The sequence below is a fragment of the Streptomyces sp. MST-110588 genome (assembly GCF_022695595.1).
Lineage (GTDB): Bacteria > Actinomycetota > Actinomycetes > Streptomycetales > Streptomycetaceae > Streptomyces.
Window position 1 is genome coordinate 5,457,672 of record NZ_CP074380.1, and the last position, 57,671, is coordinate 5,515,342.

Annotated in this window: 42 protein-coding genes, 2 tRNA genes and 2 pseudogenes (2 of these 46 cut by a window edge); 30 read left to right on the forward strand and 16 right to left on the reverse strand. The window is 70.9% G+C overall.

What is annotated here, in order from left to right; translation table 11 throughout:
• The 7 genes and pseudogenes from malQ to KGS77_RS23855 all read left to right on the forward strand — a co-directional run.
• Positions 1-1,530: pseudogene (malQ, locus tag KGS77_RS23825) on the forward strand (4-alpha-glucanotransferase); its annotated part reaches 734 nt to the left of the window's first position; the annotation flags it as partial.
• Positions 1,531-2,223: 693 nt separating this feature from the next.
• On the forward strand, positions 2,224-3,756 hold the full coding sequence (locus KGS77_RS34685) for an alpha-L-fucosidase (RefSeq protein ID WP_277994328.1): 1,533 nt from the start codon (positions 2,224-2,226) through the stop codon (positions 3,754-3,756).
• A 47-nt stretch (positions 3,757-3,803) separates the two neighbouring features.
• Complete coding sequence (locus KGS77_RS23835) at positions 3,804-4,043, forward strand: hypothetical protein (protein ID WP_242585023.1); 240 nt, start codon at positions 3,804-3,806, stop codon at positions 4,041-4,043.
• A gap of 214 nt (positions 4,044-4,257) precedes the next feature.
• Complete coding sequence (locus KGS77_RS23840) at positions 4,258-5,232, forward strand: acyl-ACP desaturase (protein WP_242585024.1); 975 nt, start codon at positions 4,258-4,260, stop codon at positions 5,230-5,232.
• Positions 5,233-5,277: 45 nt separating this feature from the next.
• Positions 5,278-6,213, forward strand: coding sequence for a LysR family transcriptional regulator (locus tag KGS77_RS23845; protein WP_242585025.1), 936 nt, complete (start codon positions 5,278-5,280; stop codon positions 6,211-6,213).
• A 154-nt stretch (positions 6,214-6,367) separates the two neighbouring features.
• A complete protein-coding gene (gene alc, locus KGS77_RS23850; protein WP_242585026.1) occupies positions 6,368-7,687 on the forward strand; it encodes an allantoicase in 1,320 nt (439 codons plus the stop codon).
• Between the two features lie 94 nt (positions 7,688-7,781).
• A complete protein-coding gene (locus tag KGS77_RS23855; protein WP_242585027.1) occupies positions 7,782-8,429 on the forward strand; it encodes a GNAT family N-acetyltransferase in 648 nt (215 codons plus the stop codon).
• A 185-nt stretch (positions 8,430-8,614) separates the two neighbouring features.
• On the opposite strand, the gene KGS77_RS23860 is transcribed toward KGS77_RS23855, so the two are convergent.
• A complete protein-coding gene (locus KGS77_RS23860; protein WP_242585028.1) occupies positions 8,615-8,923 on the reverse strand; it encodes a hypothetical protein in 309 nt (102 codons plus the stop codon).
• 33 nt (positions 8,924-8,956) lie between these two features.
• Here KGS77_RS23860 and KGS77_RS23865 point away from each other — a divergent pair, with 33 nt between their 5' ends.
• The 4 genes from KGS77_RS23865 (at position 8,957) to KGS77_RS23880 (ending at position 11,608) form a co-directional block, all read left to right on the forward strand.
• Positions 8,957-9,475 (forward strand): hypothetical protein, encoded by a 519-nt coding sequence (locus KGS77_RS23865; protein WP_242585029.1) that lies wholly within the window; start codon positions 8,957-8,959, stop codon positions 9,473-9,475.
• A gap of 260 nt (positions 9,476-9,735) precedes the next feature.
• On the forward strand, positions 9,736-10,311 hold the full coding sequence (locus KGS77_RS23870; RefSeq protein WP_242585030.1) for an NADPH-dependent FMN reductase: 576 nt from the start codon (positions 9,736-9,738) through the stop codon (positions 10,309-10,311).
• A 55-nt stretch (positions 10,312-10,366) separates the two neighbouring features.
• Complete coding sequence (locus tag KGS77_RS23875; RefSeq protein WP_242585031.1) at positions 10,367-11,023, forward strand: TetR/AcrR family transcriptional regulator; 657 nt, start codon at positions 10,367-10,369, stop codon at positions 11,021-11,023.
• Positions 11,024-11,041: 18 nt separating this feature from the next.
• Positions 11,042-11,608 (forward strand): cupin domain-containing protein, encoded by a 567-nt coding sequence (locus KGS77_RS23880; protein ID WP_242585032.1) that lies wholly within the window; start codon positions 11,042-11,044, stop codon positions 11,606-11,608.
• A gap of 232 nt (positions 11,609-11,840) precedes the next feature.
• Here the strand turns inward: KGS77_RS23880 and pepN (KGS77_RS23885) are convergent, their stop codons facing one another.
• Entirely contained in the window at positions 11,841-14,420 is a 2,580-nt protein-coding gene (pepN, locus tag KGS77_RS23885) for an aminopeptidase N (protein ID WP_242585033.1), read from the reverse strand.
• Between the two features lie 473 nt (positions 14,421-14,893).
• Here pepN (KGS77_RS23885) and KGS77_RS23890 point away from each other — a divergent pair, with 473 nt between their 5' ends.
• Positions 14,894-15,592: a DUF6082 family protein gene (locus tag KGS77_RS23890; protein WP_242585034.1), complete on the forward strand. Its 699-nt coding sequence runs from the start codon at positions 14,894-14,896 to the stop codon at positions 15,590-15,592.
• A gap of 90 nt (positions 15,593-15,682) precedes the next feature.
• On the opposite strand, the gene KGS77_RS23895 is transcribed toward KGS77_RS23890, so the two are convergent.
• From KGS77_RS23895 to KGS77_RS23905, 3 genes and pseudogenes are all read right to left on the reverse strand, one after another.
• Positions 15,683-15,919, reverse strand: coding sequence for a hypothetical protein (locus tag KGS77_RS23895; protein WP_242587649.1), 237 nt, complete (start codon positions 15,917-15,919; stop codon positions 15,683-15,685).
• Between the two features lie 325 nt (positions 15,920-16,244).
• Entirely contained in the window at positions 16,245-17,276 is a 1,032-nt protein-coding gene (locus KGS77_RS23900; protein ID WP_242585035.1) for an aspartate-semialdehyde dehydrogenase, read from the reverse strand.
• 252 nt (positions 17,277-17,528) lie between these two features.
• Positions 17,529-20,240: pseudogene (locus KGS77_RS23905) on the reverse strand (S8 family serine peptidase); the annotation flags it as partial.
• Positions 20,241-20,722: 482 nt separating this feature from the next.
• Here KGS77_RS23905 and KGS77_RS23910 point away from each other — a divergent pair.
• Both KGS77_RS23910 and KGS77_RS23915 read left to right on the forward strand, forming a co-directional pair.
• On the forward strand, positions 20,723-22,576 hold the full coding sequence (locus KGS77_RS23910) for a TIGR03767 family metallophosphoesterase (RefSeq protein ID WP_242585036.1): 1,854 nt from the start codon (positions 20,723-20,725) through the stop codon (positions 22,574-22,576).
• Between the two features lie 101 nt (positions 22,577-22,677).
• Positions 22,678-23,973: a serine hydrolase domain-containing protein gene (locus KGS77_RS23915; protein WP_242585037.1), complete on the forward strand. Its 1,296-nt coding sequence runs from the start codon at positions 22,678-22,680 to the stop codon at positions 23,971-23,973.
• Positions 23,974-24,208: 235 nt separating this feature from the next.
• Here KGS77_RS23915 and KGS77_RS23920 read toward each other — a convergent pair whose 3' ends face one another.
• Both KGS77_RS23920 and pepN (KGS77_RS23925) read right to left on the reverse strand, forming a co-directional pair.
• Positions 24,209-25,309, reverse strand: a complete 1,101-nt coding sequence (locus KGS77_RS23920; RefSeq protein WP_242585038.1) for a hypothetical protein — start codon at positions 25,307-25,309, stop codon at positions 24,209-24,211.
• A 124-nt stretch (positions 25,310-25,433) separates the two neighbouring features.
• Complete coding sequence (gene pepN / locus KGS77_RS23925) at positions 25,434-28,121, reverse strand: aminopeptidase N (RefSeq protein ID WP_242585039.1); 2,688 nt, start codon at positions 28,119-28,121, stop codon at positions 25,434-25,436.
• A 97-nt stretch (positions 28,122-28,218) separates the two neighbouring features.
• Here pepN (KGS77_RS23925) and KGS77_RS23930 point away from each other — a divergent pair, with 97 nt between their 5' ends.
• Complete coding sequence (locus KGS77_RS23930; RefSeq protein WP_242585040.1) at positions 28,219-28,857, forward strand: DsbA family protein; 639 nt, start codon at positions 28,219-28,221, stop codon at positions 28,855-28,857.
• 768 nt (positions 28,858-29,625) lie between these two features.
• Here the strand turns inward: KGS77_RS23930 and KGS77_RS23935 are convergent.
• From KGS77_RS23935 to KGS77_RS23945, 3 genes are all read right to left on the reverse strand, one after another.
• Entirely contained in the window at positions 29,626-30,267 is a 642-nt protein-coding gene (locus tag KGS77_RS23935) for a superoxide dismutase (RefSeq protein WP_242585041.1), read from the reverse strand.
• A gap of 157 nt (positions 30,268-30,424) precedes the next feature.
• Positions 30,425-31,846, reverse strand: coding sequence for an amino acid permease (locus KGS77_RS23940; protein ID WP_242585042.1), 1,422 nt, complete (start codon positions 31,844-31,846; stop codon positions 30,425-30,427).
• 186 nt (positions 31,847-32,032) lie between these two features.
• A complete protein-coding gene (locus tag KGS77_RS23945; RefSeq protein ID WP_242585043.1) occupies positions 32,033-33,463 on the reverse strand; it encodes an amino acid permease in 1,431 nt (476 codons plus the stop codon).
• A 309-nt stretch (positions 33,464-33,772) separates the two neighbouring features.
• Between KGS77_RS23945 and KGS77_RS23950 the strand changes: the two genes are divergently transcribed.
• The gene (locus tag KGS77_RS23950) at positions 33,773-34,372 is read left to right on the forward strand and encodes a biotin transporter BioY (RefSeq protein WP_242585044.1); all 600 of its coding nucleotides are present in this window, start codon (positions 33,773-33,775) and stop codon (positions 34,370-34,372) included.
• A gap of 75 nt (positions 34,373-34,447) precedes the next feature.
• Here KGS77_RS23950 and KGS77_RS23955 read toward each other — a convergent pair whose 3' ends face one another.
• On the reverse strand, positions 34,448-35,206 hold the full coding sequence (locus KGS77_RS23955; RefSeq protein ID WP_242585045.1) for a hypothetical protein: 759 nt from the start codon (positions 35,204-35,206) through the stop codon (positions 34,448-34,450).
• Between the two features lie 63 nt (positions 35,207-35,269).
• Between KGS77_RS23955 and KGS77_RS23960 the strand changes: the two genes are divergently transcribed.
• Complete coding sequence (locus KGS77_RS23960) at positions 35,270-37,150, forward strand: serine/threonine-protein kinase (protein WP_242585046.1); 1,881 nt, start codon at positions 35,270-35,272, stop codon at positions 37,148-37,150.
• Here KGS77_RS23960 and KGS77_RS23965 read toward each other — a convergent pair.
• Positions 37,114-38,622: an amino acid permease gene (locus tag KGS77_RS23965; protein ID WP_242585047.1), complete on the reverse strand. Its 1,509-nt coding sequence runs from the start codon at positions 38,620-38,622 to the stop codon at positions 37,114-37,116. The genes KGS77_RS23960 and KGS77_RS23965 overlap by 37 nt on opposite strands.
• Positions 38,623-38,892: 270 nt before the next feature.
• On the opposite strand from KGS77_RS23965, the gene KGS77_RS23970 reads away from it, so the two are divergent.
• The 5 genes from KGS77_RS23970 to KGS77_RS23990 all read left to right on the forward strand — a co-directional run bounded on the left by KGS77_RS23970 (position 38,893) and on the right by KGS77_RS23990 (position 43,711).
• Positions 38,893-39,378, forward strand: coding sequence for a ribose-5-phosphate isomerase (locus tag KGS77_RS23970; protein ID WP_242585048.1), 486 nt, complete (start codon positions 38,893-38,895; stop codon positions 39,376-39,378).
• Positions 39,379-39,781: 403 nt separating this feature from the next.
• Positions 39,782-40,591 carry a DNA-formamidopyrimidine glycosylase family protein gene (locus tag KGS77_RS23975; RefSeq protein WP_242585049.1) on the forward strand — a complete coding sequence of 270 codons (810 nt, stop codon included), beginning with the start codon at positions 39,782-39,784 and terminating at the stop codon, positions 40,589-40,591.
• Between the two features lie 250 nt (positions 40,592-40,841).
• Positions 40,842-41,984 (forward strand): PP2C family protein-serine/threonine phosphatase, encoded by a 1,143-nt coding sequence (locus tag KGS77_RS23980; protein ID WP_242585050.1) that lies wholly within the window; start codon positions 40,842-40,844, stop codon positions 41,982-41,984.
• Positions 41,985-42,378: 394 nt separating this feature from the next.
• Entirely contained in the window at positions 42,379-43,119 is a 741-nt protein-coding gene (locus KGS77_RS23985; protein ID WP_242587650.1) for an ABC transporter ATP-binding protein, read from the forward strand.
• Between the two features lie 397 nt (positions 43,120-43,516).
• On the forward strand, positions 43,517-43,711 hold the full coding sequence (locus KGS77_RS23990) for a hypothetical protein (protein WP_242585051.1): 195 nt from the start codon (positions 43,517-43,519) through the stop codon (positions 43,709-43,711).
• Positions 43,712-44,130: 419 nt separating this feature from the next.
• On the opposite strand, the gene KGS77_RS23995 is transcribed toward KGS77_RS23990, so the two are convergent.
• Positions 44,131-44,204, reverse strand: a tRNA-Gly gene (locus KGS77_RS23995).
• Positions 44,205-44,351: 147 nt separating this feature from the next.
• Between KGS77_RS23995 and KGS77_RS24000 the strand changes: the two genes are divergently transcribed.
• From KGS77_RS24000 to clpX, 5 genes are all read left to right on the forward strand, one after another.
• Positions 44,352-44,428 (forward strand) — tRNA-Pro (locus KGS77_RS24000).
• A gap of 470 nt (positions 44,429-44,898) precedes the next feature.
• Positions 44,899-46,305 (forward strand): trigger factor, encoded by a 1,407-nt coding sequence (gene tig, locus KGS77_RS24005; RefSeq protein WP_242585052.1) that lies wholly within the window; start codon positions 44,899-44,901, stop codon positions 46,303-46,305.
• A gap of 294 nt (positions 46,306-46,599) precedes the next feature.
• Positions 46,600-47,205: an ATP-dependent Clp protease proteolytic subunit gene (locus KGS77_RS24010; RefSeq protein ID WP_242587651.1), complete on the forward strand. Its 606-nt coding sequence runs from the start codon at positions 46,600-46,602 to the stop codon at positions 47,203-47,205.
• A gap of 67 nt (positions 47,206-47,272) precedes the next feature.
• A complete protein-coding gene (locus KGS77_RS24015; RefSeq protein WP_242587652.1) occupies positions 47,273-47,926 on the forward strand; it encodes an ATP-dependent Clp protease proteolytic subunit in 654 nt (217 codons plus the stop codon).
• 185 nt (positions 47,927-48,111) lie between these two features.
• Complete coding sequence (gene clpX / locus KGS77_RS24020) at positions 48,112-49,404, forward strand: ATP-dependent Clp protease ATP-binding subunit ClpX (RefSeq protein ID WP_242585053.1); 1,293 nt, start codon at positions 48,112-48,114, stop codon at positions 49,402-49,404.
• Positions 49,405-49,568: 164 nt separating this feature from the next.
• Here clpX and KGS77_RS24025 read toward each other — a convergent pair whose 3' ends face one another.
• Together KGS77_RS24025 and KGS77_RS24030 are read right to left on the reverse strand one after the other, a co-directional pair.
• Positions 49,569-50,255 (reverse strand): hypothetical protein, encoded by a 687-nt coding sequence (locus KGS77_RS24025; RefSeq protein ID WP_242585054.1) that lies wholly within the window; start codon positions 50,253-50,255, stop codon positions 49,569-49,571.
• A gap of 299 nt (positions 50,256-50,554) precedes the next feature.
• Positions 50,555-51,217: a hypothetical protein gene (locus KGS77_RS24030; RefSeq protein WP_347404525.1), complete on the reverse strand. Its 663-nt coding sequence runs from the start codon at positions 51,215-51,217 to the stop codon at positions 50,555-50,557.
• Positions 51,218-51,577: 360 nt separating this feature from the next.
• On the opposite strand from KGS77_RS24030, the gene KGS77_RS24035 reads away from it, so the two are divergent.
• Complete coding sequence (locus KGS77_RS24035) at positions 51,578-54,214, forward strand: valine--tRNA ligase (RefSeq protein WP_242585055.1); 2,637 nt, start codon at positions 51,578-51,580, stop codon at positions 54,212-54,214.
• Positions 54,215-54,259: 45 nt separating this feature from the next.
• On the opposite strand, the gene KGS77_RS24040 is transcribed toward KGS77_RS24035, so the two are convergent.
• Positions 54,260-55,510, reverse strand: coding sequence for a hypothetical protein (locus KGS77_RS24040; protein ID WP_242587653.1), 1,251 nt, complete (start codon positions 55,508-55,510; stop codon positions 54,260-54,262).
• Between the two features lie 172 nt (positions 55,511-55,682).
• Here KGS77_RS24040 and KGS77_RS24045 point away from each other — a divergent pair, with 172 nt between their 5' ends.
• Positions 55,683-55,886, forward strand: coding sequence for a hypothetical protein (locus KGS77_RS24045; protein ID WP_242585056.1), 204 nt, complete (start codon positions 55,683-55,685; stop codon positions 55,884-55,886).
• A gap of 379 nt (positions 55,887-56,265) precedes the next feature.
• Positions 56,266-57,671, forward strand: the 5' portion of a protein-coding gene (locus KGS77_RS24050; protein WP_242585057.1) for a folylpolyglutamate synthase/dihydrofolate synthase family protein. It continues 121 nt past the right edge of the window; the window shows 1,406 of its 1,527 coding nt (coding positions 1-1,406); the start codon lies at positions 56,266-56,268; its stop codon lies beyond the right edge, outside the window.

Sequence of the window (57,671 nt, forward strand, 5' to 3'; positions counted from 1 at the left end):
GCCGCCTGGTCGGGTCGCGCGCTGGGCACCGGATTCCTACAGATCAACCCGCTGCACGCGGCCGTCCCCGGCCCGCCGACCGACCCCTCCCCCTACCGCCCTTCCTCCCGCCGCTTCCCCGATCCCGTTCACCTGCGGATCGAGGACGTCCCGGAGTTCCCCTATCTGGAGGGCGCCGACCACGACGCGGTGCAGGCGCTGCTCGCGCAGGCCCGCGCGCTGCGCGAAGCGGTGCTGGGCCAGGGCGCGCTGATCGACCGGGACGCGGTGTGGGAGCTGAAGAAACAGGCGCTGGAACGGCTGGTACGGGTGCCGCTGAGCCCCGGGCGGCGCGCCGCCTACTGCGACTTCCTCGCCGGGCAGGGCACGGCGCTGGAGGACCACGCCACCTGGTGCGCGCTGGCCGAGGTCCACGGACCCGACTGGCGTACGTGGCCGGCCGGGCTGCGCGACCCCCGCTCCGCCGAGACCGCCCGCACCCGCGGCATGCTCCTGGACCGCGTCGACCTCCACTGCCGGCTCGCCTGGCTCACCGACGAGCAGCTCGCCGCCGCCCAGCGGGCCGCCGTGGACGCGGGCATGGGCATCGGGCTGGTCCACGACCTGGCCGTCGGCGTCCACCCGTCCGGCTCGGACACCTGGGCCCAGCAGGACGCCTTCGCCGACGGCATCTCCATCGGCGCGCCGCCCGACGCCTTCAACGCCCGCGGCCAGGACTGGGGACTGCCCCCGTGGCGGCCCGACGCACTGGCCGCGGCCGGCTACGCCCCGTACCGCGATCTGCTGCACGGGCTGCTGCGGCACACCGGCGCGCTGCGCATCGACCACGTCATGGGGCTGTTCCGGCTGTGGTGGGTACCGCGCGGCAGTCCGCCGACGGACGGCGCCTATGTGCGCTACGACGCCGAGGCGATGCTGTCCGTACTGGCGCTGGAGGCCCACCGCGCGGGTACGGCCGTCATCGGCGAGGACCTGGGCACCGTCGAGCCGGGGGTGCGCACCGCGCTCACCGAACGCGGTCTGCTGGGCACCTCCGTCCTGTGGTTCGAGCGCGACTACGAGGCGGAACCGGCGCGTCCGCTGCCGCCGGAAACTTGGCGCGCGGACTGCCTGGCCACCCTCACCACCCACGACCTGCCCACCACGGCCGCCCGCCTGACCGGCGCCCACACGGCGCTGCGGCACCGCCTGGGGCTGCTGGAAGGCTCGCTCCAGGAGGAGCGGGCGGCCGAGGCGGTCGAGGTGAACGAGTGGCTGGCGCTGCTGGACCGGCTGGGGCTGTATCCGGAGGGGCCCGGCGACGAGGCGGGTGCGGTCAAGGCGCTGCACCGCTGTCTGCTGCGCACCCCGGCCCGTATGGTCGGGGTCTGGCTGCCGGACGCGGTGGGGGACCGGCGTCCGCAGAACCTCCCCGGGACATGGGATGAATACCCCAACTGGCGGCTGCCGATCGCCGGTCCCGACGAGCGCCCGCTCGGCTTCGAGGAGATCGTCGCCATGCCCCGGCTGCGGGCGCTGATGAACGAACTGGCGGCGGCGATTCCGCGGGCGGACCGGCCGGGCCGGCCGGTCCGCCCGCTGACGTGCCGGGAGGGCGGGGAGCGGCGCCCCGGTAGACGCGGGGGGCCGGAGCGGGACCGGTGCGGACCGGTGCCGAGCTGGGGGCGGGACTGGTGCGGAGCGGGAGGCGGGCCCTGTCGCGGCCCGTCCCGGCTCTTCCGGAGTGCCGCCTGTGTGCCGCGTCTTCCGGCCTGCCGCGTCTTCCGGTGTGTCGCGCCGTACGGCAGCATGCCCCGGACGCCGTCCAAGAGATCCGGTGAATCGAGGGATTCGGCCGGGGAGTTGGGGGGAACCATGGCTCGATGCACCTGTGCATGTACCCATAGCCGTACCCATAGCCGTACCCGTACGCGGGGTGGGTCGGCCCTGCTCGCGGCGGCCCTGCTCGCCGCACTCGCCCCGCCTGCCGCCCTCGCTTCACCGGCCGCCTCCGACACCGTAGCCACCCCCATCACTCCTGCCACCCGTGTCACCTCCGACACTCCCGCCCCCGCCACCGCGCGGTCCGGCTCCTGCGACACGCCCGTACTCCCGGCCTCCCAGATGACCGTCGAGCCCTGCGACACCCCCGCGAGGATCATCGAGAAGGCCGCCCACATCGTGCCCACCAAAGGCCAGCTCGCCTGGCAGCAGCGGGAGGTGACGGCCTTCACCCACTTCGGGATGAACACCTTCACCGGCCGGGAGTGGGGCTCCGGCGCGGAGGACCCGAAGTGGTTCGCGCCACCGCGCCTGGACGTCGGCCAGTGGATGCGCGCCTACAAGGCGGCCGGCGCCGAGCAGGTCATGCTCACCGTCAAGCACCACGACGGCTTCGTCCTCTACCCCAGCCGCTACACCCCGCACACCGTGCGGGCCAGCCTCGGCGCGCCGGACGTCCTCGACGCGTACGTACGGGCGGCCCGCCGTGCCGGACTCAAGGTCGGCCTGTACCTCTCGCCGTCCGACGGCGCCGAACTGCCGCACGCCTGGCACGCGCGCTGGGTGGCGGAGATACGGCAGAAGCAGGCACGCGGCGAGCCGCTGACCACGCCGGAGCGGGTCGCGCTGGAGGACGGCACCCGCGCGCCGGGCGGGCTGGGGCGCTTCGGCAACGGCAGCCCGGTCACCGCGCGCACCGTTCCCACCCTCGTCCCCGGCGACGACCGGGCCGCCGCCGTACGCTCCGGCCGGCTGCCCTCCTTCACGGTCATGGCGGACGACTACGACACGTACTACCTCAACCAGATCTACGAGCTGTTCACCCAGTACGGCCCCATCGAGGAACTGTGGCTGGACGGTGCCAACCCCTGGTCCGGCTCGGGCATCACCCAGAAGTACGACGTGGCGCAGTGGTTCCGTACGATCCACCGGCTCTCCCCGGACACCGTGGTCTTCCAGGGCCCGCAGGGCGTGCGCTGGGTCGGCAACGAGAAGGGCGTCGCCCGCCGCACCGAATGGAGCGTGACGCCCTCCGCCACGGACCCCTGGACCGTGCTCTCCGGCGGCCTGCCCAACGACTCCACCGACCCCGACATCGGCTCCCGCGCCAGGCTCCTGGCGCCCACGGTCAAGTACCTTCAGTGGTACCCGGCCGAGGCGGACGTCTCGCTGCGCCCCGGCTGGTTCCACCACCCCGGCGAGCGGCCCAAGACGCCGGCGCACCTGATGGACCTGTACGAGAAGAGCGTGGGGCGCAACGCCTCGCTGCTGCTCAACGTCCCGCCGGGCCGCGACGGCCGGATCGACGCCGCCGACGTCGCCTCCCTCACCGCTTTCGGCAGGGCCGTACGGGAGACGTACGGCACCGGCCTGCCCGCCATCGGGCCCGGCGCCGGCCTGTCTGCCACCGGCCTGCCCGCCACCGGGCCCGGCACCGAGTCCGTCAGCGCGCCCGGCGCCCCGCGCACCTTCGACCGGATCGTGCTGGGCGAGGACATCCGGTACGGGCAGCGGGTGGAGCGGTTCGTGGTGCGGGCGCGGACCGGCGGGGTGTGGGCGCCGGTCGCCCACGGGAGCACGATCGGGCACCGGCGGATCCTGGCGCTGCCCGCGCCGGTGACGGCCGACGCCGTGCGGGTCGAGGTCCTGCGGGCGCGGGCCGCCGTACACCTGCTGCCGGTGACCACCCATCTGCGGCGGGCGCCGGGCGGCGCGCCCGCCCGGTCGCCCGCCGGGCCGGCCGTCCGCGCGCCCCGAAGCGCGCTCATCCGTTAGGCGACCCCGCGCGCGCGGTCCGTACGTACGTCCTATACGTTGGGCCCGTGAGCAATAAGGTCAACAAGAATGCCCTGCGCGCCGGAACCGTCACGGCCGGCACCGCGCTGATGCTGCTGCTGTCGTCCCCCGCGTTTGCGCTCACCCGCGACGATGGAGACGACCCGGGTAAGGGCCTGAGCGTCGTCCAGACGCTCGGCCTCTATGTCGCCGCGCCCATCGTCCTCTTCCTGGTCATCGCCGGTCTGGTCATGGTGGGGGACAAGTCCCGCAAGACCAAGGGCTGACCCGCTCCCGGCCGCCCGGGACACAACCGGCGCCTCAAGGGCGCCCGGTGGTTCATCCGAACCGCCGGGCGCCCTTTTGTTTTCCGTCGCGTGCACCTTTTGCTCCTTATGCCCGCCTTTCCTCCCTCCTGGTTCCGAAGGTGTTTAACAGGGCCTAACCTACGATGCCGTAACCTACGCAGGCGTAGGTAGTCGTCGTCCCCCAGGAGTTCCCGTGACCATCGCCCCCGTCGGCCCCGTCCAAGAGCGCGGCCGGACAGCATGGAGCGACGCCCAGTTGCTCTACGCGCTCGAAGAGGTCGTCGAGAAGGAGCTGGAGAGGCACCTGAAGGCCGCCAAGGAATGGATGCCCCACGAGTACGTGCCCTGGAGCGACGGCCGGAACTTCGACGGGGTGATGGGCGGGGAGCCGTGGGCGCCCGAACAGTCCAAAGTCAGCGATATCGGTCGTATCGCGCTGGTCGTCAACCTGCTGACCGAGGACAACCTCCCCAGCTACCACCACGAGATCGCCACCCTCTTCGGACGGGACGGCGCCTGGGGCACCTGGGTGCACCGCTGGACGGCGGAGGAGGGCCGGCACGGCATCGTGATGCGCGACTACCTGCTCACCAGCCGCGCCGTGGACCCGGTCGAACTGGAGCGGTTCCGCATGGCGCACATGTCGGCGGGCTTCGAGTCGGACAACGCACACAGCATGCTGCACTCCGTCGCGTACGTGGCCTTCCAGGAGCTGGCCACCCGCATCTCGCACCGCAACACCGGCCACCACTCCGGCGACCCCGTCTGCGACCGGATGCTGGCCCGCATCGCCACCGACGAGAACCTGCACATGGTCTTCTACCGGAACCTGCTGGCCGCCGCCTTCGAACTCGCCCCCGACCAGACCATGAGCGCGGTGCGGGACGTGGTCGTGGGCTTCCGGATGCCCGGCCACGGCATGCCCGGCTTCGAGCGCGCCGCCGCCCGGATGGCCATCGGCGGGATCTACAACCTGCGCATCCACCACGACGACGTGCTCCAGCCCGTACTGCGCTACCTGAAGGTCCTGGAGATCGGCGGGCTGGGACCGCTGGGGCTGCGCGCCCAGGAGGAGCTGGGGATGTACATGGGCGGACTCGACGGGCAGGCCCGCAAGTTCGACGAGCGGCTCGCCGCCCGCAACGCGCGCATCGCGGCCAGGAGCTGACGCCGTACAGGTGATGCCGGCGGTGCGTGTACGTACGCTGCCCGCATGGCCGACTGGGAGATCAAGAAGCTGCGCGTCCTGCGCACCCTCCACGAAGTGGGTACGGTCACCGCGACCGCCGAGGCGCTGCACATGACGCCCTCGGCGGTCTCCCAGCAGCTCACCGGCCTCGCCAGGCAGCTCGGGGTGACGTTGCTGGAGGCCCAGGGACGGCGGGTACGGCTCACCGGCGCCGCCCACCTGGTCCTGCGGCACGCCGACGCGCTCTTCGCGCAACTGGAGCGCGCGGACGCCGAGTTGCTCGGCTACCTCCAGGGCGAGGCGGGAGAGGTACGGGTCGGGGCGTTCTCCACCGCTATCCCGGCCCTGGTCGTGCCCGCCGTACGGGAACTGCGGCGCAGCCGCCCGGGGCTGACGGTCCGCGTACGGGAAGCGGAGGCGGCCGAGGTGTACGAGCTGCTGGCCGACGGCAGTGTGGACCTGGCACTCTCGCTCGCCGCGCACGCCCCGGGCCCGCGCGACCCGAAGTTCACCCACGTCCCGCTGCTCGCCGACCCGCTGGACGTGGCGCTGCCGGCCGGACACCCGCTGGCGGCCGAGCCGGGCCTGCGGCTGGCCGACCTCGCGGATGAGCCATGGATCTACGGCACCGACGGCCCGTGGGCCCAGATCACCACGACCGCCTGCGAGCACGCCGGATTCGTGCCCGAACGGGCGCACGCCGCCGTCGGCTGGACGGCCATCCTGTCGATGGTCGCGGCGGGAATGGGGGTGGCGCTGGTGCCGCGGATGGCCATGGCGGGGGAGCGGGGCGGCGCCGGGGTCACGGTGCGGGTGCTGCATGCCGACCAGCCGCGCCGGCATGTCGTGGCGGCGGCGCGGCGTGGCTCGGAGGGGGCCCCGGGCCCGGCCCGGGTGCTGGCCGCCCTCCAGCGGGCCGCGGCGGGTCAGCCCCGTACCCGGACCGTTCAGTCACACTGAACGAAAACCTCGAAAACTTTCGATGGACCGGTACGAAGCCCCCTGCCAAGGTCATCTCATACGCACCGCACCGCACCGCACGCACTTCGCCGCACCGCACCGCATCGCACGCACCGGATCGCACGGCCCGCGCCCCGCCGACCGAGAGGCAGAGATGACCACCACCCCGGCCACCGGCCCCGACCACTCGCGCAACGTTTACTCGCGCAGCGATGACTCACACATCGACGCCCCGCGCACCGAGGACGCACGCACCGAAGACCCGCGCGCCGACGCCACGCGCAACGATGATTCGCGCACCGACACCCCAAGCACCGAAGACCCGCGCACCAATGACGCGCGCGCTGTCGACCCCCACGCCAACGACGCCGCCCCGTACGGCGGTGGCGATCCCTACGCCGACTACCGCGCCGCGCACTTCCCCTTCACCTCGCTCGTCGACCTCGCCGACCGCCGCCTGGGCGCCGGTGTGATCGCCGCGAACGACGAGTTCTTCGCCGAGCGGGAGAACCTGCTCCGGCCCGGCCCGGCGGTCTTCGACCCCGAGCGCTTCGGCCACAAGGGCAAGATCATGGACGGCTGGGAGACCCGCCGCCGTCGCGGTGCCGACGCCGAGCACCCCTTTCCCGCCGACGAGGACCACGACTGGGCGCTGATCCGCCTGGCCACCCCCGGCGTCATACGCGGCGTCGTCGTGGACACCGCCCACTTCCGCGGCAACTACCCGCAGCAGATCACCGTCGAGGCCACCGCGCTCCCCGGCACCCCCGGCCCGCGCGACCTGCTTGCCGACGGTGTGAAGTGGCAGGAGATCGTCCCGCGCACGCCGGTGCGCGGCCACGCCGCCAACGGCTTCGAGGTCCGCACCGAGCGGCGTTTCACCCACCTGCGCCTCAAGCAGCACCCCGACGGCGGCATCGCCCGGCTGCGGGTGTACGGCGAGGTCGTTCCGGACCCCGCGTGGCTGGACGTGCTCGGCACCGTCGACCTGGCCTCCGTCCTGCACGGCGGTGCCGTCGAGGACGCCTCCGACCGCTTCTACTCCTCGCCCGCCCAGATCATCCGGCCCGACCTCTCGCGCAGGATGGACGACGGCTGGGAGAACCGCCGCCGCCGGGTCGCAAACACCCACGACTGGGTACGCTTCCGGCTCGCCGCGCAGGGTGAGATCCGTGCCGTGGAGATCGACACCGCCTACCTCAAGGGCAACGCCGCCGGCTGGGCCGCCCTCCACGCCTGCGACGCGGCCACCGGCGACCCGTCGGACGACGCCTCCTGGTTCCCGGTCCTGCCCCGGACCGCGCTCCAGCCCGACGCCCCGCACCGCTTCGTACTGCCGCACCCGGTGACCGCCACCCACGTCCGGCTGGACGTCTTCCCCGACGGCGGCGTGGCCCGTATGCGCGTACACGGCACCCTCACCGGAACCGGCCGCGCGGCCCTGGTGCGCCGCTTCGAGGAGCTGAGCGCCTAGTACGGGAAGCGGCCCACCGTCCCGGGTGACGGCGCGCGCTCGGACCGTAATATGCTCCAGTGGCTAGCACCTATTACGTGGGGAGGTCGTACGGATGGATACCGAGATCGTGCGGGCGTGGGTCGATGGCTGGGCCGTCTCGCGCGGGGCCGCGGTTCCGGTGGAAGAGCCCTGGGGATTCAGGATCGACGTCGGACTGCCCGAACATGTGACCCGGCACGTCATACCCGACGCCGACGAGGCGCTCATCGGCCGGCTCGTGGAGAAGATCACGGGGCCCGGCACCTGGCTCAAGACGTTCGTGGACCCGGAGGTCATGGCACCCTGGCTCACGCCCGCCTGGTCCTATGACGACCCCTGCTTCCTGATGACGACGACCCTGCACACCTCCGCCGTGGAGGTTCCGGCCGGTTACCACGTACGTACGTGGGACCGGGGCGGCGTCACCCGTGCCGTCGTCCTGGCCCCGAACGGGGGCTATGCCGCCCGTGGCCAGGTCGCCGGTCCCCCCGGCGCGGAGACCGTGGTGTTCGACCAGATCGAGACCGCGCCCGCGCACCGCCGCCGGGGCCTGGGCCGGGCGGTCATGCGGGCCTTGGCCAACGCGGCGGTCGCGGAAGGTGCCCGGGCCGGGGTGCTCGGCGCGACGGTCGAGGGCCAGAGCCTGTACCGGACGGTCGGCTGGACCACCCGTGCACCGCTCACCGGCGTCGTCCTGAAGGCGTCCGGCACCGGGGAATGAGCGACCGGGCGGAGTCCGGTCCCTCGGGCAACTCATCCCCGGGCAACTCATCCCCGGACAACTTCTCCGCGAGCAACTCGGAACGTGCCGGACGCCTTTGAGCGGCGTCCGGTTCGATCGGGTTGCCCGCTCCAGCCGGGTCGCATGGTCCGGTCGGGGCCTGCGCTCGGACCAGGTCGCGTGGTTCACCCGGGCGCGCGCCGGCCGCGTGGCCCGGCGAGGTCCCCGGCGTACGCGTCCCGCTTGCCTTCCCGGGCGGCGGCTTCCGGGCGCACCGGATGCACGTACGGACGGTGCCGCTGTGCCCGCCGGACGGCGAGCGGCGCCGCCAGGCCCGTCAGGGCGAACAGGGCCCCCATCACGTACCAGCCGGGGCGGCCCCAGGTGACGCACAGCGCCGTCAGCAGGGCCGGGCCGAACACGCCCAGGTACTGGCCGGTGGCGTGCCGTGGGGCGAGGGCGAAGGACACTTCGAAGCCCCCGCGGAGTGCCACAGTTCGCCGACCGTGTGGATCACCACGGCGGTCATGAGCAGGGCTGTGGCGGCCCACCCCGGCGTCCTCGCGGTCGGTGCGATCAGCGAGCAGGAGACGAGGAAGGCCACGCCCGACCGGCGGCAGGCGCCGCCGCCGGCCGCGGGCGAATCGATGCCGCGGCTGGCTCGTACCTGGAGTGCTACGACCATCACGGTGTTGACCAGCATGGTGCCCGACACCAGCCAGCGCGGGGCGCTCGTGGCCTGCGGTGTCTGTGTCTGGCTCGGGTTCTTCGGGCTCGGCTGGTACGGCCCGTGGGTCGCGTATGTGACCGAGTCGGCCCCGCCGGGCAGGACGGGATTCGCCCTGGGCCTCGCCATGTCCGTCAACCAGGTCGCCGTCGTCGTGGTGCCGTCCGCCCTGGGCCTGCTCAAGGACCGTACGGGCAGCTTCGCGCCGGGCTGGGGCCTGCTCGCCGTGCTGACCGGCGCCGCTTGGGCGGTCACGGCCCGCGGAGAACGCCGGGCGCGGGCGCGGACCACCGCGGCAGAACAGCAGGTCGCGGCCTGAGGCAACCCTGAGTCGCGTGCCGCCGGGATCTGGGGGATGTCTCAGGGGTGGTACCCGATGCCGATCAGGGATGACCCTCCGTATCTTTTTCAACTGCTGACGCGCCCTCACAAGGCGCTGGCCAGCACCGATTACGGATGGCGGCGTTCGCGTTGCACTTTCAAGTGCAACGTTTGCACTCGCCAGTTGAGTTAGCAACGCGACATGTGTACTGTCCAGCGCGCAGTGATCAACTGCCCTACTCACCCACAGAGATGACCATGACTGAGCTGAACGTCCTCGCCATATCAGGCAGCCTCAGGGAGAAGTCCTACAACACGTCCCTGCTGTACGCCGCCCAGGAGCTCGTGCCGCAGGGTATGTCCATACGGATCCACAGTGACCTGCGGGAACTTCCGCTGTACGACCAGGACCTGGACACCCCGACCCCGCCGGACTCCGTACTCGCCTGGCGCCGGGAGATCGAGCAGGCCGACGCCCTGCTGATCGCCACGCCGGAGCACAACGCCTCGGTCCCGGCCGCCTTGAAGAACGCGATCGACTGGGCCAGCACGGGAGCCGACGCCGCCCTGATCGACAAGCCGGCCGCCATCATCGGCGCCTCCCCCGGCGCCTTCGGGTCCGGCCGCGCGCAGCTCGCCCTGCGCCAGATCCTGGCCTCGATCGGCTCCGACCTCGTCGTCAAGCCCGAGGTGGCCGTCTTCCGCTGCCATGAGCGCTTCGACACGGACGGCGTCCTGACGGACCGCTTCTCCCGACAGCTCCTGACGGACCTGCTCACCGTTTTGGCGACCAAGGTCCACAACAGGAGGATGGTGGCCACCATGGCAACGTGAGCGCGCCGGGGAACCGTACGGCTTCCTGGCGCACGCGCCAGGAAGGATGCCCCAGATGCCCGATCGATCACCGACACGCTCCGGCGGCCAGCCCGACAAGCGCCGGTCGATCTCCCAGGCCGCGCGCCGGGTGTTCGGCCGCGAGGGATACGCCCGCGCCAACCTTGACGTGATCGCCGTCGAAGCGCATGTCGCCAAGCGCACCATCTACAACCACTACACCGACAAGGAAGACCTGTTCCTGTCGGCCGTGGTGGAGGGCGCCGACGCGGTCACCGAGGCCGTACGCGTCCTGATGGAACGGCACTTGCGTAAGATCGTGGATCTGGAGGAGGACCTGACGGCCTTCTGCCTGGACCGGGCCGCCCTGATGGCAGAGTTCCCCGACCACTTCGCGCTCGTCCGTACGATCCAGGCCGAGGTCACCCGGCTGCCCCCCGCCGTCCTGAGGAAGTGGATGGCCCACGGCCCGCCCTCCGCCCACCAGCGGCTCGCCCCGTATCTCCGGCGGATCGCCGACCGCGGGCTGCTGGAGTTCGACGACGCCGAGAAGGCCGCGAACCGGCTCAACGCCCTGACCATGAACGACGTAATGATCCGCTCCTTCTACGGAGCACTTCCGCTTCCCCGGCCCGTGGTCGAGGAAATCATCACCGACGGCGTCCAGGCGTTCCTGCGCCTGTACACCCCGTCAACCGCTCCCCCTGACTGACACCATCCGAGGAAAACCATGTCCTTCCTGTCGCCCGACTATCCCGAGATCCGCTACAACAAGGACGAGGGCGAGATCAACGCCTCCTACCGTCCGGCCAGTTCGCCGCCGGACTACACGGCGCCCAACGGGAACACCTTCCACTACCTGTCCACCCGGCTGACCACGGACGGGCTCTTCGGCCTCTACCAGAACCGCATGGGGCCGGCCATCGGCGGGACCAGCCCGCACTTCCACAAGACGATGTCCGAGGCGTTCTACGTCCTGTCCGGAGAGCTCCACATCTTCGACGGCGAGCGCTGGTTCGACGCCTCGCAGGGCGACTACCTCTACATCCCGCCGGGCGGTGTGCACTCCTTCGGCAACATCTCCGGCGAACCGGCCGACTTCCTGATGCTGTTCGCCCCCGGTGGCGCCCGCGAAGGCTACTTCGAGGGTCTTGAGCACGTGGCGGGCATGACCGAGCAGGAGCGGACCGAGTTCTTCCTCCGTCACGACAGCTTCTTCGCCGACATGACCAAGGGCCCGGCGGCAGACTCCTGGGAGGACCGGGCCGCCCTGCGCAAGTCCTTCAAGACCCGCTGATCACCGCCCCCGTACCGCCCCGCACACGGCCGCGGTACGGGGGCACGGACCGGTGACCGGAAGCCGCCGCGAAGCCGTTCCGCGACCGCCTCGCGACCGCCTCGCGACCGCTCGGGAATTCCCCGGACACCGCCCGGGGGTCACCGCGGATACACGGACGCCGGCCCCCGCGCTCCTGCCCGTTACGAGGCAGGGTGCGGGGGCCGGCGTCCACACGCATGGCCCGTGGTGCCTAGGCTCCCGAAGCCGCCTCGGCGTCCGCGGCCTGGGCCTTCAGGGCGCGCTCCACGCCCGCCCGGGCCTCGGTCACCAGGCGCCGCAGTGCGGGGCTGGGCTCCGTCGCGGCCAGCCAGGCGTCGGTGACCTCCAGCGTCTGGCGCGAGGCCTGGAGGGAGGGGTAGAGGCCGACCACGATCTGCTGGGCCATCTCGTGGCTGCGGGCGTCCCACACGTCCTTGACCGCGCCGAAGTACTTCTCCGTGTACGGCGCCAGCAGCTCACGCTGGTCGGTCTGCACGAAGCCGCCGATGACGGCCTCCTGCACGGCGTTGGGCAGGGTGTCCTGCTCGACGACCGACGCCCAGGCAGCGGCCTTGGCCTCGGCGGTGGGCCGGGCGGCCCGCGCCGTGGCGGCGTGCCGCTCGCCCGCCGAGGTCTTGTCGCGCTCCAGCTCCGCGGCGATGGCCTGCTCGTCGGCCCGGCCGGTGGCGGCCAGCCGCTGGAGCAGCGCCCAGCGCAGCTCGGTGTCCACGACCAGCCCGGGGACCTCCGCCGTACCGTCCAGCAGGCCCTGGAGCAGGTCCAGTTGGTCCTTGGTACGGGCCGAGGCGGCGAACGCCCGCGCCCACGCCAACTGGTGGTCGCTGCCCGCAGCCGCCGCCTTGAGGTGTTCCAGGGCCGCCTCGGTCCACTTCGCCAGGCCGCTCTCGCGCCAGTCCGGGTCCGCGTACAGGTCCAGCGCCAGCTTCACCTGCCGGTGCAGGGACTGCACGACCCCGATGTCGGTCTCCTTGCCGATGCCGGACAGCACCAGCTCCAGGTAGTCACGGGTGGCCAGCTCGCCGTCCCGGGTCATGTCCCAGGCCGAGGCCCAGCACAGCGCCCGCGGCAGCGACTCGGTGAAGTCGCCCAGATGCCGGGTGACGGCCGCCAGCGACTCGGCGTCCAGGCGCACCTTCGCGTACGACAGGTCGTCGTCGTTGAGCAGGAAGACGGCCGGCCGCTTGGTGCCCACGAACTGCGGCACCTCGGTCAGCTCGCCGTCCACGTCCAGCTCGACCCGGGCGGTGCGCACCAGCTTGCCGCCGTCCAGGTCGTAGGCGCCGATGGCGATACGGTGCGGGCGCAGCGTCGGCTCACCGGCCGCGCCGGCCGGCAGCGCCGGGGCCTCCTGCCGTACGGCGAAGGAGGTGATCACGCCGTCCGCGCCGACCTCGATCCGCGGGCGCAGCACATTGATCCCGGCGGTCTCCAGCCACGCCTTGGACCAGGTCTTCAGGTCGCGCCCGCTGGTCTCCTCCAGCGCCCCCAGCAGGTCGCTCAGCCGGGTGTTCTTGAACGCGTGGGCCTTGAAGTACGCCTGTACGCCCTTGAAGAACTCGTCCTGACCGACGTACGCGACGAGCTGCTTGAGGACGGAGGCGCCCTTGGCGTAGGTGATGCCGTCGAAGTTGACCAGGACGTCGTCCAGGTCGCGGATCTCGGCCATGATCGGGTGGGTGGAGGGCAGTTGGTCCTGCCGGTAGGCCCAGGTCTTCATGGAGTTGGCGAACGTGGTCCAGGCGTGCGGCCACTTGCTGCCGGGCGCCGCCGCCTGGCAGGCGATGGAGGTGTACGTGGCGAACGACTCGTTCAGCCACAGGTCGTTCCACCACTCCATCGTGACCAGGTCGCCGAACCACATGTGCGCCAGTTCGTGCAGGATCGTCTCGGCCCGTACCTCGTACGCCGCGTCGGTCACCTTCGAGCGGAAGACGTACTGGTCGCGGATGGTCACCGCGCCCGCGTTCTCCATCGCGCCCGAGTTGAACTCCGGCACGAAGAGCTGGTCGTACTTCGCGAAGGGGTAGGCGTAGTCGAACTTCTCCTGGAACCAGTCGAAGCCCTGCCGGGTGACCTCGAAGATCGCGTCCGCGTCGAGGTGCTCGGCCAGCGAGGGCCGGCAGTAGATGCCCAGCGGCACGCTCCGCCCGTCGGCGCCCTCCCAGGTGCTGTGCACGCTGTGGTACGGGCCGGCGATCAGCGCCGTGATGTACGTCGAGATGCGCGGCGTCGGCGCGAAGCTCCAGAGGTTGTCCACCGGCTCCGGCGTCGGGGAGTTGGAGATCACCGTCCAGCCCTCGGGCGCCTTGACGGTGAAACGGAACGTCGCCTTCAGGTCCGGCTGTTCGAAGCTGGCGAAGACCCGGCGGGCGTCCGGCACCTCGAACTGCGTGTAGAGGTACGCCTGCTGGTCCACCGGGTCGACGAACCGGTGCAGCCCCTCACCGGTGTTGGTGTACGCGCAGTCCGCCACGACCCGCAGCTCGTTGCGGCCCGCGAGCAGTCCCGGCAGTGCGATCCGGGAGTCCGCGAAGACCTCCGCCGGATCCAGCGCCGTACCGTTGAGCACCACCTCGTGCACCGCCGGCGCCACCAGGTCGATGAAGGTGTCCGCGCCCGCCTCGGCGGCATCGAACCGCACCGTGGTGACGGACCGGTAGGTGCCCCCCTCCTGCGCGCCGGAGAGGTCCAGGTCGATCTCGTAGGAGTCCACGCTCAGCAGCCGCGCCCGCTGCTGCGCCTCCTCGCGGGTCAGATTCGTGCCAGGCACCCGTTCATCTCCTTCGCATCGGACTTTCCGGCCATCCTTCCACGCCCCCCTGCGCGCTACGCAGTGTGTTTTGTGCGCCCTCAGCGCAATCGGCGCGGCCCTTTTCGCGGAGCGTCCCCGTCCGGCTACCTCTTTCGGCCCCGGGGGTGGCGGGCGCACGGGGGGCGCGCCGTAGCGGAGCGCCGTGCCGGGAACACCTCAGGGCGCATCCCCGACGCATGGCCGCGTTCACCTTGTGACGGGCCGGTGGTGCTCATCCGCCCCGATGACTCTCTTTTGCATCTTCTGCCTCAGCAGTCGCGTCCTCACAGAGGCACGACGTCAGAAGGTGAATGCATGACCGGGACAGCGGGTCTTGTGAACGCGAGAATCGATGACAGCCGCCGTTTGTGGATCCGGACGCCCGGGGACCTTCTTGGCGACGCGCACACGTACACCGTCATACGTGGGCGCGCGGCGAAATGGGGTGGGGCGTGGAGGAGACGCAATCCTGGCCGAACCGGCTCAAACAAGCCGGCCTCACGATCGGCGCGGTGTTGATCGCCTGTCTGTGCTGCGCGGCGCTGAGTGTATTGCTCGTCCATATTCCGGGGCTGCAGTCGGCGGCCAGCAGCAATGCGGGCCAGGCTTTCGGAGCGGCAGCCGCGGCGAGTTCCGCGGTGGTGCTGTTCTACATGGCACGCACGATGCGTATGCAGGAGAACGAGTCCAAGATGCAGCGGCTGGCACTGAGCTCCCAGCAGGAAGTGCTGGAAACCCAGTGCCGGGCGACGGGCGCGACCAACGGAGAACTCCACCGGACGTCGGAAGCACTGATCCGGGGGCTGCACATGTCGCTGATGAAGATGGCGATGAACGACCCGGAACTGGCAGCCACCTGGCCCCTTTATGATCCGGAGGTCTGTTTCACACGGAACAAACAGTTCTTCTACATCAATCAGGTGCTCTCGATGCATCTGCTCATGTACGAAGTGGGGTACTCCGAACGCCATCTCGGCGCCGGGCTGCGCTACCAGTTCTCCAACCCCCTGTGGCGGGAGTTCTGGGAGACGCGGCGGGCCGCTCGTGGTGAGCTGGTCCCGCCGGACACCGTCGAGGGAGAGTTCTCACAGGTCGTGGAGCGCGCCTACCAGGCGGCGCTGACGACCACCCCGCTGCGGCGGCACGGCTGAGCGGCTGGGGTCCTCGCCCCGGCGGTCCGCGGCCGGGGCGAGGACCGTACGTAGGTACGAGGTACGAGGTCCGGAGTCAGGCCGCCGGCCTCAGACCTCGGGAATGTCGCCGCGGGCCCGGGTGAAGGTCTCACGCGTCACGACGACGATCCGCTCACCCGGCCCCACCCCGGCGTCCGCGGGCAGTATTCCGCGAATCCGTTCGGTCATTTCCGTCCCGATCACGGCGAAACGGCCGTCACTGAGCTCGAAGATATCCGGGCAGTTCGAATCCGTCATGCATCCGCGTGCCCGGGGGGAATCCCCTACACGGCGATTGATCTTCATGGTCTGCAAGCACTCCAGGATGGTCACAGCGCTGCGCTGGATCGATGCTGATGTGATACGGCGGATGGCCGGCGCACGTCAGTGACGTGGCGTTGCGCCGGAAATGCCGGATAGGCCGTGCGCGGTCTTTTTGTGCGCGCGCAGGGATTTCCTCGCGGCACGGTCGACACTGATGCGGCCGTGCCACGGTAGCGTATTCCCGGCCACCCGGAGTGCGTCGCAGGACAAAACTGTTTTCTTTTGTCGCGGCAGGTGACACGAACGCAGGAGGGGCGTTCGTACGCACCGTACGAACGCCCCTCCGCAGCCCTGGGGCGGCAAGCCGTCAGCCGCGCAGCTCCGCCGCGACCAGCTCCGCGATCTGCACCGCGTTCAGCGCCGCGCCCTTGCGCAGGTTGTCGCCGGAGATGAACATCGCCAGACCGTTGTCGACCGTCTCGTCCTTACGGATGCGGCCCACGTACGAGGCGTCCTGCCCCGCGGCCTGCAGCGGCGTCGGGATGTGCGAGAGGACCACACCGGGCGCGCCGGACAGCAGCTCCTGGGCCCGCTCGACACTCAGCGGACGCTCGAACCGGGCGTTGACCTGGAGGGAGTGCCCGGTGAAGACGGGAACCCGCACGCAGGTGCCGGAGACCTTCAGCTCCGGGATCTCCAGGATCTTGCGGCTCTCGTGGCGGAGCTTCTGCTCCTCGTCGGTCTCGTGCAGCCCGTCGTCCACGATCGAGCCCGCCAACGGCAGCACGTTGAAGGCGATCGGCCGCACATAGGTGGCCGGCTCCGGGAACTGCACGGCCGCACCGTCGTGGGTGAGCCGCGTCGCGTCCTGCTCGACGGCCTTGCGGGCCTGCTCGTCCAGCTCCGCCACCCCGGCCAGCCCGCTGCCGGACACCGCCTGGTAGGTGGTGGCGATCATGGAGGTCAGCCCGGCCTCCTCGTGGAGCGGACGCAGCACCGGCATCGCGGCCATGGTCGTGCAGTTCGGGTTGGCGATGATGCCCATGGGGCGCTCGGCGATCGCATGCGGGTTGACCTCGGAGACCACCAGCGGCACCTGGGGGTCACGGCGCCAGGCGGAGGAGTTGTCGATCACGACCGGGCCCGCGTCGGCGACCTTGGGCGCCAGCGCCTTGGAGGTCGCGCCGCCCGCGGAGAAGAGCACGATGTCCAGGCCGGAGTAGTCGGCGATGGCCGCGTCCTCGACCGTGATCTCGGTGTCCTGCCAGGGGAGCGTACGTCCGGCGGAGCGGGCCGAGGCGAACAGCCGCAGTTGTTCCACGGGGAAGTTCCGCTCGGCGAGGATGCCTCGCATCACGCTGCCGACCTGCCCGGTGGCTCCGACGATTCCGATCCTCATGGCACTCCTTGGTTGGTATGTACAGCACGGGGACGGGGCCCTGGGGGCACCCGCCCCGTACTCTCCACTATCTCAGGCCGTCACGACACGGCCTTTCCCGACGGCTCGGAGCCGGGCCGCCGATCGACCCATAGGCCGTGACCTGCGGCGATGCTCCGCTACCCAGCTTCACCGGTTCGATTCGTCCCTCTTCTCGTCCCTCTTCTCGCCTCTCTTCGGCGCCTCGGTGGTGGCGGGCACGTCCTGTGCGGTGACGGTGAGCGTGTAGGGGTTGTCCAGCAGCGGCGAGGTGCGGCGCGCCTCCACCTCGATCTCCCATACGCCCGGCGCCGGGTTCCGGTACGTCCGCCGGGCCGGATCGCAGGTATTGGCCGGGTTGGGGTAGTTCGGGTAGCAGTTGGGGGTGCCCGTCGGGTCCGCCGGGACCCCCAGCGGGCTGATCGCGATCCAGCGCGTCTGGCTGCCGTCGGCCAGGCCGCTCATCGAGACCTCCAGGGACTTGGCGCCCCGGGGAACGGTGACGAAGTACGACGTGGTGCCGTTGCGCTGCGCCGTGCCGGTCAGGGTGACGGTGTGGCCGGGTGCGGCCATCGGCCGGGCGGCCACCACCGTCGCCAGGATCTTGCGGTCCACGCCCTCGGTCCGCGGGTCGTCCACGTCCAGGATCACGCTGTGCACCCCGGCCGTACGGGCCCGCGCGGTGAGCTGCACCGTCACCGGCCGGTTCAGCGGCAGCCACACCGCGCCGTCCTCGTCGGGCAGGTCGAAGGTGCCGTCGTCGTTGCTCAGGTCCAGCTCGTGACGGACGGGGCGGTCCGGACCGCTGGTACGGGTGATCGTCACGTCGTACGTACGGGACTGGCGCACCTTCAGGCCGCCCTCGCGGTCATAGACGCCGGTGCCGAAGCCCGGTGTCTTCAGCCGGTCGGCCAGCACCGTGTTCACCGGGGCCTTGACGGTGTAGTCGTGCGCGGCGGCGGCCCCGCCGTCTTCGAGTGCCTCCCACGCCTCCTCGACGTCGATCAGGCCGGCGCCCTGCTCGTACGCCTGGAAGCCCTTGATCTGCCGGGCGGTCGAGGTCAGCGCGGTCCGCAGCGCGGCGGGCGGCAGGCCGGTCCCCTCCCGGACGGCCGCGGAGAGCAGCAGCGCCGAGGCGCCGGTGGCCTGCGGGGCGGCCATCGAGGTGCCCTGGAGCATGCCGTACCCGGGCGGCAGCGCATAGCCCGCCTCGGCGACGGGAGCGCCGGGCTGCCAGGTGGGGATGGTGTTGACGGACGCGCCCGGGGCGGTCAGCGTCGGGGTGAAGCCGCCGTCCTCCCGCGGCCCGCGCGAGGAGAAGGGGAACATCGCGTACTTCTTCTTCACCGCCGAGCCGTAGTTGGCGGCCCAGGTCTCCTTGCTCACGGACGCGCCGACGCTGATGACCTTGTCGGCCAGCCCCGGGTCACCGATGGTGTTGGCGCCGGGGCCGCTGTTCCCGGCCGAGAGGACGAGCTGGACGCCGTAGGTGTCGATGAGCCGGGTGTAGAGCTCGGCACGCGCGTTGTTGCCGTCGTTGAGCGCGGGCAGCCCGCCGATCGACATGTTGACGATGTCAACCCCGCGCTTGGTGACGAGGTCGATCATGCCCTCGGTCAGCGCGATGTTGGTGCAGCCGCCGGACCAGGTGCAGGCGCGCGAGGAGACCAGCTTGGCGCCGGGCGCCGCGCCGTTCATTCTCCCGCCGAAGAGGCGGTGGGCGGCGGTGATGCCCGCGACATGCGTACCGTGCTCGGACTCGATGACACCGATGTTGACGAAGTCGGCCTTCTTGCCGGTCCAGTCGCCGCCGTAGGGGTCCATCGGGACGTCCTTGCGGATCTCCACGGTGAAGGGGATCCGTTCGGCGACCGGGGTGGCCGGGTCGTCCGTACCGAAGTGACCGACGTCGAAGCGCTCCTTGTACGGCTTCATGGGCGCGTCGTCGGTGAAGTCGCCGTCGTCGTCCAGGTCCACCCGTACGGTCCCGGCGGCCGGGTCGTACAGCACGCCCCACCGGTCCGTGGTGTCCCCGTCGCGGTTCAGGTCGCCCTTCATGTCCCCGCCGGCGGTGGCGGACTCGGCGAAGGTACTGATCCTGTACGAGCCCGCCGGCGCCTTCCAGGTCCAGCCGCCGTAGGTGAACTCCGGGCCCGCGACCGTGGTGGTCATCGCCCGCCAGGTCTGGTCGCGGTCGGATATGGGGTCGGTGGCGGTGACCCAGTCGACGATCTTGCGCTCGCCGGTGGTGGTCTTCTGGAGGGCCGGATGGTCCAGGTCGATGCCCGAGTCCAGGATGCCGATGGTCACGCCCCGGCCGTCCGCACCGGGGTGCTCCTTGACGAAGTCCACCGCGCCGGTCTCGAAGGACGGCTGATAGGGGTTCTTGGCCGGGGTGTCCTTGCCCGGCGCGGGGTAGGTGCCGGTGCGCCCGCCGCCCTTGGGGCCGTCGGCACGGGGGGTCGGGTCGGGCAGCCTGATCTCCTGCCGCAGGTCGATGGCATGCACGGAGGGGAGCCGCTGCATCCGCGCGATGGCCGCGTCGGCCCGGCCGGTGGGCACGCTGACGCGTACGTATCCGAGCTTGTCCTCCACGCGTCCCACGGAGGCGCCCTTAATGCCGTCCAGGGCCGCGGCGGGCTGCTCGGTCTGCCCGGGGGCGGTGGCGATCATCATCGAGACGTACTTGTCGCCGTCGGCCTTGGCCTCGGCGAGCAGCGCGGCATCGGCCGGGCCGAGCTTGTCGCGCAAGGGTCCGGGGCGGTCGGCGGACGGCCCGGCGGTGGTACCAGGGGTGGTACCGGCTGTGGGGCCGGTGGCGGGCGCGGTGCCGTCGGCGGCCACGGCGAGGGAGGGCCCGGCCGCGGTCGCGGCCACCACGGCCACGGCGATCGCGGTACGGGCCAGGCGTCTGGCGCGTGCGGCAGGCGGGGGAGCGGAGGTCATGGGCATCCCTCTTCGAAGAGTTGAAGGGTCCAAGGGGTCCGGATACCGGAGCCGTATGACCGCTCAATATGACGGAAGGAAAGGATGTTCGGGGAGACTTCGTGAATTTTCCGTGGGGACGGCTCCGTGTGCGGCGCAAACCCATCGGGATTTCTCACGATTCCGCCGGGGTCTCTCGTGCACGGTACGGCTGCGGTACGGCAGCGGAGCGGCAGGTGAACGGCCGCCGTCCACCAGGAAGTTGTCCGCGCGACCGGGGACCGTGTCCGGGAAGCCGACGTGCACCGTTCGCCGCCGCGTCACGCGGGCTTCCACCACTCGCCGTCCGCGGGCCGTCGGCCGCCGTGATCCCTGTGCGGTGATCGGCGGCCGGCGTTGCGGTGGCGTTCACGTACGGGTCACTCCTCGTGCCAACGCTCCCTGAAGAGCGGGCAGTCGTGCTGCCCGGTCGCTCATCGCGTCCGCACCCGGGGAGATCGCGTATGTCCCGCAGTTCCCGCAACCGGTCCGCCTCCTCCACAGCCGCAGGGGATTCCGCCTCCGCCGCCTCCTGCGCCCCCGCCGCCGCCTCCTGCGCCCCCGCCTCCCCCTCCGCCGATCCCGCCTCACCCTCCGCCGGTTCCGTGCCGGCACGTCGTACGCTCCTGCTCGCCGTCGGCGCCCTCGGCGCGGTCGGTGCGGCCACCGGAGCCGGGCTGAGCCTGCGGCCCGGCGGCTCCCCGACCGCCTCGGACATCTCGGCCGCACCCCGCCGGCCCGTCGCCCCGGCCGCAACCGCCCGCCCCACAGCGCCCTTCACCCACGGCACGACCCTCGCCTCGGTCGCCACGCCGCGCGGCGCGGGCGGCTACCGGCGCCTTGCCGACGGGCCCGGCTGGCCCAGGGTCCTGCGGCCCGAACTCGCCGCGCCCCGGCGCGGACGGGCCGGCCGCCGTACCGTCCTCGCCGCGTTCGTACAGTTCACCGATCTGCACCTGGCCGATGTGCAGAACCCGCTGCGGTGCGAGTACCTGCGTGCTTGCACCCCGTCCGCCTGGCGCCCCCAGGAGGCGCTCTCCGTCGCCGGGGCCGTCTCGCTCGTCGAGCGCGTCAACGCCCTGCCCGGTGGCCCCGCCACCGGCGCCCCGCTGTCCTTGGTGATGACCACCGGCGACAACACGGACAACAACTCCCGTATCGAGCTGGAGTGGTTCCTGACCGTGATGAGCGGCGGGCGGATCCTCCCCAACACCGGCGACCCGGGGCGCTACGAAGGCGTACAGGACAGCGGTCTGGCCCTCTACTGGCAGCCGGACAGCCCGCTGCGCGACGCCGACAAGAAGCTCGGCTTCCCGCACCTCGACGGCTTCCTCGACGCCGCGATCCGTACGGTCCACAGCCCCGGACTGCGCGTGCCCTGGTACTCCACGGCCGGCAACCACGACACGCTCCCCGGCGGCTGCCGCACCACCGGCGACTCCTTCCTCGCCGCCATCGCCACCGGCGCCCGGAAACTCCAGACGCTGCCCGCCACCGAGGCCACGCGTGCCTGGAAGGCCGTACGCGACGGACTGGACCCCAAGGGGGACGATTTCCGGCGGTTGTTGAGGGCGCACGAGCGCTCGGCGCGGCCGGTGACACCCGACGAGCGCCGGGCGCCCTTCACCCGCGCCGAGTACCTCCGCGCGCACCTCGATCCCGCATACACCGGACCGGGTCCGCACGGCCACGGCTACACCCCGGCCGACCTGGCAGAAAACAGGCTCCACTACACCTTCCGGATCGCCCCCGGGGTGCTGGGAATCAGCCTGGACACCACCGATCCCGCGGGGCACTACACCGGATCCGTCGGCACGTCCCAACTGAACTGGTTGGAACGGCAGCTCACGGACCACCGCGCGACACGCGTGCTGGTGTTCAGTCACCACACCAGTACGACGATGGACAACACCCGGCCCGACCCGCAGCGCCCCGGGGAGCGGCGGCACGGCGGCCGGGAGCTGGTCGGCGTACTGTCCCGGCACCGCAACGTGGTGGCCTGGATCAACGGGCACAGCCACCGGAACCAGATCACCGCGCACGGTGGGTTCTGGGAGGTCACCACCGCCTCGCACGTCGACTTCCCGCAGCTCGCGCGCGTCATCGAGGTCACGGACAACCACGACGGGACGCTGTCGGTGTTCACCACCCTCGTGGAGGCCGGCGCCCCCTCCCGCACCGACTTCGGCGACCTCTCCCAGACCGGTCTGGCCGCCCTCTACCGCGAGCTGTCGGCCAACGCGCCGGGCGCCTGCGGCGATCTGGCGGGAGCCGCCCGGGACCGCAACACCGAACTGCTGTGGAAATGTGGCCGGTAAGAGGACTGGCGCCCGTTAATGCGGTGACGCCGAGGGGTGACGGAGGAACTCATTCGCCTGACTGTGTTCGTCGTCGGTACAGACGGACACGAGGGGTTCCTATGACGTTGCGTACGTTACGGACCGGACTGGCGGGTGCGACCGCGATCGTGGTGTTCGGCGGCGCCGTCCTCGCCGCACCCCCGGCAGTCGCCACCGAAAAGGCCGATGCCGCCGAAAAGGCACTCGCCACCGGCACAGCACACGCCGCCGGAAAGGCGGTTATCCCCGGAAAGGCACACGCCACCGGAATTGCGCCCACCGCCGGAAAGGCGCTCGCCGCCGGAAGGGCACTCGCCGCGGGGAAGGACCACGCGAAGACCGGGGCCGCGATGGCCGCCGCCGTACGGGCCGGCGTCCCCGGCGTACTGGCGGGCACGCTGGACAGCCACGGCATCTGGAGGGCCACCGCGGGCGTCGGTGACTTGAGGACCCACAAGCCGCGCGGCACGGGTGACTCGTTCCGCATCGGCAGCGTCACCAAGTCCTTCACCTCCACCGTCCTGCTGCAACTGGAGGCGGAGGGCAGACTGAGTCTGGAGGACACCGTCGACCACTGGCTGCCCGGCCAGGTGCGCGGCCACGGCCACGACGGCCGCAAGATCACACTGCGCCAACTGCTCAACCAGACCAGCGGGATAGCCGACTTCGTGCAGTCCGCGGAGTTCACCAGGAAGTACATCGGCGCCGGCTTCCTCAAGCACCGGTACGACTCCTGGACCCCGCGGCAGGTCCTGCGGCTGGCGATGGGGCAGCGGCCGGTCTTCGCGCCCGGCACGTCCTGGGGCTACTCCAACACCAACTACATCCTGGCCGGCATGGTCATCAAGAAGGTCACCGGTCACTCCTACACCACCGAGGTCCAGCGGCGCATCCTCAGGCCCCTGGGGCTGACCTCCACCAAGCTCCCCGGGGACTCCCCCCGCATGACCGGCCGGCACGGGCACGCGTACTCCAAGCTCCTCCTGAAGGACCCGGCCGCGAAGGTCTACGACACCACCGAACTCAACCCCTCGTGGGGCTCGTCGGCCGGTGAGATGATCTCCACTACGAGGGACCTGAACCGCTTCTACCGGGCGGTCCTCGGCGGGAGGCTGCTGCCGCGACCGCAGCTCAAGGAGATGCTGACCACCGTCCCCACCAGCAAGGAAACGCCCCGTCTGCGCTACGGCCTGGGCCTCCAGCACCGTACGCTCTCCTGCGGCACCCAGGTCTACGGACACGGCGGCGGCATCCACGGCTCCGAGACCATGGCCGCCGTCACCCGCGACGGCCGGCACGCCGCTTCCTTCAACCTCAACAGCGACTGGGTGGGTGACCTCGAAGCCCTCCTGGAAGCGGAATTCTGCGGCAAGTGAGGCGCGTCCGGGGCACATCTGAGGAGCGTCCGAGGGGTGCCTGAGCCGCGTGCGAGGCGCGTTGGAGGAGCGCCGATGCACGCTGAGGCGCGCCGAGGACCTGGACCGGACTTTCAGGTACGGTGCCGGGCCGCGGGTCTACAGGGCCGCGGCCCGGCACCGCGGCCGTTCGGGGGAGCCCGGTTCCCGGCCTCCGGCCCCGGCCCTGTAGGCGGGCCCCTTGGCCGCCGCCCGGCTATCTCGGCAGCACCACGACATACGCCTCCGGCTCCCGGCAGGCCGCCGCCATCAGCGCCGTACGGATCAACGTTGCCTGCTGCGCCGGTGCCTCGCGCAACTGGCGCGGGGTGACCCGTAGCACCGTGATTCCCAGCCGCTCCAGGTGCTGGCGCTTGCGCGCGTACTGCGTTCCCGGCGCCTCCTCTTCCTGGCGTGGTGCCCGCGCGTCGACCTCCAGCGCCAGCGCCAGCGCCTGCGCCGGCCAGTACGCGTCCACCCCGCCCAGCCGCGGGCCGCCGGGCAGCCGCAGCTCCACGTTCCACAGCGGGTCCGGCAGCAGGTGATCACGCACCAGCGCGTACAGCCGGCCCTCCGCCAGGGCCCGGCCCTCGGCCAGCAGGGCGTCCACCGCGTCCACCACGTGCGGCCGGCTCAGCAACCGCGCGTCGGACAGCTCCCGTACCAGCGCCGTCGCCTCACAGTGCCCGTCCCGTACGGCCTCGATCAGCAGCCGGCGCACCGTTGTCGCGTCGCTGAGCTGCCTGACGGCGTCGGCCAGCGCCCGGGACGCCGAGGCGACCGGCACGCCGGTGATCCACTGGGCCCGCGGCAGCGCACGGACGCGCAGCACGCGGGCGAAGCCGGTGGAGCGCAGCCGCCGGGTGCGCTCCACCAGGACGTCGATCCGGTCCAGGGAGAGCAGCGGGGGAGCGGTGGCGAAGCGGTGCACGGCCAGCGCCGCGAGCCCGGTGATCACCGCCTCCTCCGGGCCGGGTACGCCGCCCGGCCCGGGCGCCGCCGGGACCGCCGGGGCCGGAGCGACCGCCGGGACCGCCGGGACCGAGGGGGCGGGGCGGCCCGCGGCGTACAGCAGCACGGCGTGCAGCCGCTCCTCACCGGTGGGCGGACCGGGGTGCAGCAGGTGCACGCCCGGCAGGATCTGCTGCCAGGGGCCGCCGGGGCGGCACCGCTCGGCGAGGTCCGCCGCCGAGACGCCGTGCTCACGCATCTGGCCCGCCGTCAGGACACGGCGCTGTACGTCGGAGAGGTGACGCAGCGGGCGGGGGGAGAGCGGGGTGGGGGACCCCCCGCCGGAGGTTGGGGAAGTGTGGTTCATGCCCCGGCCATTCCCGCCCTCATCCCGCCTCCTAACCGCTGTTACACGCTCGTCGACAAGTGCGGACAACCGCGTACTCAAGTACGGGCGTTCGACCGCCGAAAGAGGCTGGTGGGGAGGCCGGTTACGGCTTCTCCCCGGCCGCCGCGTCACAAGCCTGTGCACGCAGCGCCCGCGCCAGGTCGTCCCGCTCCTCGGAGACCAGCCGCCGCAGCGCCGGCGCCGCCTGCGGATGCTCCCGCAGCCAGGTGTCGGCCGCCTCCAGCGTCGCCCGGTCGCCCTGGAGCATCGGGAACAGCCCCTTGACCACGGCCATCCCGATCTCGATCGACCGCTCCCGCCACACCCGCTCCACCGCCTCGAAGTACCGCGGCGCGTACGGGGCCAGCAGCTCCCGCTGCCCCGACTGGTTCAGGCCCGAGATCGTCGCCTCCACCAGGGCGTTGGACAGCGCGTCGGACTCCACGACGTCCTGCCAGGCACGGGCCTTGACCACCGGCGAGGGACGGGCCGCCAGACAGCGCACGTGGTGCCGCTTGCCGGAGGCGGTGTCATCGCGCGCCAGCTCCGCGTCCAGGGCCGCCTCGTCGACGACGTCATGGGCGGCCAGCGGCTCCAGGAACGTCCAGCGCAGCTCCTGGTCCACCTCCAGGCCGTCGATCCGCGCCGTACCCTCCAGCAGCCCCTGAAGGAGCTGGAAGTCGGCGGCCGTCGAGGCCACCGAGGCGAAGAAACGCGCCCACGACAACTGGTGGCCGCTGCCCGGCTCGGCCAGCCGCAGCTCGTGCAGCGCGCCCTGCGCCAGCTCGCGCGCCCCCAGCTCGCGCCACCCGGGCTCCGTGTAATGCGTCAGCGCCGTACGGGCCTGGGCGTGCAGCGACTGGAGCACCCCGACGTCCGACTCCCGCCCGGCGAATCGCAGCACCAGGCCCAGGTAGTCCCGGGCGGGCATCAGGCCGTCGCGGGTCAGGCCCCACACCGCGGACCAGCACAGCGCGCGGGCCAGCGGGTCGGCGACGTCACCGAGCCGGGCACGCAGCGTCTCCAGCGAGCTCGCGTCGAACCGGATCTTGCAGTACGTCAGGTCGTCGTCGTTGACCAGCACCAGCTCGGGCCGCTCCGCCCCGGCCAGCTCGTCCACGACCGTACGGACCCCGGAGACGTCCACCTCGGCGCGCGCGTACCGCACCAGCGCGCCGTCCGCGTCCTGCCGCCGGTACAGCCCCACCGCCACCCGGTGCGGGCGCAGCTCGGGACGGGCCGGCGCCGCCTCCTGGAGCAGGCTCAGCTCCGTGATCCGGTCCTGCGCGTCATAGGTGACCTGCGGTGTCAGGGAGTTGACGCCAGCCGTCTCCAGCCAGGCGCGCGACCAGGCGGACAGGTCCCGGCCCGAGGTCTCCTCCAGTACCGACAGCAGGTCGGACAGCTCGGTGTTCCCGTACGCGTGCCGCTTGAAGTAACGCCGCGCCCCCTCCAGGAACGCCTCCCGCCCCACGTACGCCACCAACTGCTTGAGCACCGAGGCACCCTTGGCGTAGGTGATGCCGTCGAAGTTGAGCTTGGCGTCCTCCAGGTCACGGATGTCGGCCGTGATCGGGTGGGTCGAGGGAAGCTGGTCGGCACGGTACGCCCACGCCTTGCGCCCGTTGGCGAAGGTGATCCACCCATTGGTGAAACGGGTCGCCTCCACCAGCGACAGCGCGCCCATGAAGTCCGCGAAGGACTCCTTGAGCCACAGGTCGTCCCACCAGCGCATGGTGACCAGGTCACCGAACCACATGTGCGCCATTTCGTGCAGGATGACGTTGGCCCGGCGCTCGTAGGACGCGCTGGTCACCTTGCCGCGGAAGACGAACTCCTCCCGGAACGTCACACACCCCGGGTTCTCCATCGCCCCGATGTTGTACTCCGGCACGAACGCCTGGTCGTACTTCCCGAAGGGGTACGGGTAGTCGAAGTGGTCGTGGAAGAAGTCCAGCCCCTGCTTGGTGACGGTGAAGATGTCATCCGGGTCGAAGTGCTTGGCCAGCCCCTTGCGGCACAGCGCGCCGAGCGGGATCTCCAGCGTGGTGCCGTCCGGCAGGGTCCGGCGGTAGGTGTCGGTGACCATGTGGTACGGGCCGGCCACGACCGCGGTGATGTAGGTGGGGATGGGGCGGGTCGGGGCGAAGCGGTGGGTTCCGGCTTCGGTTTCTTCGGGTTCCGCGGTTCCTTCGGTGCCCGCGGTTTCCGTGGTTTCCGTGGTTTCCGCGGTTCCTTCGGTTCCCGTGGTTTCCGCGGTTTTTGCCGCACGCTTGCTGTTGCTGAGTACGACCCAGCCTTCGGGGGCGGTCACCGAGAAGGTGAAGGGGGCCTTGAGGTCGGGCTGCTCGAAGTTGGCGAACACCCGGCGGGCGTCGGCCGGTTCGTACTGCGTGTAGAGGTAGACCTCGCCGTCCTCGGGGTCGACGAAGCGGTGCATTCCCTCACCCGTACGGCTGTAGGCGCACTGCGCGTCGACGGTCAGGACGTTCTCGGCGTCCGGGCCCTCCAGTCCCTCCAGCGCGATCCGCGTCCCGTCGAAGACCTCGGCGGGATCCAGGTCGCGGCCGTTGAGGGAGACGGCGGTGACCGCGGGCGCGACGAGGTCCGCGAAGGTGGCGGCCCCCGGCTCGGCACAGCGGAAGCGGATGGTGGTGCGCGAGCGGAAGGTACGGGCCGCCTCGCCCTGCGCGACGGCGGACCGCAGGTCCAGCGCCACGTCGTACCCCTCGACGCTCAGCAGCCGGGCCCGTTCGCGCGCCTCTTCTCGGGACAGATTCTCACCGGGCACGACGTGACTCCCTCGTCCTCGTCTCGTATTTCGAACACTGGGAATCATGGCACGGTGTGGCTTCGTTGAAGCGTCGACCGAGCGATAGGAGACGCCCGTGCCCACCACCGACAAGACCCCGGCCGACTTCTGGTTCGACCCTCTGTGCCCCTGGGCCTGGATGACCTCCCGCTGGATGCTGGAGGTGGAACGCGTACGACCCGTCGAGGTGCGCTGGCACGTCATGAGCCTGGCCGTCCTGAACGAGCCGCGGCTCGCGGAGCTGCCGCAGGACTACCGCGAGACGATGGCCGGGCCGGCCTGGGGGCCGGCCCGCATCTGCATCGCCGCCGAGCAGCGGCACGGCGCGGAGGTTCTGGGGCGGCTGTATACGGCGCTGGGTACCCGTCTGCACAACCAGGGGCTGCCGTGGGAGCGGGCGACGTTCGTTGCGGCGCTGGAGGAGGCCGGCCTGCCCGCCGAGCTCGCCGACGCGGCGGACTCCGACGCGCATGACGAGGCGCTGCGCGTCTCGCACAAGGCGGGGATCGACCTGGTCGGCCAGGACGTCGGCACCCCGGTCATCGCCGTCCCCGGGTCCGACGGCTCGCCGATCGCCTTCTTCGGGCCGGTCGTCACCCCGGCCCCCAAGGGCGAGGAGGCCGCCCGGCTGTGGGACGGCACGCTGATGGTCGCCTCGATCCCCGGCTTCTACGAAATCAAGCGGACGCGGACGCAGGGGCCGATCTTCGACTGACCCGTTTCCGTCCGTGACGGCGCGGCGGTTTCGCCTGCGGCGGTGGCTGCGCTTGTGGGCGGCGGCTCGCCGGTGGTGGGTTGTTGTGTGTGGCGCGATGCCTGCGGCGCTGTGTTGTTTGTTTCCCTGCGGGTTGTTTGGTCTTGGGCCCGGTGCGGTTGGTGGGTGGGGTGGGGCGCGGTCGCACCGGGGCCTCTCCTCGGGCCGTGTGCGTGTCGGGTACGCCGTGAAAGGAAGCCTGCGTCTTGCACACGGCCCTGCGGGGAGTCCCCGATACGCCCACGCCCGGCCGTCCCCGAGCCGCCGGCCGTGACCACTAGCGGTTCCAAACCCGGTACGACATCCCCGTACGCCCGCCCTGTGCTGTTCCCACCAGGAGCCGCCTTCCGGGTACCGACCCGCACGGCGGGTCACCTACTAACCCTCCTCCCAGGGGTGGGCGCGCTACGGACGGGAGGGGTCGGGCCGGAGGGGGTGTGTGTCAAAGCGTAAAGCGAAGCAGCTTTGACACACACCCCCGCAGGTCCGACCCCGCCACCACCCACTCAGCAAGCGCAAAGCGCCCACCCCACCAAACCCTCCCGCCGAAGGCGGAAACGCACGGACGGAGCCCCACGAGTCACGTCCTCGTGGGGCTCCGTCTTTCTTCCGGCCTGCCCAAGTGAAGGTTGAGAAGACGATCACGAGGCAGGACGTTCACCACACCGCCACGGGGGCCACCCCGTAACGGACACACGGCGCCGTAGGCGCCTTCGGCGCCTACGGCGCCTACGGCGCCAGCAGGAGGTTGTTCGCGCGGGACTTCGCGGACGCGTACCGCTTGGAGACGTCCTGCCAGTTGACGACGCGCCACATGGCCTCGATGAAGTCGACCTTCTGGTTCTTGTACTGGAGGTAGAACGCGTGCTCCCAGGCGTCGAAGACCAGGATCGGGACCGAGCCCTGGCCGACGTTGCCCTGGTGGTCGTAGATCTGTTCGACGATGAGGCGGCCGGTGACCGGCTCGTAGGCCAGGACGCCCCAGCCGGAGCCCTGGGTCGTGGCGGCGGCCTTCGTGAGCTGGGCCTTGAACTTCGCGAAGGAGCCGAAGCTCTCGGCGATCGCGTCGGCCAGTTCGCCCACGCCGTCCTTCTCCAGCGGTTCGCCGCCGCCGTCGCCGGTCATGTTGTGCCAGTAGATGCTGTGGAGGATGTGGCCGGAGAGGTGGAACGCGAGGTTCTTCTCCAGGCCGTTGATGGCCCCCCACTGGTCCTTGTCGCGTGCCTCTTCGAGCTGTTCGAGGGTGTCGTTCGCGCCCTTGACGTACGCCGCGTGGTGCTTGTCGTGGTGCAGCTCGATGATCTCGGGGCTGATGACCGGTTCCAGCGCCGCGTAGTCGTACGGAAGTTCAGGAAGTGTGTAGATGGCCATGCCGAGCCCTCCAACTGCTTACGACTGCTTGTTGCAATTCTCTTGCAAAAGCACGCTACCAGCAAGATCAGGCTGTGGGAGCGGCCTGGGCCAAAAGACGGAGGCGGTGTGGGGCCTCGGTCCGAGGTCCCACACCGCCTCCGGTGTGCGGGGTGGTTCAGCCGCGTCGTGACTTCTGGCGCCACAGGCCGATGGCGGCGAGCACCACCGCGAAGCCGCCGGTGAACAGGAGCTGTACGCGCTGGTCCCCGTCGCGGAGCATCAGCAGGAGTACGGCGGCGACGCCGGCCAGGGCCACCCAGGTCAGGAAGGGGAACGCCCACATCTTCACCACGAGCTTCTCGGGGGCCTCGCGTTCGAGCCGGCGGCGCATCCGCAGTTGGGCGACGGCGATGAAGCCCCAGACGACCAGGACGGCTGCGCCGACCATGTTGAGCAGCCACTGGAAGACGGTGGTGGGCCACCAGTAGCTGAACAGGACGGCGAGGAAGCCGAAGGCCGAGCAGAGGATCACCGCGCGGCGCGGTACGCCGCCGCCGACCTTGGCGAGGAAGGCCGGGCCCTGGCCGCGGGCGGTGAGGGAGTAGGCCATGCGGGAGGAGCCGTAGATGTTGGCGTTCATCGCGGACAGCAGGGCGATGAGGATGACGACCTTCATGATCTGGCCGGCTGCCGGGATGTTCAGGTGGTTCAGGACGGCGATGTAGGGGCCGTCCTTGGCGACGGCGGGGTCGTTCCAGGGGATGACGGTGACGATGACCGCCATCGAGCCGACGTAGAAAAGGGCGATGCGCCACATGGCGGTCCGTACGGCGCGGGCCACGCTGCGGACCGGGTCCTTGGACTCGGCGGCGGCGATGGTCACGGTCTCCAGTCCGCCGTAGGCGAAGACGGACGCCAGCAGACCGACCATCAGGCCGTCGAAGCCCTTGGGGAGGAGACCGCCCTCGCTGGTGAGGTTGCTGGTGCCCGGTGCGGAGGTGCCGGGCAGGACGCCGAGGATCGCCAGGGCGCCCAGGACCAGGAAGATGCCGATCGCGGCGATCTTCAGGGCCGCGAACCAGAACTCGAACTCGCCGAAGTTGCTGACCGCCGCGAGGTTGGTCCCGCAGAAGACGGCCATGAACAGCAGGACCCACATCCAGGGCTGGGTGCCCGGGAACCAACTGGCCGCGATGTCCGCGGCGCCGAGCGCCTCCGCGGCCACCGCCACGCAGAGCAGGGCGGTGAACATCCAGCCCGCCGTGAAGCCGGCCCAGGGGCCGATGGAGCGTTCGGCGTGGACGGAGAAGGAGCCGGAGGCGGGGTTGGCCGCGGCCATCTCGCCCAGCATGCGCATCACCAGCATGACCAGGGCACCGGACAGTGCGTAGGCGGCCACGATGGAGGGGCCGGCCGCCGCGATGCCCTTGCCGGAGCTGACGAACAGGCCCGCACCGATCACTCCGCCCAGGGCGATCATGGAGAGATGGCGCTGCTTGAGGCCGTTGGACAGTGAGGGCCCGCCGCCGTGGCCGGCGCCCGGGACCGCGTCGGTCTGCTCGCGCTCGGGCGCGGCGGACGAAGGTGTCCGGTTCATGGTCGTACCTGTCCCAGTATGTGAGAGCGGAGCAAACGGGGCGTGAAAACGCGCTCAGTTTGAGTGCCGGTGTCCGCTCAGGGCAACAGTCGTGCAGCAGTTGTTCGGTATTCAGACGAGATCGTCACCGTGCGTGGTCGTACAGTCGTCAGAAATGACGTGAGGTGAAAGGGGAGGGGGCGATTCTCAGTCGGTGGGGAGCCTCTTGCGGGCGCGCAGCTCGCGTACGGCCGCGATGAGCAGGACCGCGCCGGTGGTGCCGGCCGACCACAGCAACTGCGGACGGGATCCCTCGTCGGTGACCATCAGGACCAGGACGGTGACCATGGCGGCCAGCACCACCCAGGTCAGCCAGGGGAAGCCCCACATGCGCAGGGTCAGCTTCTCCGGCGCCGTACGTTCGATGTGCCGGCGCAGCCGGAGCTGGGAGACGGCGATCAGGCCCCAGACGAACAGCAGCACCGCGCCGACCGCGTTGAGCATGTAGAGGAAGACCGAGTCCGGCCACTTCAGATTGAGCAGGACCGATACGAAACCGAAGGCGACCGAGGCGAATACGGCTTTGACCGGCACTCCGCCGCGCGACACCTTCAGCAGTGCACGCGGCGCCTCGCCCCTCTCGGCCAGCGAGAACACCATCCGGGAGGAACCGTAGAGGTTGGCGTTCAGTGCCGAGAGCAGGGCCACGAAGACCACGACGTTCATGATCTGGCCCGCGCCGGACACGCCGATGCGCTCCAGCACGGCCACGTACGGACTCTTGCCCGGCTGCATCGACCACCACGGCAGCAGCGTGACGATGACCAGCATCGAACCGACGTAGAAGAAGAGGATGCGCCACACCGCGTTGCGTACCGCTCGTGCAACGTTGCGCGCCGGGTCGGCGGACTCGGCGGCGGCGATCGTGACGACCTCCAGTCCGCCGAACGCGAAGACCACCGCCAGGACACCGGAGACCACACCCTCCCAGCCGTTGGGCAGGAAGCCCCCCTGGTCGGCGAGGTTGGACAGCCCGACCGGCTCGGTATCGGGAAGGACACCGAAGATGGCCAGCAGACTCAGGACGAGGAAGAGGACGATCGCGGCGACCTTCAGCGTCGCGAACCAGAACTCGAACTCGCCGAAGTTCTTCACGGCCGTCAGGTTGGCGGCGGTGAAGACCACCATGAAGATCAGCACCCAGCCCCACTGGGGGACCGACGGCAGCCAGCCATGGGCGATCCGCGCCGCACCGGTCGCCTCCACCGCCAGCACCACCACCAGCATGAACCAGTACAGCCAGCCCACGCTGAAGCCGGCCCAGCGGCCCAGCGCCCGCTCGGCGTGCACGGAGAACGCACCGGAGGCAGGCATCGCCGAGGACATCTCGCCGAGCATCCGCATGATCATCATGGCCAGCGCGCCCGCGATCAGATACGACACCACGATGCCCGGCCCGGCCACGGAGATACCCGCGCCGGAGCCCACGAACAGGCCCGCGCCGATCACCCCGCCCAGGCCCAGCATGGTCAGATGGCGCTGCTTGAGCCCCGCGGACAGAGGTTCGCGCTCGCCGGAGCCGGGGCCGGCGCCGTCCTCGGAGGAAGTCCTCCCGGCGGCCGTCGGTGCGTCATGCATGGGCTCGTACTCTCGCAAGGGGTGAGTGAGGGAACCCCACAGGTCCCCGCGTCGTGCCCTCAGTTTCCCCGTAAGCCGCGCGCTACCACAAAACGAATTCCCGCCCGAGGCGTCTGCCGTGACAAGCATCACGTGACCTGTGCGCAAGCGCGGATTCCCGGCCCCGCACGGCCCGGCTGCGGTTGTTCGGAACTCTCCAAGACGGCCGTTATGCCTTTGTCGCCGACACACGATGATCGCCGCGCCCGCTCTGCACTAACGTCGACGCGTCCCTGTCATTCACCGCCCTTCACACCTTGCGGAGTCCCGATGAGCAACGCCGCCGCAACCACCAGCCCCGGTGCGGTCCTCGCCGACCTGCTGCCCGCCGCCTCGGCCACCCGCGCCCGCGTCCGCGACGCCGCGCTGGTCGCCGGTGGCGCCGCGCTCACCGGCATCGCCGCCCAGATAGCCGTCCCCGTCCCCGGCTCCCCGGTCCCGGTCACCGGCCAGACCTTCGCCGCCCTGCTGGTCGGCGCTTCGCTCGGGGCCGGCCGCGGCTTCCTCTCCCTCGCGCTGTACGCCCTGGCCGGCATGGCGGGCCTGCCCTGGTTCGCCGGCGGCGCGTCCGGTGCCGGCGGCGCCACCTTCGGCTACGTCCTGGGCATGCTGCTCGCCGCGACCGCGGTGGGCGCGCTGGCCCGGCGCGGCGGTGACCGCGGCGCGCTGCGCACGGCCGGCACGATGGCCGTGGGCACCGTGATCATCTACGCGATCGGCGTGCCCTGCCTCGCCCTGAGCACGGGCATGTCCTTCGGCCAGGCGGTCGCGGCCGGGCTCGTCCCCTTCCTGATCGGTGACGTCCTCAAGGCCGCGCTGGCGATGGGCGCGCTGCCCACCGCCTGGAAGCTGGCCGGCCGCCGCGGCTGACCCCCCTTCCAGCAGACCGGGCTCCGTACCACCAAGCGGTGGGGCGGAGCCCGGTGCCGTACGGCAGGACGGGCCTCATCGGCGGCCCGCCCTGCGGCCCGCCAGCCACAACCCGGCGCCGCCCACGGTCAGCAGACCCGCGGCGAGCCCGGTCAGCGCGGCCAGCGGCGGCGCGCCCGTGCGGGGCAGCTTGTGGACCGGCGGCTTCTTGTGGGAGGGCGCCGAGGGGGCAGGCGTGGTCTGCGGCCCGCCGGCCGGCACGTTCGGCGTCCCCAGAGACAGCGGGGTGTCCGGGGCGTCCGCGATCGGCTGGGAAGTCCCGAAGTCGACCGGCCCCTGCTGCCACAGCAGCGTCTTGGAATGGCCCAGGGTCACCGGCAGACAGATCTGCCCCTGCCGCTTCAGATCGAATTGTGCGGTGACTTTGTACGCACGGCTCTTTCCGATCGCCAGCCCGCCGACGGAGCACGAGAAGCCGCTGTTGGAATCCTTGGGAAGCTGGTCGGTGGGAATCCGCACACAGCCCTCGACGTTCTTGACCGTCAGCCCTTTGTAGCCGACGACGGAAAGGCGCAGGTCTTCGGCGGCGACGGTTCCTTTGTTGGAGACGGTGGCGGTCAGCGAGGTGGCGCCGGAGGCGGTGGCCACGGAGATCTTCGCCGGCAGCCCGGTGGTGACCCGGTAGCCGGCCGGGACGTCCGGCCCCGCCTTGCCGCCCTGGCTGCTGCCCGGCGTGGGATCGGCGGCGAAGGCCGCGGAACCGAACGGAAGCAGCAGTGCCGCCGTCGCGGCGGCGACCGCCGCCGCCCGCGGTCCCTGTCGGATGGTGTGCATTCCTGAACCCCCCTATCTGCATCCTCTTCCGAGGTATTTGATGGGTACCACAAGATTCCGCTGGTGCTGTGGGGGCTGCGCATGGTGGGAAATCCGGGCGATGAGGGTCAGGGGCGTCTGGCGGCCGGTCGTTACCGGCTGGGGGAATTGATCGGGCGCGGCGGAATGGGACGGGTCTGGTGCGCCCGCGACGAATTGCTGGACCGCTGGGTGGCCGTCAAGGAAATACGGATCGACGAGCCGGCCGGGGAGGAGATGGTGATCCGGCGCGAACGCAGCCTGCGCGAGGCACGCGCCACCGCCCGTATCGACCATCCCAACGTGGTACGGGTCTATGACGTGGCCGAGGAAGGCGACCGGCTGTGGATCGTCATGCAGTTGATACGGGCCCGCTCGCTGGAACAGATCCTGGCCCAGGACGGGCCGCCGGCCCTCGCCCCGGTCGCCGGGATCGGCCTCGGACTGGCCCGCGCGCTGCGCCAGGTGCACGCGGTGGGAGTGCTGCACCGTGACATCAAGCCCGGCAACGTACTGATCGACGAGCGGGGCGAGGTCGTACTGACCGACTTCGGCATCGCGGCGATGCAGGACGCCACGGCCCTGACGATGGCCGGCACGCTCGTCGGCTCACCCGACTACATGGCCCCCGAACGCATCGAGGGCAGGAAACAGGGACCGCCGTCCGACCTGTGGTCCCTCGGCGCGACCCTGTGCGCCGCACTCGCCGGACAGTCACCGTTCACCCGTGCCACGACCCTGGCCACCCTGCACGCCGTCCTGCACGAGGAACCGTCCATTCCGTCCGCCGCGGGCCCACTGGCCGGCATCCTCGCCGAGCTCCTGCGCAAGGCGCCGTCGGACCGGCCCGACCTCGCGCGCGTCGAGGCGGCCCTGGCGCCGTTCGCGGCCGGTGAGGCGCCGGGGAGGGCGTACTCGCCCACCGTGGCCGACGTGGCGGCCACGCCCCCGCTCGCGTCGGCGGCTGATCCCCGCAAAGCGATGGGGGAGTCCATGGCGCCGGAAGCGACCGCGGCGGCACCCGCCACGGGCACGGCGCACGCGGCGCACGCGGCGCCCGAGGAGCCTGCGGAGCCTGTGGAGCCCGAGGAGCCTGTGGAGCTTGAGGCGTCTGAAGGGCAGGCGCCCGCGGCATCCGGCGCCGAAGCGCCGTCCGAACCCCGGGCGGCCGAGTCGGAGGCGTCCCCGCCCGAACCCGAGCCCGAGCCCGAAGCCGGACCTGAATCCGGACCCGGGCTTGCATCCGGGCACGGGCCCGAACCGGCCCGCACCGCACCCGTACGGGACGCCGTCCCGCCGCCCGCGCGCAGCCGACGGCGTACCACATGGGTGGTGGCGGCAGCGGTGGCCGCCGTGGTGGCCTCGGGGGCGGCGGTGGCGGGGCTGATCGCCTCCCAGCAGTCGGGCCGTGGCGGCGGCCCGGTGGTGACCGTCACCGGTTCCTCCACAGGTGCGGGAACCGGTACGGGGGGTGCGAGCGCCGGCACCGGCGGCCCCGCGACCGGCGCACCACGCCGCTACGAGGCGGGTTTCACCTGGGTGCCGCCGGTCGGCTGGAACCGTACCGCCGAGAGCCCCTCGGACATCACCTACAGCACCACGGACGGCGCGGTCCTGATCTCCGCCCGTCAGAACGCCTCGACCGGCGGTGACCTGCTGACGATCTGGCAGCGCTACGAGGCGCAGCAGCACGACGTACCGGGCTACCGCAAGATCGCGTTACAGCGTGCGGTCTTCCATGGGCACCCGGCCGTGACCTGGGAGTTCGCCTACACGCGGGACGGCGACAAGCCGGCCCACGGGCGGCAGCTCGGCTTCCGGGCGGCGGGCCGGACGTACCAGATCAACCTCTGGTACCTGGATTCCTCCGGGACCGCCGCCCTGCGCGCCTATGAGCGGGTCAAGGAGTCCTTCCGTACATCCTGACCGCCCTGACCGCCCTCGCCACCTTCGGCCGCGAGGCCGTCCCGGCCGCCCGCGGCGTGCCGCCGGCGCTCCAGCACCAGCCCGACGACCAGCACCAGTACGCCCACGACCACCGACATGATCATCTGCTCACGGCCGTCGGGGTTGTAGAACATGTAGCCCACGACGAAGAGGATCAGCACGATCGTCGCGTACGTCGCATACGGGTACAGCCACATCCGTACCGTCAGCCGCTCCGGCGTGTCCCGCTGGATGACCCTGCGCATCCGCAACTGCGAGAAGCAGATGACCAGCCAGACGAAGAGCGCCACCGCCCCGGAGGAGTTCAGCAGGAACTGGAAGACGGTGTCCTTCGAGGTGTAGCTGAAGATCGTGGCCACGAAGCCGAAGGCGACCGAGGCCCAGATGGCGACCGCCGGGACGCCGCCCTTGTTGACCCGGGTGAAGGACTTGGGGGCATCGCCGCGCTCGCCGAGCGAGAACGCCATGCGGGAGGCGGTGTAGAGGCCGGAGTTGAGGCAGGAGAGCACCGCGGTGAGCACGACGACGTCCATGACCGTGCCCGCGTACGGGATGTCCAGCGACTTCAGCACGGCCACGTACGGGCTCTTGCGCACCTCGGGGTCGTTCCACGGCAGCAGCGTGACGATCACCGAGATCGAACCGATGTAGAAGATCGCGATGCGCCAGATGACGCTGTTGACGGCCTTGCGGACCGCCATCACCGGGTTCGGCGACTCGCTCGCCGCCAGGGTGACGATCTCGCTGCCCATGAAGGAGAAGACCACCAGCAGCATGCCGGAGAGGATCGCGCCCGGACCGTTGGGCAGGAATCCGCCCTTCCCGGTCAGATTGCTCAGCCCCACCGCCTGGTCGCCCGGCGGCAGCCCGAAGATCGCCAGCGCGCCGACCGCGATGAAGACGACGATCGCCACGACCTTGATCCCGGCGAACCAGAACTCGAACTCGCCGAAGGAGCCGACCGAGATCAGGTTGGTGCCGGTCAGCACGATCATGACGATCAGCGCCCAGGCCCACTGCGGGACGGCCGGGACCCAGTTGGTCAGGATTCCGGCGGCGGCGGTCGCCTCCACGGCCAGTACGACCGACCAGAAGAACCAGTACAGCCAGCCGATGGTGAAGCCCGCCCAGCGGCCCAGCGCGCGGTCGGCGTACGTGGAGAAGGACCCGGAGGCCGGCGAGGCCGCGGCCATCTCGCCGAGCATCCGCATCACCAGGACGACCAGCAGGCCGGTCAGCGCGTAGGAGATCAGGATGCCCGGCCCGGCGGCCGAGATGCCGGCGCCGGAGCCGACGAAGAGGCCGGCGCCGATCACGCCACCGATGGCGATCATCGACAGATGGCGGTTCTTCAGCCCTTTTTGCAGGCCGTCCTGCGGCTGACCTCCGCCGGGGCCGCCGGGGCCGCCGGCGTTCGCGCCCTTTTGCATGGTCGGCGGATGCGCGCCCATGTGCACCGTCCTTCTGTTCTTCTGCGGTCCCTCTGTGGTTCTCGCGTTCGAGTCCCCGCATTAGAACTGCGTCAACGTCCGTTTTGGAAGGCCCGACTCCGGATCGTTGTACGAGGAGCCGGCGGAACCGCCCGGCGGGAGGGCGGCCGGTCCCCTCGGTTCCGTACGGAGCGGGGAACGGAACGGGGTACGTAACGGGTGCCAGGATCCGTACGACGTACGGGCCCCCTGCGGCGCCCGCGTCGAACGCCTCGTGCCACACTCGGAGCCATGCGCGTGTATCTCGGCTCCGACCATGCCGGTTTCGAACTCAAGAACCACCTCGTCGAGTGGCTCAAGGCCCAGGGCCACGAGCCCGTCGACTGCGGTCCGCACATCTACGACGCCCAGGACGACTACCCGCCGTTCTGTCTGCGCGCCGCGGAGAAGACCGCCGCGGACCCGGACAGCCTGGGCATCGTGATCGGCGGCTCCGGCAACGGCGAGCAGATCGCGGCGAACAAGGTCAAGGGCGTACGGGCCGCGCTGGCCTGGAGCGAGGAGACCGCCCGGCTCGGCCGCGAGCACAACAACGCCAACGTGATCTCCGTCGGCGGTCGGATGCACACCCAGGACGAGGCGACCAAGTTCATCGAGGTCTTCCTCGCCACGCCGTACTCCGGCGAGGAGCGGCACACCCGGCGCATCGACATGCTTTCGGCATACGAGACCACCGGCGACCTCCCCCCGATCCCGGCCCACCACCCCCAGGCGTAACCGGCCGCCGAGCCGCCGGCGTGACCGGACCGGCCGCCGAGCCTTCGGCAGGACCGGCCGCCGGACCGCCGGCGTGACCGGACCGGCCGCCGGCTTGGTCGGCCGTCCGGTCCGAGCGTGGTTCGGCCCCGCCCCCCTGGGTAACCCCCAGGTGGGGGTTCGGGCGCGTTCGATTTGACCTGTAGGGGGCCAGGCCGCCGCCTCTCATGGGTGCTCACGACGTCGCGTCTCGTAAGTGCTCACGCCGTCGCGTCTCCGCTGTACGGAGCGGGGCGCGTTCCTGCGTTCCCGTGTCCCGTGAAGCTGTATCGCCGGGTTCGTTCCGGGATCGCCGCGTTCACGTATCTTTTTCGGTTCCGTGGTTACGGACGTCCGCCTGCTCACCCGTCTTCGGAGGAGAAACATGCCCGAAGGGCACACGATCCACCGCCTCGCGCTGGACCACCGTGCGCTCTTCGAGGGCGAGCGGCTGCGCGTGAGCAGCCCGCAGGGCAAGTTCCAGGACGCGGCGGCTCTCCTGGACCGGCAGGTCATGACGGCCGCCGAGGCCCACGGCAAGCACCTCTTCCTCGGCTTCGCCGCGACCGGCTGGGTCCATGTGCACCTCGGCCTGTTCGGCAAGCTCGGTTTCGGTGACGCCCCCGCCCCGCCGCCCGCCGACACCGTACGGCTGCGGCTGGCGGGCGCGAAGGCGTACGCGGACCTGCGCGGCCCCACCACCTGCGCCCTGATCACCGACGCCGAGAAGCAGGCGATACACGACCGCCTCGGCCCCGACCCGCTGCGCGCCGGGGACGACGGCGAGCGCGCCTGGGCGCGGGTCTCCCGCAGCCGTACGTCCGTGGCCGCCCTGCTCATGGACCAGAAGGTCATCGCGGGCGTCGGCAACGTCTACCGGGCCGAGGTGCTCTTCCGGCACGGCATCGACCCGTACCGCCCCGGCCGCGGCCTCACCCGTACGGAATGGGACGCCATCTGGGCCGACCTGGTGGAGCTGATGCGCGAGGGCGTCCGCCACAACCGCATCGACACGGTCCGCCCCGAGCACACGCCGGAGGCCATGGGCCGGCCGCCGCGCGTGGACGACCACGGTGGCGAGGTGTACGTCTACCGCCGGGCGCACCTGCCGTGTCACATCTGCGGGGCGGAGATCCGTACGGCAGATCTCGCCGCCCGCAATCTTTTCTGGTGCCCTTCCTGCCAGCGGAGCTGACGGCTGCGGCGTCACCCACAGTGGTTGGCGGTTGCCGGTAGCCGGTAGCCGGTAGCCGGTAGCCGTCGGCCTTGGTTGTCGCCCCTGGCCGTCGTCAGCGGCCTTCGTCCGGGGCGTGCGGCTCCTCCGTCCGCGCGGTCGCCTTTCGAACTCGGTTTCCCGGAGATCACCGGGAACGGCGGGCCGTCGGCGCGCCGCCGACGGTACCCCCATGCGGAGCAAGGGGAAGGGTGGATAAGGTCCCAGAACGATGGCGAGCGGAACGGGAGCGGAGTCCCTGACGGCCCGGATGCGCAAGGCGATGCACCGGGTCCGCGTCGGCGTGCGCAAAGCCGGGGTGGACTACTTCCGCGGTGACGGCTCCGACTGGATCGCGCTGGCCGCCCTGCTGACCGCCATCCCCGCCATCGCCTGCGGCACGGTCTGGCGCCCGGACTGGATCTCCCCCACCGCCCTGGTCCTGCCGGTGATCGCGGGCGGTCTGCTGCTGCGCCCCGCCAACCTGCTCGCCCTGTACGGCACCTCGGCCGCCGCCCTGATCGTCGAGGCGTCCCTGCTGGGCCCCTACGACCAGGGGCCCGACCGGATCACCCCGGGCACGGTCCTGGTGGTGGCCGCGGTCGGCCTCTTCGGGCTGCTCATCGCGCAGTTCCGCAGCCGGGTGGGCGTGCCCTGGAGACGTGGCGGAACGATGCTCTTCGACCTGCGCGAGCGCATCCGCGTACAGAGCAAGCTACCCAGGCTGCCCAAGGGATGGCACCGGGAGATGGCGCTGCGCCCGGCCGGCGGACAGTCCTTCTCCGGCGACTTCGTCGTCGCCTCGCGCACCCACGGCGGGAACATCCTCGAAGTCGTCCTGACCGACGTGTCCGGCAAGGGCATGGACGCCGCCTCCCGCGCGCTGCTGCTCTCCGGGGCGTTCGGCGGTCTGCTGGGCTCCCTGCCACCGCACGGCTTCCTGCCCGCCGCCAACGGCTACCTGCTGCGCCAGGACTGGGACGAGGGCTTCGCGACCTCCATCCACCTCGTCCTGGACCTGGAGTCCGGCGACTACGAACTGCTCTCCGCCGGGCACCTCCCGGCCCTCCAGCTCTGCGCCGGGACCGGCCGCTGGGAGGAGAAGGCCGCGGAGGGGCCGCTGCTGGGGGTGTACGACGGGGCGCAGTTCGACCCCGTCAAGGGCACGCTGCGCCCGGGCGACGTCCTGATGCTCTTCACCGACGGCCTCGTGGAGTCGGCCGACCGCGACATCGCGGAGGGCATCGACCGGCTGACCGGCGAGGCCGACCGCTACGTGTCCTGCGGCTTCGCGGGCGCCGCCTGGCACCTCATCGAGGCGGTGGCGAAGGACGTCAACGACGACCGCGCGCTGCTGCTGATCTGCCGCGACTGAGGCCGTGGTCCCGGGGCGGGCTCGTGTGGTGGGGGATACGGGGCTCGGGAGGACGAGGGCTCCTTGTAAGAGCCCTTGCGGATGAGGGGCTCCTGTACGGGTGGGGCGGTTGCGGTGGGGTTTTCCCCACCTCCGATCCACCGGCGGGCGTCATGGTCCGAGGCCGTCCCCGGTCCGTAGGTTGCAGGTGTCGATCCACTGCGCGGAACGAGGGACGAGGGACGAAACCATGGCGATGGGCCTGCGACGAGGCGAGCACCGGGGCGAGCCGGAGCCGCCGAACCGGCCGGAGCGGTCGAACCGGCCGCAGCCGCCGTACGGGCCCGAGCCGCCGTACGGGCCCGAGCCGCCGAACCGGCCGGAGCGCCCGGACACCGGCACGTACGCCGTCGAGATGCGGGGGGTGCGCCGTCAGTACGGACGCGGCGCCGGCACGGTGCACGCGCTGCGCGGCATCGACCTCGCCCTGCCGCCCGGCAGCTTCACCGCCGTCATGGGCCCCTCGGGTTCCGGCAAGTCCACCTTCCTTCAGTGCGCGGCGGGCCTGGACCGTCCCACGGCGGGCTCCGTGCGGCTGGCCGGGACCGAGATCACCAAGATGCGCGAGACCCGGCTCACGGAGCTGCGCCGCAGCCGTCTGGGCTTCGTCTTCCAGGCGTTCAACCTGCTGCCGTCCCTCACGGTCGAGCAGAACGTCGTCCTCCCGATGCGGCTGGCCGGGCGCCGCCCCGACTCCCGGCGCGCGGCGGAGGCGCTCGCCCGGGTCGGCCTGGGCGAGCACGCCCGCCGCCGTCCCGGGCAGCTCTCCGGCGGCCAGCAGCAGCGGGTGGCCCTGGCCCGCGCGCTGATCACCGACCCCGACGTCGTCTTCGCCGACGAGCCGACCGGGGCGCTGGACACCGGTACCGCCGCCGAGATCCTCGGCCTGCTGCGCCATGCGGTCGACTCGCTGGGCGCGACGGTCGTGATGGTCACCCATGACCCGGTGGCCGCCGCCTGGGCCGACCGGGTGCTCTTCCTCGCCGACGGGGCCATGGCCGACACCCTCGTCCACGCCTCACCGCAGCAGATAGCGGCCCGTATGGCCGCCCTCACCGCCCGGCCGCATGCCGCCGTGTCCGGTTCGGCGGCCTGAGAGGTCCGGCGGTGTCTCCCCCTTTCCCCGGCAATGGCGATGATGCGTATGCGTTGCTTTCCGGGCTTTCCCGGGAATTCACCTGCCGAATAGGTGATCGCGCGGCGGTGGATGAATGAACGGTGGATGAATGAGCGTCGGAAATCAGCCGCCAAGAGGGAAATGATCCGGCCGAATCGGTAAATCCGCCCGGACCTCCGCCTTCCCTCACCCCCGGCCACCCCCGCCCGCGCCGCACGGGTCATGGGTGCCGAGGGCAGGCAAAGCCTTGGCCGATGATTCGCCACCCGCCTCCACTGGGCAGGCAGTTGGTGGCACGATGGGTGCCGAGCGGGGGTGTGCGCGGCTGCATGCTTCCGGGGCCGGCCAGGCGTACCGACCGAGGGTGTGATCAGTTGTGGCTCTGTCGCTGTCCGTGGTGGTGCTGTTGGGGATCATTCTGATCGTGCTGTTACGGGGCAAATCACTCAAAGCGTGGCCGGCGATCGTCGCCATCCTCTTCGGCTTCTTCCTCGCCTCCACCGGGATCGCCCCATCCATCAACCGGTTCCTCAACTCCGTGGCCGACACCATCAACCGCATCAGTTTCTAGCGCCGCACCTCGCGTCGCGCCCGGGAGTGCATGCACGCGTCAACCGCTCGCCTCGCCACGTCACTTGGCGGGCGGAGGGCCGTCTTCCGTATGCGCCAGGCGCCCGGTGGCCCGGGGTGTCGGGTCACCGGTGCGAGGGCCGGTGGGCAAGGTCGATGGGCAAGGCCGGCGGACAAGGGGCGGTGTACGTCATCCGGCCGTTCGGGGCGGTCCCACCGCCCCCACCGTCCCCGTTGTCCTCACGGCCCGGACGCGTTCCCGTCGCCTTATCAGGCTGTCGTACGGCCGTTCCCGTACTCACCTTTTCGGGGAATTCCGAGTGCCGTGAACCGGCCGCGGAACGAGCGCGGAAAAGCCCGGGGCCGGACGGGGAAAACCGCGCTTCCGCGCGGTGTCCCACGATCCGGCCCCGGGCCTCGTGGAGCGGGCGACGGGAATCGAACCCGCGTAGCCAGTTTGGAAGACTGGGGCTCTACCATTGAGCTACGCCCGCATGCGCTGTAGGTCTGCGACCTCGGCACGCAGTGCATCGTAGCGGGTCACGGCGGTCCGCCGCACACCCCCCTGTCCGCCCCCGTCCGTACGGGAAGAACTGGCGCGCCGTACTGCCTGCGGGCATGTACCCTACGTCTCGCACCGACGGGGTGTGGCGCAGCTTGGTAGCGCGTCCGCTTTGGGAGCGGAAGGTCGTCGGTTCGAATCCGGCCACCCCGACCAGCAGGTATCCAGTCTCCGGCGTCTTCGGCCCGGCCGCCCGGTTCACGGCCGGCCCAGGCCGCGAGCCGGCCACCGGCCGCCACCGGCTCCGGGCCATGGGCGGCTCTCCGGTCGCGCCCGGCCGCCCGGTCACCCGGCCGGACGGATTTCACGGCCCGGCCGCACGGACCCGGACCGTCCCGGTCTGCGGACCCGGCCCGCCGGCCCGGCTGTACGGGCCGGCCCCCGGTCCTGCGGACCCGGCCTGTACGGACCCGGTCCGCCCTCGCCGTACGGGCCCGCGCGCCGGCCGTCACGGGCTCCGGCCGGAGGCGTTCAAGATCACGTTGTGGGCGTCATCCCGCTTGCGGTTACTATGCAAGCTGCGTGCCCGTGTGTCTTTCTACCGGGCGCGATCGGCCGGTCCTGACCAGCAGGCGCCGGCGGATCTCAGGCAGAACCCCAGCAGTCAGCCCCAAGGAGACCGAACCGTGAAGAGCGCCGTGGAGACCCTGAACCCGACCCGGGTTCGGCTCACTGTCGAGGTGCCCTTCGAGGAGCTCAAGCCCAGCCTCGACGCGGCGTACAAGAAGATCAACCAGCAGGTCACGGTGAAGGGCTTCCGCCAGGGCAAGGTCCCGGCCCGCGTCATCGACCAGCGGTTCGGTCGCGGCGCCGTGCTTGAGGAGGCCGTCAACGACGCGCTCCCGAAGTTCTACACCGAGGCGGTCAACGAGGGTGAGCTGAACGTCCTCGGCCAGCCCGAGGTCGACATCACCGAGCTGAAGGACGGCGAGCTGCTGGCCTTCACCGCCGAGGTCGACATCCGCCCGGCCCTGGAGATCCCGGACTACTCCGGCATCCAGGTCGAGGTCGACGCCGTCGAGGTCTCGGACGAGGACGTCGAGAAGTCCGTCGAGCAGCTCCGTGAGCGCTTCGCCTCCACCTCCCCGGTCGAGCGCGCCGCCGAAGAGGGCGACGTCGTGACGATCGACCTTGAGGCCAAGGTCGAGGGCAAGGTCCTGGAGGACGGCGTCGCCAAGGGCGTCAGCTACACCATCGGCTCCGGCGAGCTGCTGGACGGCATCGACGAGGCCGTCAAGGGCCTGGAGGCCGGCGGTTCGGCCACCTTCACCTCCGAGCTCAAGGGCGGCTCCGCGGCCGGCAAGGAGGCCGAGGTCAAGGTCGACGTCACCGCCGTCGCCGCCCGTGAGCTGCCCGCGCTGGACGACGACTTCGCCCAGCTCGCGAGCGAGTTCGACACCCTTGAGGAGCTCAAGGCCGACAGCCGCAAGCGCCTGGAGCGGATGAAGAAGTACGACCAGGCCACCCAGGCCCAGGAGAAGGTCCTGGACGAGCTGATCAAGCTCGTCGAGGTCCCGATGCCGGAGAAGCTGCTCGCGGACGAGATCGAGACCCGCAAGCACAACCTGGTCAACCACCAGCTCGCCCAGATGGGCCTGGACCTCGCGAAGTACCTGGAGATCCAGGGCAAGACCGAGGAAGAGTTCGACGCCGAGACCAAGGAGCAGGCGGAGAAGGGCATCCGGACCCAGTTCATCCTGGACGAGCTGGTCAGCAAGGAGAAGCTGAACGTCAGCCAGGAGGAGCTCACCGAGCACCTCATGCGCCGCGCGCAGTCCTCCGGCATGTCCCCCGACCAGTTCGCCCAGGCCGTCGTCGAGGGCGGCCAGGTGCCGATGCTCGTGGGTGAGGTCGCCCGCGGCAAGGCGCTGGCGGTCGTCGTCGAGGCCGCGACGGTCAAGGACACCAACGGCGAGGTCGTCGACCTGGACGACGACGAGGACGAGGCCGCCGACGCCGCCGAGACGGTCGAGGCCGCCACCGAGGCCGCCGACGCCGAGGTCAAGGACGCCGACGCGAAGAACGAGGGCTGAGCCCCGAAGGCCGTACGGCTCCCGTAGCCGCCGCCTGTACGGGCCCGAACACGCACGCCCGCGTGTTCGGGCCCGTCGTCGTGCGGGCCCCGTGAGCCTGCGCTCACAGCGAACAGTTATCAATGCGGGATGGCGTTGTCCTACCTGCGCGTTAGGGTCCGTAGATACGAGGGCAGGGGAGTCCCCGAAGCCGCGCCGGCGGTACGGCGCGGCGCCCGGCCCCCGCCCCAGAAGACGACGCTGAGACGGCCTCGGGCCGTCCGACAACGAGCAGGTGGACACGTGACGATCCCGATGCCTTCCGCCGCCGCCGAGCCGTCCATCGGTGGCCTCGGCGACCAGGTCTACAACCGGCTGCTCGGTGAGCGGATCATCTTCCTCGGCCAAGCGGTCGACGACGACATCGCCAACAAGATCACCGCGCAGTTGCTCCTCCTGGCCGCCGACCCGGACAAGGACATCTTCCTCTACATCAACAGCCCCGGTGGATCGGTCAACGCCGGCCTGGCGATCTACGACACCATGCAGTACATCAAGAACGACGTGGTGACCATCGCCATGGGCCTGGCGGCCTCCATGGGCCAGTTCCTGCTGAGCGCCGGCACCCCGGGCAAGCGCTTCGCGCTGCCGAACACCGAGATCCTGATGCACCAGCCGTCCGCCGGTCTGGCCGGCTCCGCCACGGACATCAAGATCCACGCCGAGCGCCTGCTGCACACCAAGCGCCGGATGGCCGAGCTCACCGCCCAGCACACCGGCCAGACCGTCGAGCAGATCACCCGCGACTCCGACCGCGACCGTTGGTTCGACCCGCAGGAGGCCAAGGAGTACGGCCTCATCGACGACGTCATGACCACCGCCGGAGGCGTTCCGGGCGGGGGCGGCACCGGGGCGGCGTGAGCCCCGTAGCACCCGCACCGCAGCCGATCCAGTCCACTTGACCGCCACCAGGACGGTGAACTCCCAGATGAACAACTTCTCCGCGAGCGGCCTGTACGAGGGCCCGACCGCCGAGTCCCGCTACATCGTGCCGCGCTTCGTCGAGCGCACCTCCCAGGGCGTCCGCGAGTACGACCCGTACGCGAAGCTCTTCGAAGAGCGCGTGATCTTCCTCGGCGTGCAGATCGACGACGCCTCGGCCAACGACGTCATGGCGCAGCTCCTGTGCCTGGAGTCGATGGACCCCGACCGCGACATCTCGATCTACATCAACTCGCCGGGCGGCTCCTTCACGGCGCTCACCGCGATCTACGACACGATGCAGTTCGTCAAGCCGGACATCCAGACGGTGTGCATGGGCCAGGCGGCCTCCGCCGCCGCCGTGCTGCTCGCCGCCGGCACGCCCGGCAAGCGGATGGCGCTGCCCAACGCGCGGGTACTGATCCACCAGCCGTACAGCGAGACCGGCCGGGGCCAGGTGTCCGACCTGGAGATCGCCGCGAACGAGATCCTGCGGATGCGGGCGCAGCTTGAGGAACTGCTGGCCAAGCACTCCTCGACGCCGATCGAGAAGATCCGCGAGGACATCGAGCGCGACAAGATCCTCACCGCGGAGGAGTCCCTGGCGTACGGTCTGGTCGACCAGATCGTCTCGACGCGGAAGACCTCCGTCTCCGCCTGACGCGCTCTGGGCCAGTTGAGCCGGAGACACGCCCCCTTGGGCCGCTCCTCGGGCCGGGCGGACCCAGTCCGTCCACCGAGTAGGTCCAAGGGGGGCCCGTACGGGGGGCCCGGCAAGGTACCGTCGATAGGCAAGCACCCGGGTCCGCGGAGCAATGCGGATCCCAGGCGAAGGGGAAGCACCTCGTGGCACGCATCGGTGACGGCGGCGACCTGCTCAAGTGCTCGTTCTGCGGGAAGAGTCAGAAGCAGGTGAAGAAGCTCATCGCGGGACCTGGTGTGTACATCTGCGACGAGTGCATCGACCTCTGCAACGAGATCATCGAGGAAGAGCTCGCGGAGACCTCCGAGGTCCGCTGGGAAGAACTGCCCAAGCCCCGGGAGATCTACGAGTTCCTGGAGAGCTACGTCGTGGGCCAGGAGCCCGCCAAGAAGGCTCTCTCGGTGGCCGTCTACAACCACTACAAGCGGGTGCAGGCGGGCGAGAACGGCGGCGGGCGCGGCGGCGACGACGGGATCGAGCTGGCCAAGTCCAACATCCTGCTGCTCGGCCCGACCGGCTCCGGCAAGACCCTGCTCGCGCAGACGCTCGCCCGGATGCTCAACGTCCCCTTCGCCTTCGCCGACGCCACGGCGCTCACGGAGGCGGGCTACGTCGGCGAGGACGTGGAGAACATCCTCCTGAAGCTGATCCAGGCCGCGGACTTCGACATCAAGAAGGCCGAGACCGGCATCATCTACATCGACGAGATCGACAAGGTCGCCCGGAAGAGCGAAAACCCGTCGATCACCCGTGACGTCTCCGGCGAGGGCGTCCAGCAGGCCCTGCTGAAGATCCTCGAAGGCACCACCGCCTCGGTCCCCCCGCAGGGCGGACGCAAGCACCCCCACCAGGAATTCATCCAGATCGACACGACGAACGTGCTGTTCATCGTCGGCGGCGCCTTCGCCGGTCTGGAGAAGATCATCGAGGCCCGGTCCGGCGCGAAGGGCATCGGCTTCGGCGCCACGATCCGCTCCAAGCGCGAGATCGAGTCCAAGGACCGGCTCCAGGAAGTCATGCCGGAGGACCTGGTGAAGTTCGGGATGATCCCCGAGTTCATCGGCCGGCTGCCCGTCCTGACCTCCGTGCACAACCTCGACCGGGAAGCGCTCCTGCAGATCCTGCTGGAGCCGCGCAACGCGCTCGTCAAGCAGTACCAGCGGCTGTTCGAACTGGACGGTGTGGAGCTGGACTTCGACCGCCCGGCGCTGGAGGCCATCGCCGACCAGGCCATCCTGCGCGGTACGGGCGCCCGCGGCCTGCGCGCCATCATGGAGGAGGTCCTCCAGTCGGTGATGTACGAGGTCCCCTCCCGCAAGGACGTGGCCCGGGTCGTGATCACCGCGGACGTGGTGCACTCCAACGTCAACCCGACGCTGGTCCCGCGGACGACGCGCGGCGGCGAGCCGGGCGAACACCACGAGAAGAGCGCCTGAGCGGCCGCAGAGGGCTCCGTACGGGCCGTACGGCCTCCAGGACCCCCAGGGACCCCCCTAGGCCCCCTCCCCACCGCCTGCCGAACGAAAAGGGCTCCCACGGTCCACAAGGAACCGGGGAGCCCTTCGCGTACCCGCCGACGCGGGCGGTGTGCGCCGGGCCGTCACATCGGCTTGCGCACCTCGTTGCGGATCACCGCGGTGGTGTCCGCGTACTGCGACAGGTTCACGTCCGAGGCCGAGCTGAACTTGGCGTTGGCGTACGCGATGATCGCCGCCGTCGAGGAGTCGGCCCACGTGCACACCGGCGCGTAACCGATCGAGGAGCTCTTGGACAGCTCGCACTCGATCTCCGTGCCCTTGGCCTCCGAGGGCCGGAAGGTACGGCGCCCGCCGATGATCTGCGTCCCGCCGCCGGAACCCTCGAAGTTCTTGAACATCGTGGAACGCGCCTTCTCCTGGTCGCCGACCAGACCGTAGGCACCCTCCAGCATCAGCACGGACGTGGCGCTGGAGGAGCCCTTGTAGCGGGCCACGACGTACTCGGCGCCCGCCTGGCTCTCCCCGACCGCGACACCCTCCTTCTTCAGGCCCTCGCGGTCCTTGTCCATCGTGTACGCGCCGCCGTCGAGGGTCTTGGGCGTGGTCAGCTTCATCTTCTGCTCACCCTCCCCCTCGTCCTTGCTCTCCTCGTCCTGCGAGGGGCTCTGCGAACTGCCGGGCGTGGCGGGGGCGGCGGTCGGACCGTTCTTGTCCCGGTCGGCCTGGGTGTTCTTGTTCTCGTCATCCCCCGAGAACAGCATCACACCGCCGGTGACGATGGCGCCGAGCAGCACCACCGAGGCCACCACGATCGCGGCTATCTTGCCGCCGTTGCTCCCACCGCCCGGAGGGGGCGGGGAGGGGGCGGCGGAAAGCCCGGCTGCCCGAAAGGCCCCGGCTGCGCCTGCTGCCCTTGCTGCGGATACCCGTACTGCCCCGCCTGCCCCGCCTGCGGCGCAGGCGCCCCGTACGCCCCCGCCGGCGGCTGCTGGGGCGCTTGCGGCGGGTAGGACTCCCCCGACTGCCCGGTGCTCCCGTACGGACCGGGCGGCGGCTGGTTGAAACTCATGCTGGGGTTCCCCCTCTGTGCGCGGACAGGCAGCCGCGCCTACTTGATCTCCTGCCGGACTTCATCCCGGATCTTCGCAGTCTTCTCGGCGAGCTGCTCAAGGGGGATGGGCTGACCACCGCGCGGTGTAGGCATCGAGACGTAACCGATGGCACTGGAGTCGCCCCACATGCACGTGCTGGCCGTCGACGTCATGGAGGTGCCCGCGATGGACAAGGTGACCTTGACGGCCTTGCACTTCATGACCGCACCGTCGAACCCGCTGGGCGAGTACTCGGTCGCGGGTGGCGATTCCACCTTTGCGCCAGAGGACCTCTGCTGCTTCTGCTCCATCTCCAAGAACGTCTTGTCGACGGCCCCCTGCGGGTCAGAGACCTTCCCGTAAATACCGGCTACACCCAGCGGTGCTTTTTGGCCATTGAGGTAGCGACCACCGACGGACTTGCCGTCCGTAATGCCCATGGCCTTTGCATCCTTGTCGTTGGCCAGGCTTTTTTCCTCGTCCGAGCCCTTGCCCTCCTGCTTCGTGTACTCACCGCCCAGCAGCGTCTTGGGCAGGGCGATCTTGTACGGTGCCACGTCGCCGCCAGGCCCGAAAGCGAAATACGCGCCCACGCCGATCGCCGCCACGACCGCCACCGCGCCGATGATCAGGGCGGTCTTCTTGCCGCCGCCCGAGGGGGCCGAGGGAGGCGGCGGCACCTGGCCGCCGTACGGGGCCTGCTGGCCGTACTGGGGCGGCGGGGGCTGCTGGCCGTACGCGGGCTGGGCGGGCTGCTGCTGCGGGTAGCCGTAGGGCTGCTGCGGGGGACCTGGCCGCCCTGCTGCGGGTAGCCGTAGCCCGGCTGGGGCTGCGGCTGTCCGTACGGTCCGGGCTGCGGCTGGCCGTACGGGCTCGGAGGCGGCTGGTTGTAACTCATGGACGGTTCCCCTCGTGGCTGCCGGTGCTGATGTGCTGATGTTGGTTGCTCCACGACATCCTGTATGACGGCACCGACAGCCCAAGCGCTGGGGCCCAAACCGATTCGAGACTGCTACATCCGCGCCCGTACACTGAGCGTCGTGACCGAGAACACTCAGCAGAGCCCCGACAGCGGGCCGAACAGCACCCCCACACAACTGCCGACCCAGTACGCGCCGGCCGAGGTAGAGGGGCCGCTGTACGAGCGCTGGGTAGAGCGCGGTTACTTCGAGGCGGACGAGAAGAGCGAGAAGCCGCCCTACGCGATCGTCATCCCGCCGCCCAACGTCACCGGCAGCCTTCACCTGGGGCACGCCTTCGAGCACACCCTCATCGACGCCCTCACGCGCCGTAAGCGCATGCAGGGCTACGAGACGCTGTGGCAGCCCGGCATGGACCACGCCGGCATCGCCACCCAGAACGTCGTCGAGCGGGAGCTGGCCAAGGAGGGCGTCTCCCGCGACGACCTGGGCCGCGAGGCGTTCGTGGAGCGGGTGTGGAAGTGGAAGGCGGAGTCCGGCGGGCAGATCTCCGGGCAGATGAAGCGCCTGGGCGACGGTGTGGCCTGGTCGCGCGAGCGGTTCACGATGGACGAGGGCCTGTCCAAGGCCGTCCAGACCATCTTCAAGCGCCTGTACGACGACGAGCTGATCTACCGCGCCGAGCGCATCATCAACTGGTGCCCGCGCTGTCTGACGGCCATCTCGGACATCGAGGTGGAGTACCAGGACGACGACGGCGAGCTGGTCTCGATCCGGTACGGCGAGGGCGATGCGTCCATCGTCGTGGCCACCACCCGCGCCGAGACGATGCTCGGTGACACCGCGGTCGCCGTCCACCCCGAGGACGAGCGCTACGCCCACCTGGTCGGTACGCAGATCGAGCTGCCGCTGACCGGCCGCCGTATCCCCGTCGTCGCCGACGAGCACGTCGACCCGGAGTTCGGCACCGGCGCGGTCAAGGTCACCCCGGCCCACGACCCCAACGACTTCGAGATCGGCCGCCGGCACGACCTGCCGAACCTGACCGTCCTGGACGAGCGCGGCATGATCACCGCGCACGGCCCCTTCGCGGGCCTGGACCGCTTCGAGGCCCGCTCGGCCATCGTGGCCGCGCTGCGCGCCGAGGGCCGGATCGTCGCCGAGAAGCGCCCGTACACCCACTCCGTCGGCCACTGCTCGCGCTGCAAGACCACCATCGAGCCCCGGCTGTCCATGCAGTGGTGGGTCAAGGTCGGCCCGCTGGCCAAGGCCGCCGGTGACGCGGTGCGCGACGGCAAGGTCGCCATCCACCCCAAGGAGATGGAGTCCCGCTACTTCGGCTGGGTCGACAACCTCCACGACTGGTGCATCTCGCGTCAGCTCTGGTGGGGTCACCGCATCCCGGTCTGGTACGGCCCGAACGGCGAGGTCGTGTGCGTCGGCCCGGACGAGGAGCCGCCGTCCGGCGAGGGCTGGACGCAGGACACCGACGTCCTGGACACCTGGTTCTCCTCGGGACTGTGGCCCTTCTCCACCCTGGGCTGGCCCGAGAAGACGCCCAGCGTCGAGAAGTTCTACCCGAACTCCGTCCTGGTCACCGGCTACGACATCCTCTTCTTCTGGGTCGCCCGGATGATGATGTTCGGCCTGTACGCGATGGACGGCACCCCGCCGTTCGGCACGATCGTCCTGCACGGCATGGTCCGGGACGAGCGCGGCAAGAAGATGTCCAAGTCCTTCGGCAACGCGGTCAACCCGCTGGACTGGATGGACGAGTACGGCTCGGACGCCGTCCGCTTCACCCTGGCCCGCGGCGCCAACCCGGGCGTGGACGTGCCCATCGGCGAGGACTGGGTCCAGGGCTCGCGCAACTTCGCCAACAAGATCTGGAACGCCACCCGCTTCGCGCTCATGAACGGCGCGACGGTCCAGGGCCCGCTGCCGGCGCCCGAGGAGATGTCGGCGGCCGACCGGTGGATCCTCTCCCGGCTCAACACGGTCGTCGCCGAGGTGGACGCGTACTACGACGACTACCAGTTCGCCAAGCTCTCGGACGCCCTCTTCCACTTCGCGTGGGACGAGGTCTTCGACTGGTACGTGGAGCTGTCCAAGACCGTCTTCACGGCGGGCGGCCCGGCCGCCGACGTCTCGCGCCGGGTGCTCGGCGAGGTCCTGGACGTCACGCTGCGGCTGCTCCACCCGATCGTGCCGTTCGTCACCGAGACCCTGTGGACCGCGCTGACCGGCGGTGAGTCCCTGGTCGTCGCCGACTGGCCGGCCGACTCCGGCTTCCGGGACGCGGCGGCCGAGCGGGAGATCGGGACGGTTCAGCAGGTCGTCACCGAGGTCCGCCGGTTCCGCTCCGACCAGGGCCTGCAGCCCGGCCAGAAGGTCCCGGCGCGCCTGGACCTGGCGGGTACGGACCTGGTGGCCCACGAGGCGGCGATGCGTTCGCTGCTGCGCCTCCAGCCGGCCGGCGAGGACTTCACCGCGACGGCCTCGCTGCCGGTCGCGGGCGCCACGGTCGCCCTGGACCTGTCCGGCGCCATCGACGTCGAGGCGGAGCGCAAGCGGCTGACGAAGGACCTGGGCGCCGCCGAGAAGGAGAAGGCGCAGGCGAGCGCGAAGCTCGGCAACGAGGCGTTCCTCGCCAAGGCGCCGGAGCCGGTCAAGGACAAGATCCGCAAGCGGCTGGAGACGGCCGAGGCGGACATCGTCCGGATCACCGCGCAGTTGGCGGCGCTGCCCAAGGCGTAGCCGGCGGCCCCTGCGGGTTCTGCGGCCTCTGCGGCCCCTAGGGGTTCAGCGGCATCTGCGGGATCCGCGGATCTTGTGGGGGAACGCCCCACGCAGGCCCCTCGTCCGTACGGGCGGGGGCCTGTGCCCTTCTTCCCGGTCTCCCCGGTCTTTCCAGTCTTGCCGGTCTTCCCGGTTCCGTTCCGCCCCTTGTCCCCGGCCCGGCCCGCGTCCGGGGCCGCGCCCGCGTTCCCGTACGGGCCACAGCAGGACGTACGCGGTCGAGACGGCCACGAAACCCAGGCGGATCAGCCCGCGGGCCGAGTCGTCGGGGACGGCGAAGACACTGCCGTACAGGATGAGCAGCGCCAGCCAGCTCCACCAGGGCACGAGCCGGCGCTGCCCGATCACGTCCCACAGCAGCGTGCCCAGCAGCACGGACGCGGTGTAGTACGTGTAGACGCTGGGGTCCAGGACGATCCGGGCGTTGGCGCCCAGCAGCACCACCGCCGCCCAGCGCCCGCGCCACACGGCCGCACAGCCCAGCGCCAGCCCCAGCGCGGCCTGCGCGGGCCGGTCCCAGCCCGGTGTCTCGGGGTCGCCGACGCCCAGCCAGCGCAGCGCGGAGGCCGGGTGGTTGGGGATGGTGAACTTCGCCGCGGCGAAGGAGTCCGGGGCGCCGACGAAGAACGGCAGCCAGGCGAGCGCGACCAGGCCCGCGCACCACAGGGCGGCGCGCAGCCACTTCTCCCTCGGGAGCGCGAGCAGCAGCGGCGTGAAGGCCAGCGCGGTCGGTTTGGAGTCCATCGCCAGGGCCAGGAAGACGCCGGTCAGCGCCGCGTTGCCGCGGGTGAGGGACCGTACCGCCAGGGCCGTGAAGAACAGCGCGAGGACGTCGTCCAGATGCCCGAAGCGGACCGAGACCTCGATCCACATGGGGATGAAGGCCAGCCCGGCTATCAGGACGCGCTGCCGCAGCCGCTGGTGGTTGAGGCCGGTGCCCAGGTAGTGCTCGGCGGCGCTGCGGCCGGCGAGCACCAGGACGACCAGGCCGAGCACCGACATCAGGGCCGCGGACAGGAACTGTCCGGTGTGCTCGGGGAAAGGGTTGAACAGGCCCGCCACCAGGAAGCTGATCGGCCCCATCTGGAGCTCGGGGTGGTGGGCGTAGAGGTTGAGCCCGCCGGTGCCGTCCCCGGAGGAGCCCTGGTAGATCAGCTCCCCGCCGGCGCGCAGATAGTGCCAGGAGAACCCGCCGTTGGGTTCCACCACGGCGAACCACAGGACGGTCCACGCGGTGAGCAGCACCAAGTGCATCCGCTGACTGATTGCCGGCACGCTGCTTCGCTCCCGCTTTTCGCATGGTCGGTTGCGCCTGATACGCCGGGAGCCCGATCGCGGAGCCCGCCATGGAAGAGGGGTAAGACCGGGGGAAAGTTGTGTGAGGGCAGTGGTTCGAGAGGGAAATCACTTCCGGTGGTGCGGTGGAGTGCCGTGCTCGTATCGCTGTGCCGCGCCGCGTTCTGATGTCGACGGCGAGGTGGACGTCCCGGTCCGCGCCGCCAAGGGTGTCTACCCCTCCCGTGTGGACAAGGCGCAGACCGCCCTGTCGGGCGTCGGCCAGTTCGACGATCGGGCGACGCCGCTCCAGATGGCGATGGCGCCTCGGTCATCGCCGACGACGGTGAGCTGATGACTCCCCGCATGGTCGACTGACTCCCCGCATGGTCGACAAAGTGACAGACGGCGGCGGCAACACCATCGAGCGCGTGGACTCCACGGCGTACGGCAGGGCCATGTCCGGGCGCACCGCCGAGCAGCTCCGGTCGGCGATGGGAACCGTGGAGGACAACGACGCAGCGCGCAACGAGATCTCCGGCAACGTTGCGGGCCGCGCCGGTCGCTCGCGCCATGATGAAGGCGGCGCTGCGCCCATGAGAAGGCCGGTGGCCGGCCGGGTCACCGGACGGGTCACTGAGCGGGTCACCGCCCGGTGCGCCTTCCGGCCACCGGGCCCGGGCCGGGGTGACGCAGCGAGGCCGCTGTCAGCGGTCCCTCGTAGACTGGTCCGCGTGAGCGAGCGCCCCCAGAACGACGAGCCCGACCCGATCTCCGACCCGGCCGACACCTTCAAGGAGATGGTCCAGGCCGAGACCAGCAGGGACCCCGACCTCGCGGTGATCGAGGCCGGCAGCCGGACGCTGCGCGCGCACGCCGGCCCGCCGCAGGGCGACGGCGTGCCCGCCCGCCCCGCCGACCCCGAGGTCGACCGCGCGCTGCGCGAGGTGGAGGCCGAGCTGGCCGGGCGCTGGGGCGAGACCAAGCTCGACCCGTCGGTGCGCCGCATCGAGAAGCTGATGGACGTCCTCGGCTCGCCGCAGCGCGCCTACCCTTCCATCCACATCACCGGTACCAACGGCAAGACCAGCACGGCCCGCATGATCGAGGCTCTGCTGACCGCCTTCGACCTGCGTACGGGCCGCTACACCAGCCCGCACGTCCAGTCCGTCACCGAGCGGATCAGCCTGGACGGCGCGCCGGTGAGCGCCGAGCGCTTCATCGAGACCTACCGGGACATCGCTCCGTACGTGGAGATGGTCGACGCCCAGGAGGAGTACCGCCTCTCCTTCTTCGAGGTGCTCACGGCCATGGCGTACGCGGCCTTCGCGGACGCGCCGGTGGACATCGCGGTCGTCGAGGTCGGCATGGGCGGCACCTGGGACGCCACGAACGTGATCGACGCGGGCGTCGCCGTGGTCACCCCGATCTCCCTGGACCACACCGACCGGCTGGGCAGCACGCCCGAGGAGATCGCCGGCGAGAAGTCCGGGATCATCAAGAAGGACGCGACGGTCGTGCTGGCCCAGCAGCCGGTGGACGCCGCCTCCGTCATGCTCAGGCGCGCCGTCGAGGTGGACGCCACGGTCGCCCGCGAGGGCATGGAGTTCGGGGTGCTGACCCGCGAGGTCGCCGTCGGCGGGCAGATGCTGACCCTGCGCGGCCTGGGCGGCGAGTACCCGGAGATCTTCCTCCCGCTGTACGGCGCCCACCAGGCGCACAACGCCGCGGTGGCGCTGGCCGCCGTCGAGGCGTTCTTCGGCATCGGCTCGCAGCACGCCCGCACCCTGGACATCGACACCGTGCGCGCCGCCTTCGCCTCCGTGGCCTCACCCGGCCGCCTGGAGGTCGTACGGCGCAGCCCCACCGTCGTCCTGGACGCGGCCCACAACCCGGCGGGGGCGCGGGCGGCGGCCGAGGCGGTCACCGAGGCGTTCGGTTTCAGCCGTCTCATCGGAGTCGTCGGCGCCAGCGGCGACAAGGACGTCCGCGGTCTGCTCGAAGCGTTCGAGCCGATTTTCGCGGAGGTCGTGGTGACCTGTAACTCCAGCCACCGCGCCATGGACGCCGACGAGCTCGCGGCGGTCGCCGTGGAGGTCTTCGGCTCCGAGCGGGTGCAGGTCGAGCCGCGCCTGGACGA

What these genes read in the sequence shown, in the direction of transcription:
- KGS77_RS34685 (WP_277994328.1), top strand. Translation starts at nt 2,224, where the DNA reads ATGAACACCTTCACCGGCCGGGAGTGGGGCTCCGGCGCGGAGGACCCG.
- KGS77_RS23845 (WP_242585025.1), top strand. Translation starts at nt 5,278, where the DNA reads ATGGCCGACTGGGAGATCAAGAAGCTGCGCGTCCTGCGCACCCTCCAC.
- alc (WP_242585026.1), top strand. Translation starts at nt 6,368, where the DNA reads ATGACCACCACCCCGGCCACCGGCCCCGACCACTCGCGCAACGTTTAC.
- KGS77_RS23855 (WP_242585027.1), top strand. Translation starts at nt 7,782, where the DNA reads ATGGATACCGAGATCGTGCGGGCGTGGGTCGATGGCTGGGCCGTCTCG.
- KGS77_RS23865 (WP_242585029.1), top strand. Translation starts at nt 8,957, where the DNA reads ATGAGCAGGGCTGTGGCGGCCCACCCCGGCGTCCTCGCGGTCGGTGCG.
- KGS77_RS23870 (WP_242585030.1), top strand. Translation starts at nt 9,736, where the DNA reads ATGACTGAGCTGAACGTCCTCGCCATATCAGGCAGCCTCAGGGAGAAG.
- KGS77_RS23875 (WP_242585031.1), top strand. Translation starts at nt 10,367, where the DNA reads ATGCCCGATCGATCACCGACACGCTCCGGCGGCCAGCCCGACAAGCGC.
- KGS77_RS23880 (WP_242585032.1), top strand. Translation starts at nt 11,042, where the DNA reads ATGTCCTTCCTGTCGCCCGACTATCCCGAGATCCGCTACAACAAGGAC.
- KGS77_RS23895 (WP_242587649.1), bottom strand. Translation starts at nt 15,919, where the DNA reads ATGAAGATCAATCGCCGTGTAGGGGATTCCCCCCGGGCACGCGGATGC.
- KGS77_RS23900 (WP_242585035.1), bottom strand. Translation starts at nt 17,276, where the DNA reads ATGAGGATCGGAATCGTCGGAGCCACCGGGCAGGTCGGCAGCGTGATG.
- KGS77_RS23910 (WP_242585036.1), top strand. Translation starts at nt 20,723, where the DNA reads ATGTCCCGCAGTTCCCGCAACCGGTCCGCCTCCTCCACAGCCGCAGGG.
- KGS77_RS23915 (WP_242585037.1), top strand. Translation starts at nt 22,678, where the DNA reads ATGACGTTGCGTACGTTACGGACCGGACTGGCGGGTGCGACCGCGATC.
- KGS77_RS23920 (WP_242585038.1), bottom strand. Translation starts at nt 25,309, where the DNA reads ATGAACCACACTTCCCCAACCTCCGGCGGGGGGTCCCCCACCCCGCTC.
- KGS77_RS23935 (WP_242585041.1), bottom strand. Translation starts at nt 30,267, where the DNA reads ATGGCCATCTACACACTTCCTGAACTTCCGTACGACTACGCGGCGCTG.
- KGS77_RS23940 (WP_242585042.1), bottom strand. Translation starts at nt 31,846, where the DNA reads ATGAACCGGACACCTTCGTCCGCCGCGCCCGAGCGCGAGCAGACCGAC.
- KGS77_RS23945 (WP_242585043.1), bottom strand. Translation starts at nt 33,463, where the DNA reads ATGCATGACGCACCGACGGCCGCCGGGAGGACTTCCTCCGAGGACGGC.
- KGS77_RS23950 (WP_242585044.1), top strand. Translation starts at nt 33,773, where the DNA reads ATGAGCAACGCCGCCGCAACCACCAGCCCCGGTGCGGTCCTCGCCGAC.
- KGS77_RS23955 (WP_242585045.1), bottom strand. Translation starts at nt 35,206, where the DNA reads ATGCACACCATCCGACAGGGACCGCGGGCGGCGGCGGTCGCCGCCGCG.
- KGS77_RS23965 (WP_242585047.1), bottom strand. Translation starts at nt 38,622, where the DNA reads ATGGGCGCGCATCCGCCGACCATGCAAAAGGGCGCGAACGCCGGCGGC.
- KGS77_RS23970 (WP_242585048.1), top strand. Translation starts at nt 38,893, where the DNA reads ATGCGCGTGTATCTCGGCTCCGACCATGCCGGTTTCGAACTCAAGAAC.
- KGS77_RS23975 (WP_242585049.1), top strand. Translation starts at nt 39,782, where the DNA reads ATGCCCGAAGGGCACACGATCCACCGCCTCGCGCTGGACCACCGTGCG.
- KGS77_RS23980 (WP_242585050.1), top strand. Translation starts at nt 40,842, where the DNA reads ATGGCGAGCGGAACGGGAGCGGAGTCCCTGACGGCCCGGATGCGCAAG.
- KGS77_RS23985 (WP_242587650.1), top strand. Translation starts at nt 42,379, where the DNA reads ATGCGGGGGGTGCGCCGTCAGTACGGACGCGGCGCCGGCACGGTGCAC.
- KGS77_RS24010 (WP_242587651.1), top strand. Translation starts at nt 46,600, where the DNA reads ATGCCTTCCGCCGCCGCCGAGCCGTCCATCGGTGGCCTCGGCGACCAG.
- KGS77_RS24015 (WP_242587652.1), top strand. Translation starts at nt 47,273, where the DNA reads ATGAACAACTTCTCCGCGAGCGGCCTGTACGAGGGCCCGACCGCCGAG.
- KGS77_RS24040 (WP_242587653.1), bottom strand. Translation starts at nt 55,510, where the DNA reads ATGCACTTGGTGCTGCTCACCGCGTGGACCGTCCTGTGGTTCGCCGTG.